The organism is Paenibacillus konkukensis, assembly GCF_023523925.1.
In the GTDB taxonomy this organism is placed as follows: Bacteria; Bacillota; Bacilli; order Paenibacillales; family NBRC-103111; genus Paenibacillus_S; species Paenibacillus_S doosanensis.
Window position 1 is genome coordinate 6310928 of the sequence record NZ_CP027059.1, and the last position, 57671, is coordinate 6368598.

General features: G+C 54.5%; 54 protein-coding genes, 2 pseudogenes and 1 riboswitch (2 of these 57 running past the window's edge). Of the genes and pseudogenes, 43 read left to right on the top strand and 13 right to left on the bottom strand.

The window, feature by feature from the left end; genetic code table 11:
- The 3 genes from SK3146_RS27445 to SK3146_RS27455 form a co-directional block, all read left to right on the top strand.
- Positions 1-77: the end of an HAD-IA family hydrolase gene (locus SK3146_RS27445; RefSeq protein ID WP_249861754.1), read on the top strand. 637 nt of this gene lie to the left of the window's left edge; 77 of the gene's 714 nt are visible here — the last part of the coding sequence; its start codon lies beyond the left edge, outside the window; the stop codon is at positions 75-77.
- 31 nt (positions 78-108) lie between these two features.
- Positions 109-2151, top strand: a complete 2043-nt coding sequence (locus tag SK3146_RS27450) for a peptidoglycan D,D-transpeptidase FtsI family protein (protein WP_249861755.1) — start codon at positions 109-111, stop codon at positions 2149-2151.
- A 197-nt stretch (positions 2152-2348) separates the two neighbouring features.
- A complete protein-coding gene (locus SK3146_RS27455) occupies positions 2349-2888 on the top strand; it encodes a hemerythrin domain-containing protein (RefSeq protein WP_249861756.1) in 540 nt (179 codons plus the stop codon).
- Between the two features lie 86 nt (positions 2889-2974).
- Here SK3146_RS27455 and SK3146_RS27460 read toward each other — a convergent pair whose 3' ends face one another.
- A complete protein-coding gene (locus tag SK3146_RS27460; RefSeq protein ID WP_249861757.1) occupies positions 2975-4207 on the bottom strand; it encodes an aminopeptidase in 1233 nt (410 codons plus the stop codon).
- A gap of 269 nt (positions 4208-4476) precedes the next feature.
- On the opposite strand from SK3146_RS27460, the gene SK3146_RS27465 reads away from it, so the two are divergent.
- From SK3146_RS27465 to SK3146_RS27480, 4 genes are read left to right on the top strand one after another with little or no spacing between them, the layout of a single operon-like run.
- Positions 4477-5394 carry a metal ABC transporter solute-binding protein, Zn/Mn family gene (locus SK3146_RS27465; RefSeq protein ID WP_249861758.1) on the top strand — a complete coding sequence of 306 codons (918 nt, stop codon included), beginning with the start codon at positions 4477-4479 and terminating at the stop codon, positions 5392-5394.
- Between the two features lie 29 nt (positions 5395-5423).
- Entirely contained in the window at positions 5424-6182 is a 759-nt protein-coding gene (locus SK3146_RS27470) for a metal ABC transporter ATP-binding protein (protein WP_249861759.1), read from the top strand.
- Between the two features lie 5 nt (positions 6183-6187).
- Positions 6188-7174 (top strand): metal ABC transporter permease, encoded by a 987-nt coding sequence (locus SK3146_RS27475; RefSeq protein WP_249861760.1) that lies wholly within the window; start codon positions 6188-6190, stop codon positions 7172-7174.
- A complete protein-coding gene (locus tag SK3146_RS27480; protein WP_249861761.1) occupies positions 7171-8055 on the top strand; it encodes a metal ABC transporter permease in 885 nt (294 codons plus the stop codon). Before SK3146_RS27475 ends, SK3146_RS27480 begins: the two co-directional genes overlap by 4 nt.
- A 293-nt stretch (positions 8056-8348) precedes the next feature.
- Here SK3146_RS27480 and SK3146_RS27485 read toward each other — a convergent pair whose 3' ends face one another.
- Positions 8349-9038 carry a Crp/Fnr family transcriptional regulator gene (locus SK3146_RS27485; protein WP_249861762.1) on the bottom strand — a complete coding sequence of 230 codons (690 nt, stop codon included), beginning with the start codon at positions 9036-9038 and terminating at the stop codon, positions 8349-8351.
- Positions 9039-9115: 77 nt separating this feature from the next.
- On the opposite strand from SK3146_RS27485, the gene SK3146_RS27490 reads away from it, so the two are divergent.
- From SK3146_RS27490 to SK3146_RS27525, 8 genes are all read left to right on the top strand, one after another.
- Positions 9116-9868 carry an HAD-IIB family hydrolase gene (locus tag SK3146_RS27490; RefSeq protein WP_249861763.1) on the top strand — a complete coding sequence of 251 codons (753 nt, stop codon included), beginning with the start codon at positions 9116-9118 and terminating at the stop codon, positions 9866-9868.
- Between the two features lie 262 nt (positions 9869-10130).
- Positions 10131-12008: an asparagine synthase (glutamine-hydrolyzing) gene (gene asnB, locus SK3146_RS27495; RefSeq protein WP_249861764.1), complete on the top strand. Its 1878-nt coding sequence runs from the start codon at positions 10131-10133 to the stop codon at positions 12006-12008.
- 13 nt (positions 12009-12021) lie between these two features.
- Positions 12022-12759 (top strand): Cof-type HAD-IIB family hydrolase, encoded by a 738-nt coding sequence (locus SK3146_RS27500; RefSeq protein WP_249861765.1) that lies wholly within the window; start codon positions 12022-12024, stop codon positions 12757-12759.
- Between the two features lie 38 nt (positions 12760-12797).
- Entirely contained in the window at positions 12798-13283 is a 486-nt protein-coding gene (locus tag SK3146_RS27505) for a DUF456 domain-containing protein (protein ID WP_249861766.1), read from the top strand.
- A gap of 101 nt (positions 13284-13384) precedes the next feature.
- Positions 13385-15070, top strand: coding sequence for a putative polysaccharide biosynthesis protein (locus tag SK3146_RS27510; protein ID WP_249861767.1), 1686 nt, complete (start codon positions 13385-13387; stop codon positions 15068-15070).
- A gap of 746 nt (positions 15071-15816) precedes the next feature.
- Positions 15817-16407 (top strand): GNAT family N-acetyltransferase, encoded by a 591-nt coding sequence (locus SK3146_RS27515; protein ID WP_434006826.1) that lies wholly within the window; start codon positions 15817-15819, stop codon positions 16405-16407.
- Positions 16408-16416: 9 nt separating this feature from the next.
- Positions 16417-16944: a GNAT family N-acetyltransferase gene (locus SK3146_RS27520; RefSeq protein ID WP_249861769.1), complete on the top strand. Its 528-nt coding sequence runs from the start codon at positions 16417-16419 to the stop codon at positions 16942-16944.
- Positions 16945-17016: 72 nt separating this feature from the next.
- Entirely contained in the window at positions 17017-17802 is a 786-nt protein-coding gene (locus SK3146_RS27525; protein WP_249861770.1) for a DeoR/GlpR family DNA-binding transcription regulator, read from the top strand.
- Positions 17803-17914: 112 nt separating this feature from the next.
- Here SK3146_RS27525 and SK3146_RS27530 read toward each other — a convergent pair whose 3' ends face one another.
- Both SK3146_RS27530 and SK3146_RS27535 read right to left on the bottom strand, forming a co-directional pair.
- Positions 17915-18700, bottom strand: coding sequence for an HAD family hydrolase (locus tag SK3146_RS27530; protein ID WP_249861771.1), 786 nt, complete (start codon positions 18698-18700; stop codon positions 17915-17917).
- Between the two features lie 221 nt (positions 18701-18921).
- Positions 18922-20187, bottom strand: coding sequence for a DUF2515 domain-containing protein (locus SK3146_RS27535; protein ID WP_249861772.1), 1266 nt, complete (start codon positions 20185-20187; stop codon positions 18922-18924).
- Between the two features lie 175 nt (positions 20188-20362).
- Between SK3146_RS27535 and SK3146_RS27540 the strand changes: the two genes are divergently transcribed.
- Positions 20363-21949 carry a copper amine oxidase N-terminal domain-containing protein gene (locus SK3146_RS27540; RefSeq protein ID WP_249861773.1) on the top strand — a complete coding sequence of 529 codons (1587 nt, stop codon included), beginning with the start codon at positions 20363-20365 and terminating at the stop codon, positions 21947-21949.
- Between the two features lie 84 nt (positions 21950-22033).
- Here the strand turns inward: SK3146_RS27540 and SK3146_RS27545 are convergent, their stop codons facing one another.
- Together SK3146_RS27545 and SK3146_RS27550 are read right to left on the bottom strand one after the other, a co-directional pair.
- Positions 22034-22246: a type II toxin-antitoxin system antitoxin gene (locus SK3146_RS27545; RefSeq protein WP_249861774.1), complete on the bottom strand. Its 213-nt coding sequence runs from the start codon at positions 22244-22246 to the stop codon at positions 22034-22036.
- 25 nt (positions 22247-22271) lie between these two features.
- A complete protein-coding gene (locus tag SK3146_RS27550; protein ID WP_249861775.1) occupies positions 22272-23114 on the bottom strand; it encodes an SPFH domain-containing protein in 843 nt (280 codons plus the stop codon).
- 193 nt (positions 23115-23307) lie between these two features.
- On the opposite strand from SK3146_RS27550, the gene SK3146_RS27555 reads away from it, so the two are divergent.
- The 5 genes from SK3146_RS27555 (at position 23308) to SK3146_RS27575 (ending at position 28546) form a co-directional block, all read left to right on the top strand.
- A complete protein-coding gene (locus tag SK3146_RS27555) occupies positions 23308-23652 on the top strand; it encodes a thioredoxin family protein (protein WP_249861776.1) in 345 nt (114 codons plus the stop codon).
- Positions 23653-23863: 211 nt separating this feature from the next.
- A complete protein-coding gene (locus tag SK3146_RS27560) occupies positions 23864-24778 on the top strand; it encodes a COX15/CtaA family protein (RefSeq protein ID WP_249861777.1) in 915 nt (304 codons plus the stop codon).
- Between the two features lie 90 nt (positions 24779-24868).
- Entirely contained in the window at positions 24869-26629 is a 1761-nt protein-coding gene (locus SK3146_RS27565) for a UbiD family decarboxylase (RefSeq protein ID WP_249861778.1), read from the top strand.
- Between the two features lie 228 nt (positions 26630-26857).
- Complete coding sequence (locus SK3146_RS27570; RefSeq protein WP_249861779.1) at positions 26858-27619, top strand: Cthe_2314 family HEPN domain-containing protein; 762 nt, start codon at positions 26858-26860, stop codon at positions 27617-27619.
- Between the two features lie 132 nt (positions 27620-27751).
- The gene (locus SK3146_RS27575) at positions 27752-28546 is read left to right on the top strand and encodes an SDR family oxidoreductase (protein WP_249861780.1); all 795 of its coding nucleotides are present in this window, start codon (positions 27752-27754) and stop codon (positions 28544-28546) included.
- A 65-nt stretch (positions 28547-28611) separates the two neighbouring features.
- Here SK3146_RS27575 and SK3146_RS27580 read toward each other — a convergent pair whose 3' ends face one another.
- Positions 28612-28857, bottom strand: a complete 246-nt coding sequence (locus tag SK3146_RS27580) for a NifU family protein (protein WP_028547362.1) — start codon at positions 28855-28857, stop codon at positions 28612-28614.
- Between the two features lie 81 nt (positions 28858-28938).
- On the opposite strand from SK3146_RS27580, the gene SK3146_RS27585 reads away from it, so the two are divergent.
- On the top strand, positions 28939-29190 hold the full coding sequence (locus tag SK3146_RS27585; RefSeq protein WP_249861781.1) for a YuzB family protein: 252 nt from the start codon (positions 28939-28941) through the stop codon (positions 29188-29190).
- Between the two features lie 11 nt (positions 29191-29201).
- Here SK3146_RS27585 and SK3146_RS27590 read toward each other — a convergent pair whose 3' ends face one another.
- Positions 29202-30263, bottom strand: a complete 1062-nt coding sequence (locus tag SK3146_RS27590; protein ID WP_249861782.1) for an NAD(P)/FAD-dependent oxidoreductase — start codon at positions 30261-30263, stop codon at positions 29202-29204.
- A gap of 49 nt (positions 30264-30312) precedes the next feature.
- On the bottom strand, positions 30313-31413 hold the full coding sequence (mqnE, locus tag SK3146_RS27595; protein ID WP_249861783.1) for an aminofutalosine synthase MqnE: 1101 nt from the start codon (positions 31411-31413) through the stop codon (positions 30313-30315).
- Between the two features lie 501 nt (positions 31414-31914).
- Here mqnE and erpA point away from each other — a divergent pair.
- From erpA to SK3146_RS27620, 5 genes are all read left to right on the top strand, one after another.
- Positions 31915-32286 carry an iron-sulfur cluster insertion protein ErpA gene (erpA, locus tag SK3146_RS27600; RefSeq protein ID WP_249861784.1) on the top strand — a complete coding sequence of 124 codons (372 nt, stop codon included), beginning with the start codon at positions 31915-31917 and terminating at the stop codon, positions 32284-32286.
- Between the two features lie 463 nt (positions 32287-32749).
- Positions 32750-33040, top strand: coding sequence for a hypothetical protein (locus SK3146_RS27605; RefSeq protein ID WP_249861785.1), 291 nt, complete (start codon positions 32750-32752; stop codon positions 33038-33040).
- Between the two features lie 397 nt (positions 33041-33437).
- Positions 33438-33581, top strand: a complete 144-nt coding sequence (gene sda, locus SK3146_RS27610) for a sporulation histidine kinase inhibitor Sda (RefSeq protein ID WP_375295461.1) — start codon at positions 33438-33440, stop codon at positions 33579-33581.
- A 536-nt stretch (positions 33582-34117) separates the two neighbouring features.
- Positions 34118-35308, top strand: a complete 1191-nt coding sequence (locus SK3146_RS27615) for an NAD(P)/FAD-dependent oxidoreductase (protein ID WP_249861787.1) — start codon at positions 34118-34120, stop codon at positions 35306-35308.
- A gap of 3 nt (positions 35309-35311) precedes the next feature.
- Entirely contained in the window at positions 35312-35587 is a 276-nt protein-coding gene (locus SK3146_RS27620) for a hypothetical protein (RefSeq protein ID WP_249861788.1), read from the top strand.
- A 134-nt stretch (positions 35588-35721) separates the two neighbouring features.
- On the opposite strand, the gene hemQ is transcribed toward SK3146_RS27620, so the two are convergent.
- Positions 35722-36468, bottom strand: coding sequence for a hydrogen peroxide-dependent heme synthase (gene hemQ / locus SK3146_RS27625; RefSeq protein WP_249861789.1), 747 nt, complete (start codon positions 36466-36468; stop codon positions 35722-35724).
- A gap of 393 nt (positions 36469-36861) precedes the next feature.
- On the opposite strand from hemQ, the gene SK3146_RS27630 reads away from it, so the two are divergent.
- The 4 genes from SK3146_RS27630 to dnaI all read left to right on the top strand — a co-directional run bounded on the left by SK3146_RS27630 (position 36862) and on the right by dnaI (position 40112).
- Positions 36862-37146: a YuiB family protein gene (locus tag SK3146_RS27630; RefSeq protein ID WP_249861790.1), complete on the top strand. Its 285-nt coding sequence runs from the start codon at positions 36862-36864 to the stop codon at positions 37144-37146.
- 43 nt (positions 37147-37189) lie between these two features.
- Positions 37190-37387 carry a YwbE family protein gene (locus SK3146_RS27635; protein WP_249861791.1) on the top strand — a complete coding sequence of 66 codons (198 nt, stop codon included), beginning with the start codon at positions 37190-37192 and terminating at the stop codon, positions 37385-37387.
- Between the two features lie 152 nt (positions 37388-37539).
- The gene (locus SK3146_RS27640; RefSeq protein WP_259617573.1) at positions 37540-39042 is read left to right on the top strand and encodes a replication initiation and membrane attachment family protein; all 1503 of its coding nucleotides are present in this window, start codon (positions 37540-37542) and stop codon (positions 39040-39042) included.
- Positions 39043-39155: 113 nt separating this feature from the next.
- Positions 39156-40112 (top strand): primosomal protein DnaI, encoded by a 957-nt coding sequence (gene dnaI, locus SK3146_RS27645; RefSeq protein WP_249861793.1) that lies wholly within the window; start codon positions 39156-39158, stop codon positions 40110-40112.
- A 130-nt stretch (positions 40113-40242) separates the two neighbouring features.
- On the opposite strand, the gene SK3146_RS27650 is transcribed toward dnaI, so the two are convergent.
- Positions 40243-40389, bottom strand: coding sequence for a YqzM family protein (locus SK3146_RS27650; protein WP_249861794.1), 147 nt, complete (start codon positions 40387-40389; stop codon positions 40243-40245).
- Positions 40390-40676: 287 nt separating this feature from the next.
- Here SK3146_RS27650 and trxA point away from each other — a divergent pair, with 287 nt between their 5' ends.
- Positions 40677-40994, top strand: coding sequence for a thioredoxin (gene trxA, locus SK3146_RS27655; RefSeq protein ID WP_249861795.1), 318 nt, complete (start codon positions 40677-40679; stop codon positions 40992-40994).
- Positions 40995-41096: 102 nt separating this feature from the next.
- Positions 41097-43051 (top strand): annotated as a pseudogene (gene uvrC, locus SK3146_RS27660) (excinuclease ABC subunit UvrC).
- Positions 43052-43297: 246 nt separating this feature from the next.
- Here uvrC and SK3146_RS27665 read toward each other — a convergent pair.
- On the bottom strand, positions 43298-44929 hold the full coding sequence (locus SK3146_RS27665) for a CPBP family intramembrane glutamic endopeptidase (RefSeq protein WP_249861796.1): 1632 nt from the start codon (positions 44927-44929) through the stop codon (positions 43298-43300).
- A gap of 257 nt (positions 44930-45186) precedes the next feature.
- Positions 45187-45342: riboswitch (cyclic di-AMP (ydaO/yuaA leader) on the top strand.
- 63 nt (positions 45343-45405) lie between these two features.
- Here SK3146_RS27665 and SK3146_RS27670 point away from each other — a divergent pair.
- The 3 genes and pseudogenes from SK3146_RS27670 to SK3146_RS27680 all read left to right on the top strand — a co-directional run bounded on the left by SK3146_RS27670 (position 45406) and on the right by SK3146_RS27680 (position 48674).
- Positions 45406-46757: pseudogene (locus SK3146_RS27670) on the top strand (TrkH family potassium uptake protein).
- Positions 46758-46770: 13 nt separating this feature from the next.
- Positions 46771-47436, top strand: coding sequence for a potassium channel family protein (locus tag SK3146_RS27675; RefSeq protein ID WP_249861797.1), 666 nt, complete (start codon positions 46771-46773; stop codon positions 47434-47436).
- Between the two features lie 2 nt (positions 47437-47438).
- Positions 47439-48674: a cation:proton antiporter gene (locus SK3146_RS27680; protein ID WP_249861798.1), complete on the top strand. Its 1236-nt coding sequence runs from the start codon at positions 47439-47441 to the stop codon at positions 48672-48674.
- Between the two features lie 23 nt (positions 48675-48697).
- Here the strand turns inward: SK3146_RS27680 and SK3146_RS27685 are convergent, their stop codons facing one another.
- Positions 48698-49597: a LysR family transcriptional regulator gene (locus tag SK3146_RS27685; protein WP_249861799.1), complete on the bottom strand. Its 900-nt coding sequence runs from the start codon at positions 49595-49597 to the stop codon at positions 48698-48700.
- A gap of 412 nt (positions 49598-50009) precedes the next feature.
- Between SK3146_RS27685 and SK3146_RS27690 the strand changes: the two genes are divergently transcribed.
- The 7 genes from SK3146_RS27690 to SK3146_RS27720 all read left to right on the top strand — a co-directional run.
- Complete coding sequence (locus SK3146_RS27690; protein WP_249861800.1) at positions 50010-50660, top strand: succinate dehydrogenase cytochrome b558 subunit; 651 nt, start codon at positions 50010-50012, stop codon at positions 50658-50660.
- Between the two features lie 16 nt (positions 50661-50676).
- A complete protein-coding gene (gene sdhA / locus SK3146_RS27695; RefSeq protein ID WP_249861801.1) occupies positions 50677-52434 on the top strand; it encodes a succinate dehydrogenase flavoprotein subunit in 1758 nt (585 codons plus the stop codon).
- Between the two features lie 2 nt (positions 52435-52436).
- On the top strand, positions 52437-53201 hold the full coding sequence (gene sdhB / locus SK3146_RS27700) for a succinate dehydrogenase iron-sulfur subunit (RefSeq protein ID WP_249861802.1): 765 nt from the start codon (positions 52437-52439) through the stop codon (positions 53199-53201).
- Between the two features lie 170 nt (positions 53202-53371).
- Positions 53372-54421, top strand: a complete 1050-nt coding sequence (locus tag SK3146_RS27705; protein WP_249861803.1) for a LacI family DNA-binding transcriptional regulator — start codon at positions 53372-53374, stop codon at positions 54419-54421.
- A 90-nt stretch (positions 54422-54511) separates the two neighbouring features.
- On the top strand, positions 54512-55642 hold the full coding sequence (locus tag SK3146_RS27710) for a glycoside hydrolase family 88 protein (RefSeq protein WP_249861804.1): 1131 nt from the start codon (positions 54512-54514) through the stop codon (positions 55640-55642).
- Positions 55643-56114: 472 nt separating this feature from the next.
- The gene (locus tag SK3146_RS27715; protein WP_249861805.1) at positions 56115-57173 is read left to right on the top strand and encodes an ABC transporter substrate-binding protein; all 1059 of its coding nucleotides are present in this window, start codon (positions 56115-56117) and stop codon (positions 57171-57173) included.
- Positions 57174-57444: 271 nt separating this feature from the next.
- Positions 57445-57671, top strand: partial view of a diguanylate cyclase gene (locus SK3146_RS27720; protein ID WP_249861806.1) — the 5' end (the start) only. It continues 856 nt past the right edge of the window; 227 of the gene's 1083 nt are visible here — the first part of the coding sequence; the start codon lies at positions 57445-57447; the stop codon falls past the right edge of the window.

Consider the following 57671-nt stretch of genomic DNA (forward strand, 5'->3'; position numbering starts at 1 on the left):
TCGACGCCGTTAAGATCAAACGTTACGATTATCATTCGGGAGCAGGGATTCATTCCCTGCTCGAGCTGCTCGCATGACTTTTCAAGGATTTAAAGGAGCTGTAGCAACATGAGAAAGTCCATGTCGACGGATGACCCGCAAAAGCACGAATCGAACAAGCGGCGTCATTACACCGTTCGAATCAATCTATTTTTCTTCTGCACGTTCGTTTTATTTTCCGTCCTGATCGTCCGGCTGGCGATTTTGCAGTTTGTCGAGGGCAAGCAGCTGAAGGCGGCGGAAGCCCAGACGACCAAACGGGATACGCCGATCGCGCCGATTCGCGGCAATATTTTCGACAGCAACGGTTACCCGCTGGCGTTTACGAATTCGACCCAGTCCTTATATTTCCGTATGGAATCCGATCAGAAGAAGGATGACGTTATCGCACTGGCAGGCAAGCTGGAAGCCTTGTTCAAGGAGTACGGCGATCCGGGCAAGCCGCAGATGACGGCGGCCGATATTATTAAATCGATGGACGTCGGATACGATCTGGACAAAAATTCGACGACCGCGCCAAGCTATTCGTTCGTTCCGCGGCGGATCAAATCCGGCTTGTCGGATAAGGAAATCGCTTATATCCTCGAGCACCGCGACGAGCTGAAATGGCTTGAGGTGATGGAGGAGAGCATCCGCACCTACGATCCGGATAAGATCGCCGTACAGCTTATCGGCTATATGCGGCCGTTTTCGCAGGCAAGGGAGCCGAAGAACGGGCTCGATTTTTATAAGAACAAGAGTACGACGGACGGCTATCTGGATACCGAGGACGTCGGCTATGACGGCATCGAGCTGATGTATCAGGATGAGCTGCGCGGGAAAAACGGCATGAAGACGTATCCGGTCAACGCCTCGCAAAAAATTATCGGCAAAGTGTCGATCGAAGCCCCGGAGAAAGGGAACAATCTGTTCCTGACGATCAACAAAGATATTCAGCAGGTGGCCGAGCAGGCGATTATCGATCAACTTGCCTACGCCAAATCGCCTGCGGCCCGCGCGTCCCATTACGGCTATGCGCCGAACGCGAAGGCGGGATATGCGGTGGCGATGGAGGTCGACACGGGAAGGGTCGTCACGATGGCGAGCATGCCGGACTACGATCCGAACGTGTGGAACGGCGGCATTTCCACGCAGGAGTACCAGCGCATCCAGCCGTTCATCAATAACGGCACGATTACGACGGCGTATCCGGACTATCCGGAGAACGAGCTGAAAAATCACCCGACCTCGATCGTGTACGTCGGTTCCATCATCAAGCCGCTGTCGGTGCTGATCGGCTTGAACGAAGGCTTGTTCGGCGTAGGGACGACCTATAACGATACCGGGGTGTTTACCTACGGTAAAGACAACAACGCCAAGCTGACGAACTCCGACCGGGCCGCGTACGGCCTGATCAATGCGGCGGACGCGATCTGGCATTCCTCCAACACGTTCATGTCGGCGATGATCGGCAATCCGCTGTATATGCGCAGCGGGCAGCAGGCCGTCGACATCTGGGAATCGTATTTGAACAAATTCGGTCTCGGCGTGCTGACGGGCAGCGGGCTGCCTCGGGAATCGGCGGGGATCAGCGAGTTCAAGACGAATACGAAGGAAACGCTGCAGTCCCGAATGGTGTACGCCTCCTGGGGGCAGAACGAGAAATATACGACGCTGCAGATGGCGCAGTATGCGGCGACGCTTGCGAACCGCGGCAAGAAGCTGAAGCCGCTTTTGGTCGACAAGATCGAAACCTACGACTTCAAGCCGGTGAGCAAAGTGGAGCCTGAGGTGATGGAGGAAACCTCGTTCCCGGACGCTTACTGGGATGCCATCCAAAAAGGGATGCTAAAGGTTAACGTGCAGGGCTTCGAAGGCTTTCCGTACTCGGTAGCCCGCAAGACGGGAACCTCGACCCAATCGGTCGGCGGCAAAATGATCGACAACGCGGTCTTTATCGCCTATGTGCCCGCGGAGAAGCCGAAGCTGGCCGTAGCGGTCGTCGTGCCGGAGGGCGGCTTCGGAGCTTGGAACGCGGCGCCGATCGCGCGCAAAATATTCGACGCATACGACCAGTATTACGGGCTCGACGGCGTGCCGAAAGGCAAGAAGGCGGACACGGACACGCCGTAGCCGCAGCCGGCCGCGCCACGCAAAAAACTCTTTGGAAGACCGCTTTCTTGATGAACGCGGCCCGCCGAAGAGTTTTTTTGCATTCTCCGCCGATAAAAAAATAAGCGGCAATTGTGATAAGTCACACATACAACCAAGGGGTCCGAGAGTAATCTGTAAAGTATACATGTAAACAACATTCATTTGGAGGTGGAGCTATGAGTGGGCAATTTCAGCCTCGGGAGGAGTACACAAGCGCACATGTGACAGAGTTGTCGGAGCTCGTAGACCGTTTGAAGCGGGAGCACGGCGAACTGCTGCAGGTGCTTCGCGATATGGCGGAGCAATCGGTGCTGGCGGAGCGCGAGCGCGATCCGGTCAAAGCCAGAGGGACATTGCTGCATCTGAGGCTGTGGGCGATGGCTTTTCAGGAGGAGCTGGAGAGGCATTCCCATTGGGAGGAGAAGGAGCTGTATCCTTTTCTGAACCTGTATTTTCATAAGTATAAGCGGCCTTCCGTCGTACCTTCCTTATGGATGTTGGAGAAGGAGCACGAACGGGCTATGGATCATATGAATTCGTTCTTCCGGGCCGTTCACGCGCTCAAATCGGATTCGGATGCGCTGCCGGTGAAACGCGCGGCCGCGTACTTGACCCAGGCTTGCCGTATACTGACAGACCATCTGGAGAAGGAGGAGCAAATTATTTTTCCGCTGACCGACCAGGTGCTTACCGATGTCGATTTCCTGTTCTCCTAACGCCGGCAGACCGGCGAACGTTAAAGGGGCCTTTGAAGGCCCCTTTTTCCATGAAAATTCCGCTTGAAACGTCGGTTCGGGTCATATCAGAATGCCCAGCCGCCCTTTTGGAACACAGGTTCCTCGGCGCCGTCCGCCGTCACCCCGTAAATGTCCATCTCCGCAGAACCGATCATAAAATCTACATGCGCAATGCTCGTGTTAAGCCCTCTGGACTTCAGCTCGTCTTGAGACAAGCCTTTGCCGCCTTCGAGGCAGAACGCATAAGCGCTTCCGATCGCCAAATGATTGGAGGCGTTCTCGTCGAACAGCGTGTTATAGTACAAAATATTCGATTCGGAAATCGGTGAGCGATGAGGAACAAGCGCCACCTCGCCAAGATAATGGGAGCCTTCGTCCATCTCGATCAGCCCGCGCAGCGTCTCCTCGCCCTGCTTGGCGGATACGTCCACGATGCGGCCGTTCTCGAAGGTCAACGTGAAGCCGTCGATGATGTTGCCTCCGTAGCTGAGCGGCTTGGTGCTGGATACTTTGCCGTTTACGCCGGTAGCGAGCGGGGCGGTGAACACCTCCTCGGTCGGCATGTTGGCGACGAACGCGTGTCCCTGCTCATTAATGCTGTCCGCGGCGACCCAGATATGGCCTTCCGGAAGCTCGATGGTCAGATCGGTGCCGGGAGCGATGTAGTGCAGCTTCTTATATTTTTTGGCGTTCAAATAGGCGGATTTCTCGTTGAGCGTTTGGATGTGCTTCTCCCAGGCGGCTACCGGATCGTCCTGATCGACGCGCACGGTGGAGAGGATCGCTTCCCACAGCTTAGCGAGCTGTTCTTGCTCCGGCAAATTCGGGAACACCTTGGCCGCCCATGCCGGAGAAGGCGCCGCGACGACGCACCAGCTGAATTTATCCGACTGCATATACTGGCGGTATTTGGCCATCGCTTTGCCGTACGTTTTCTGATAATTGACGATCCGCTCCTGAGGCACGCCCTTCAGCAGATCCGGGTCGGACGAGACGACGCTGATGACAGCGAAGCCCTTCTCCGCCAGCTCCAGCATTTCGCCCGCATACCACTTGGGCTCTTCGAGGAAAGACTCGTCCGGAGCGAGGTCGTACCGCAAGCGGGAGACGGTATCGTCGGACCAGTTGACTTTGACCGTATAAGCGCCGGCTTCATAAGCCTTTTTGACAAGCAAACGGACCAGCTCGGCCGCGTCGAGCGCCGCGTTGATGACGAGCGTCTGCCCTTTTTGAATATTGACGCCGATGTTGACGATAATTTGCGCGTATTGGTTTAACTGCTTATCGAAATTGCCCATCAGAGCCCTCCTATGGAAATGATTTTCTATTGTCTTTTTTATCTTAGCAAAAAGCGGCGCGAACTCCAAACGGTGCAGCCGAAAAAAAGTTGGTGAAAAAGAGTTGCACTAGAGAAACATTTTTGTATATAATATGCATAAGTTGTATTAAGGAAACAAATATTTAGAAAGGAAACAATTTGTCTGTAGGTAAAAAGTTAAAAAATGGAATGGGAGTGAAGGAGATCGTGAAAAGCGGGAAGGTAATATCATCGTTTCGAAGATTGGTTATGACGTTTATATTTTTGGCGGTCGCTGTGGGGCTATCGGCTTGCGGGCAGCCGCAGCAAGGAGCTTCTCCGGCGAGCGAAGGCAAGATCAAGGTGACGGCGACGATCGGAATGATCTCGGACGTGGTGAGGCAGGTAGGCGGGGAGCATGTGGAAGTGACGGGACTGATGAAATCCGGAGTCGATCCGCATTTGTACAAAGCGTCCCAAGGGGATGTGAAGAAGCTGGAGCAGGCCCAAATCATTTTTTATAACGGCCTTCATCTGGAAGGGAAAATGGTGGAGATTTTCGAGAAGATGACGAAGGAAAAGCCGACGGTAGCGGTATCGCGCAATATTGCCGAGCAGCAATTAAGAGGCTGGGAGGGAGGCGAGGCGGCCCATGATCCGCATATTTGGTTCAATGTGCGGCACTGGATTTCGGCAACGGAGGTGATCCGCGAGGAGCTGACGAAGCTGGACCCCGCCCACGCCGACGACTATAAGAAGCATGCGGACGATTACACGAAGCAGCTGCAAGAGCTGGACGATTACGCGAGAAGTCAGATCGCCTCGATACCGGAGCAGCAGCGGGTGCTCGTCACCGCGCATGACGCCTTCGGATACTTCGGAGATGCTTACGGCATTAAGGTGATGGGGCTGCAGGGCATCAGCACGGCTTCGGAATACGGGTCCAAAGACATTAGCGACCTGCGCGATTTTATGGTGGCCAACCAAATCAAGGCGGTATTCGTGGAATCGAGCGTGCCCAAGAAATCGATTGAAGCCGTGATCGAAGGAGCGAAGAAGCAGGGGCATGAAGTGAAGATCGGCGGCGAGCTGTTCTCCGATGCAATGGGGGAAGAAGGAACCCCGGAAGGAACGTATATCGGGATGGTTCGCCATAATGTCGACACGATCGTTAGCGCATTAAAATAAACCGTGCAAGCAAGGAGGAGAATAAACCGATGCAATCCCCTTTAAGCATCCGCAATTTGACCGTGGCTTATCAGAAAAAGCCGGTTTTAAGAGATATTTCGCTGGACATTCCGGAGGGCAATCTGATCGGCATCGTCGGGCCGAACGGGGCCGGCAAGTCGACGCTGATCAAGGCGGCTTTGGGGCTTATCCCGCGGGTTGCCGGCGAGGTGGCGCTGTACGGCAAGCTGTACCGCGAACAGCGCAAGCTCGTCGGCTATGTGCCGCAGCGCGAGTCCGTCGACTGGGATTTCCCGACCAGCGCGCTGGATGTAGTGATGATGGGACGCTACGGCCATCTGGGATGGTTCAGGCGCCCCGGCCTGACGGAGTGCGAGCTCGCGATGGAATGCCTGGAGAAGGTCGGCATGGCCGACTTCGCGGGCCGGCAGATCAGCCAGCTGTCCGGAGGCCAGCAGCAGCGAATATTCCTCGCCAGGGCGTTGGCGCAGGACGCCAAGCTGTATTTCATGGATGAGCCGTTCGTCGGGGTGGATGCGGCGACGGAGAAGGCGATCATCACGCTGCTTAACGAGCTGAAGAAGCAGGGCAAGACTGTGCTGGTCGTTCATCACGACCTTGCGACGGTGAAAGAATATTTCGACTGGGTCATCCTGCTCAACGTACGGCTTATGGCTATCGGGCCGACCGGACTTGTATTCACGAGAGAGCTGCTGCAGCAAACCTACGGCGGCAGGCTCGCGCTGCTGGATCGCGACGATGAAGCGGTCATCGCCGGCGGGAGGTGAAGGTCATGGCGAACATCAACTGGCTGGAATTGTTCCTCGATCCGAATACGCAGTGGATTTTGCTCGGCAGCATACTGCTGGGGTTAAGCAGCGGCGTGCTGGGCAGCTTCGCTTATTTGCGCAAGCAGAGCTTGATGGGCGACGCGCTCGCCCATGCGGCGCTGCCCGGCGTCTGCATCGCCTTCATGTTGACCGGCTCCAAGTCGATCCTGTTCTTCCTGATCGGAGCCGCCGTCTCGGGAATTATTGCGACGTTCGGCGTCGGCTTCGTGACGCGCAATTCCCGGATCAAGCAGGATTCGGCGCTCGGCATCGTGCTGTCCGTCTTTTTCGGCTTCGGGATCGTACTGCTCACGCAAATTCAGCATGGCGGCAGCGGCAACCAAAGCGGGCTCGATAAGTTTCTGTTCGGCCAGGCCGCTTCGATGATTCATTCCGACGTTGTCGTGATGACGATCGTCGCCTTGGTTCTGGTGGCCGCCTGCGCCCTGCTGTTCAAGGAGTTCAAGCTGCTGAGCTTCGATTCGGGCTTTGCCAAAGGACTCGGCTATCCCGTCGCTTTCCTGGAGCAGCTGCTGATGTTTCTGATCGTCGTCGCGGTCGTCGTCGGCATTCAGGCCGTCGGCGTCGTGCTCATGTCGGCGCTGCTGATCACGCCGGCCGTCTCCGCCCGGTACTGGACGGAGCGCCTCGGCGTCATGGTCGCGCTGTCCGGCTTGTTCGGCGCAATCAGCGGCTTCGCCGGGACGCTGGCGAGCACGACGGCGAATAACTTGCCGACCGGGCCGCTTAGCGTGCTGGCGGCCACGGCGCTGTTCGCCGTCTCCGTCGTTTGCGCGCCTCGGCGCGGGCTGCTCGCCAAGCTGCTGCTCCGGCTGTCCGTGCGCCGGGCGGTGCTGGACGAACGGGAGCCGGGGACGCCGCTGCGGCGCGGGCAGACCGCCGCTTCGCTGGCGGCCGAGACGCAGGCGCGGAAGGAGGGGCAGGCGTGAACGACTTCTGGATTATATTGACGGCGGCGCTGGTTGCTTGCTCCTGCAGCCTGCTCGGCTGCTTCCTCGTGCTGCGCAAGATGGCGATGATCGGCGACGCGATCAGCCATTCGGTGCTGCCCGGGATCGTCATCGCCTTCCTGCTCAGCGGGTCGCGCGATTCGCTCTTCATGATGCTGGGCGCTTCGGCGCTCGGGCTGATCACCGTCTTCCTGATCCAGCTGTTTCAGCAAAGCGGCGTGCAGTCGGACGCTTCCATCGGCGTCGTCTTCACCGCCCTGTTCTCGGTCGGCGTCGTGCTGGTCAGCATCTATACTCGCCAAGTCGACCTGGATCTGGACTGCGTACTGTACGGGGAAATTATCCGCGTTCCGTGGGATACGCTGACGTTCGGCGGCGTCGATATCGGGCCGAAGGCGGTGTGGGCGCTCGGGCTGGTGCTGCTGCTCAGCGCAGCGGTCATCGGCCTGTTCTACAAGCAGTTCAAGCTGTGCTCCTTCGATCCGGCGCTGGCGGCTGCGGTAGGCATTCCGGTCGTTCTGTTTCATTACGTGCTGATGGGGCTCGTATCGGTGACTACGGTAGCTTCCTTCGAAAGCGTCGGCGCGATTCTGGTCGTCGGCATGCTCGTCGTTCCGGCCGCCACCGCGTATTTGCTGACGGAACGGCTCGGGTCCATGATCGGCTGCAGCATGGCGGTCGGCATCGTCAGCGCGGTTGCGGGTTATTACGCGTCGATGCTGCTCGACGCCTCCATCGCAGGCTGCATGATCAGCATCGCCGGGGTGCTGTTCGTGCTCGCGCTGCTGTTCTCCCCGACTCACGGCGTGCTCTGGCGCAAGCTGAGGCAGCGGCGCAGCCTGTCGGGGAAGACGGCTTGATCGGTGCGGCGGCCGATGCAGATCGGGCAACGCCATACCGCACTGCGCGCGGTAGCTGCATTTCGTTCGGCGTCCGGTTTCATGCGGCGGCAGAACGCGACCTGCCATATACGGCGGCAGCCCCTGAAGAGGGTTCTCTTTCAGGGGCTGTCTCTGTGTGCTTCGGCTTGGCTCTTTTAATATAGCCGGTGGACCGAATAGGTCTCGCGCAACGGAGCATCATGGCATGAACTTATCGAATCGGGCGCGGGAGGCTCATCTACGCGGATCATTTTTATCCGTAATCATCCGCTTTAATCGTAACGCAAGCCGTTCGAGATCGTATCCAGTTGCTCCCAATCGAGCACCTCGAAGCTTTTGCGGGCTTTTTGCAGTATTCCCAGCGCATGCAGCTTATGAATCACGCGGTTCAGATGCCTTGGCGTGGTGCCGATCACCGAGGCGATTTCAGGAATATGCGGCGTCTGGATTTCCTTGCCGAACTCGTTCGGAAAACGGGTGGTCAAAAGATAAATCGCCAGCCGTTCCTCGACGGAAGCCAGCAGGTTGATTCGCGATGCCGTTGTACAAGTCTGAAGCTTGTAGGCCAAGTGCTTTAGCAGCTCGTTTAAAAATCGGTGCTCGCGCATCAACTTTCGCTCCACCGTCCGTTTGTCGATATAGAGAAAGCGGGAGGCTTCCACGGCTTCGACCCTGGATTGTACGGCTACTTTCTGAATAAGCTCAATATCGCCGAAGATGGAGAGCGGACGGCAAAACCGCAGCAGCAGCGATTTTCCCGTTTCCACACTTGATGAAACCTTGGTCAGCCCCTCAACCTGAAAATATAAACCATCCAGCTCGTCGCCCTCAGCGAGAACGGATTCGCCGCGCTCGTATTCGCGAAGCTGAATCGTTACAGAAGGAGGATCAATGAAAATTTGGCTTAAATCAAACTTGGACATATAGGGCTGCAGCTTGTGATGCTCGGTGTAAACCTTCACCAAATTCACCTCTTTTGGACATCGGTCCTTTTCATTATATATGAACTTGATATGATTGAAAAAAAGGGGGAAATGAGATGAAATTCGTTTTCGATTTGGATGGAACGATTTGTTTTCGGGGCAAGCCGTTAAGCGAGAATATGGTGCATGCGTTGGACGAGCTCGTGAACGAGGGGCATGAAATCATCTTTGCTTCGGCCAGACCGATCCGCGATCTGCTGCCCGTTTTGCCTGCCCATATGCACCGGTTTCCGATGGTGGGGGGAAACGGCGGGTTCGTTTACCGCGAGGGGCGTCAAGTTTGCGCCTATCGGCTGGAACCGTCCGTAGCGCAGCCGATTATGAGTTTATTACAGCAGTTCGAAGCGGATTATTTAATTGACGGGTTCTGGGACTACTGCTATTCCGGCGATCCGCAGCACCCGATTCGAAGCAATCTCGACCCGGAAGGCAGCGCCCGCAACGTCCCGATAGAGGAATTGGGGGATATTGTAAAAGTGGTTGTATTGCGCAGCCGAAACCATCGGCAGTTGCTTGGGGAGCTGGAGAAGCTGCCGGTGATGATGTATATGCACGGAACGGAAAATATCATTGATCTCAGTCCGGCGGGAATCGATAAATGGACAGGCTTGCAGGCGCTTGGCCTTAGTCCCCGTACGTTCATTGCATTCGGAAACGATGCGAACGATGTTCCCATGTTCAGGGTTGCAAGCCGTTCGGTTTGCGTCGGAGAGCATGCGGAGCTTAGGAGAATGGCAACGGAGAGTGTGGCCGGCGATGAGGAAGCGGTTATCCGGAAAATCGGCGAGATGGCGTCTTTGCCAAGTTAATTCAAGGCGGAATCGAGCAGGGTAACAATGTGAGAAGCCTTCACGCAAGCGCGAGATGTTTCAAAGTCCGACAGCCGCATCAGCGTCGGGAACCGATCTGGCCGTAACCTTCGGGTTGCGGCTTTTTTGATCCGTTTCGGTAAAAAATCCCAATTCCCCGGTCATACCATTCTATTTCCTGAATCCGCCGCGAATATGGTATACTAGACTATCGAATGATTTAACCGTTGCTGTAAGGGACGTTTGAGGAGGAAGCAATACGATGTGCGGGATTACCGGAGCAATGTATTTTGAAGATAGAGAGCCGTCGCAGGCGATGCTGAAGGCGATGACGGATGTCATCATCCATCGGGGGCCGAACGACGTCGGATTCTGGTCGGAGAACCGGATCGGCCTCGGATTCCGCAGGCTGTCCATCATCGATATTCAGGAAGGGCATCAGCCTATGTCCAATGAGGATGATACCGTGTGGATCGTGTTCAACGGAGAAATTTACAACTACAAATATTTGCGCAGCACGCTGCAGGAGAGAGGCCATCAGTTCAAAACTCACTCCGATACCGAGGTCATCGTCCATATGTACGAGGAATACGGCGAGGATTGCGTCAAGCAGCTGCGCGGAATGTTCGGGTTCGTCATTTGGGATCGCCGCAAGAAGCTGCTGTTCGGAGCGCGCGACCAGTTCGGGATCAAGCCGTTCTATTATTTTAAGGACCGCAAACGGTTTTTGTTCGGATCGGAAATTAAGAGCCTGCTGGCCGCCGACGGAATGGACCGCACGATACATACGGAAAGCCTGCTGAACTACTTGACGTTTCAGTACGTGCCTGAACCGGATACGATGTTCCGGGGGATTCACAAGCTGCCGCCGGGCCACTCGGTAACGGTATCCTACGACGGCGATATGACGATTCGCAGGTATTGGGACCCGATGTTCGAGCCGGAGGAGCGTCCGTTCGAAGACTATGTCGAGCAGATTCGCGAAGGGTTGAAGGACTCGGTCATCCATCATATGCAGAGCGACGTGGAGCGGGGCTGTTTCCTGTCGAGCGGGATCGATTCCACGGCCATCGCCGCCCATATGCGTTCGATCGAGCCGATCCGCACGTTCTCCGTCGGATTCGAAGGCCCGAACAACGAGACCGAGATCGCCCGCCAGACGGCGTCGGCGCTCGATACGGAGCATTCTGCCCGGATTATCACGCAGAACGATTTCTTCGCCGCGCTGCCGAAGGCGGTATGGCATCAGGACGAGCCTGTAGCCGACCCGTCGGCCATCGCGCTCTATCATGTCGCCCAGCTCGCCCGCGAGCAGGTGACGGTGGTGCTCTCCGGCGAGGGCGCCGACGAGCTGTTCGGCGGCTATCGCATTTACCGCGAGCCGCTGGCGCTGCAGCCGATCGAACGGCTGCCCCACGCGCTGAAGCGGCTGATGCATGCGGTGGCGCGGCTTATGCCCGCCGGTCTGAAGGGCAGGAACTACGTGCTGCGCGGAACGACCCCGCTGGAGGAGCGGTTTATCGGCAACGCCAAAATTTTCAGCGAGGACATGAAAGCGGAATTGGTCCGCATCGACAAAGAGATGCTGAGCAGCTACAAAAATCCGCTGCAAATCGCCAAGCAATTTTACGATAAGACCCGTCATCTCGACCCTGTCACGCGGATGCAGTACATCGATATGAATCTGTGGCTGCCCGGCGACATTCTAATGAAGGCGGACAAAATGACGATGGCGCATTCCCTGGAGCTGCGCGTACCGTTTCTCGATGTGGAGCTGTACGAGATCGCCCGGAAAATTCCGGCGCGTTACCGGATCGCCGAAGGGACGACCAAGTATATTTTCCGCAAAGCGATGGAGGGGCTCATTCCCGACTTCATCCTGAATCGGCCGAAGCTCGGCTTCCCGGTTCCTGTGCGCGATTGGGTGAAAGGGAACCAGGGCAAGGTGATGATGGAGCAGATCGCCGCCAGCGGCATCGAGGACTACATCAATTTGGACACGGTCCGTCAAATGCTGGCGAGGCATCAAAACGGTCAAGGCGATTACGCCCGCAGACTGTGGACCGTGTACATGTTCGCACTATGGCATGTAACCTATATGGAAGAGCTGCCGAGGCCGTCGCTGGCGCAAGCTCTCTAGGAGGAGGAACGGCATGGCGAATTACAAGCTGATCGCTTTGGATATGGACGGAACTTTTTTGACGGAGGATAAAACAATATCGGCCGAGAACCGCAAAGCCGTGGAAGCGGCGGCCGCCGCCGGAGTGACGGTGATGTTCTCCACGGGCCGGGGCATTCAAAACGTGCTTCCTTACGTAGAGGAGCTGGGTCTTAAGTCTCCGATCGTATCGGTTAACGGCAGCGAGGTATGGACGGCTCCGGGACAGCTGCACAGCAGGACGTTCGTGGAGCCGGATCTGGTGGAGAAGATGCTGGCGCTGGCGCTGGAGTATGATACTTGGTATTGGGCTTATGCCGTCAGCGGCATTTACAATAAGGAAAAGTGGGTTCCGAAGATCGACTCGGAGCAGTGGCTCAAATTCGGTTATTACTACGAAGACGAGGCCAATCTGCGCGCGATTCGCGAGCAGCTTATATCTTGGGATATGCTGGAAGTTACCAACTCTCATCCTTGCAATATCGAGCTGAATCCGAAAGGGGTCAGCAAAGCGAGCGGATTGAAGCAAGTCTGCGAGCTGCTCGGCATCGAGATGTCCCAGGTCATCGCTATGGGCGATAGCTTGAACGACGTGACGATGATCCGCGAAGCCGGTCTCGGCGTCGCTATGGGCAATGCCCAGGATGAGGTCAAGGAATTGGCGGATGTCGTCACGGCGACGAACGAGGAGCATGGCGTGGCCAAAATCATCGAGCAATACGTATTGCGCTGATAGGCGGGGATACGAGTGAATAAGCGGGGTGGCGTCTTATGGTTATAGCCGCATGGATCATTGTCGTCGCTTTGTTCGCCGTCGGGATGGCCGGCGCCGTCTATCCGGTGCTGCCCGGGGCGCTGGCGATTTACGCGGCCTTCTTCGTCTACGGCTGGATGGTCGATTGGGGGCCGTTCGGCTTCTGGTTTTGGCTGATCCAGACGACGATCGTCATCGTGCTGATGGTCGCCGATTATTTGGTCAGCGCGCTCGGCGTGAAAAAATTCGGAGGCACCCGGGCGTCGGTCATCGGGAGCACGGTCGGCCTTCTGCTCGGCCCGTTCGTCATTCCTGTCGCGGGGCTGCTGATCGGTCCGTTTCTTGGCGCGGTCATCGGGGAGATGATCGTCGGAACGGAGTGGAGACAGGCCGTGCGGGCGGGAGTCGGAGCGTTGGTAGGCTTCTTCTCGGGCCTCGTCGTCAAAGTGATTTTACAGCTTCTGATGATTGTTTTGTTTATCATTTGGGTGCTGCGGTTTTAGCGGCTCCGGATTCTATGTTTCAAGAAGGGGAGCCGCGGCGCGATGGCGCGAGCCGTGCGCCGCGGCGCATTCCGTCAGTTCTTTAATCGGGAAGAGGGAACGTGTTGGCTAAGGATTCGCTGGTAAAAGGTACGCTGATTTTGACGTTGGCGGCGCTCGTTGCACGGGCTTTAGGCGTCGTGCAGCGGATTCCGCTTGTTTTTCTGCTCGGCGAGATCGGCATGGCCGCCTACGGTATCGCCTTCAATTTGTACTCGATGCTGCTGGTCGTAGCGACGGCGGGCATTCCGAGCGCGCTGAGCAAAATGATCTCCGAGCGGACTGCGCTCGGGCTTCATGCGGAGGCGAGCCGCATCTATAAGGCGGCGCTGCTGTTCGCCGCGGGAGCGGGCGTCGTCATGACGCTGTTTCTGTACATCGTTGCGCCGTATTATGCGGACAGCATTATTAATCCGCAGGCGACGCTGCCGATTCGCGCGCTGGCGCCAGCGCTGCTCTTATTCCCGCTCATTGCGATTATGCGCGGTTACTTCCAGGGGCGGCGGATGATGATGCCGAACGGCTTGTCGCAAATTATCGAGCAAATTTTCCGCGTCGTCACCTCGGTCGTTCTCGCCTACGCGCTGCTCGGCCACAGCATGGAATGGGCCGTCGCCGGAGCATCCTTCGGCGGAGTTATCGGCAGCGTCGCGGCCGCCGCGGTGATGGCTTATTATGCGCTGAAGCTGCGCCGGTCGGATAGGGCGGAACTGGCCTCCGGAGCGGCTTCGGCCGCCGATAACGGCCGGGAGGGCGCGTCGCACAGCACGCTGCCGTTCAAAAAAATTTACGGGCAGCTGTTTCAAATTTCGATTCCGATCGTTATTTTCTCCATGACCGTGACGCTGATCTATACGATCGACTCTTCGATTGTGACGCTGCTGCTGAAGGATCAGGTCGGAGAGGAGAGCGCGAGGGAAATTCTCGGCATTCTGGTCGGCCGCGCCCAGTCGCTCGCCGGCATTCCGATCATTCTGGCCGTGGCGCTCAGCCAATCGGTCGTTCCGATCATTTCGTCCGCGTATTCGCAAAAGGATATGCAGCAGGTGTCCGATCAAACCGGCAAAGTGCTGCAGCTCTCGATCTTGTCCGGCCTGCCGATGGTGCTGCTCATCTGCCTCGCCGCCGGGCCGATCAACAGCTTCATCTTCGGCAATCCGAAGGGATCGGCGATCGTTGACGCTTACGCCGCGCCGATTATTATTGTGCTGACAGTCAGCGCGATCTTCCAGATCGTCATGCAAACCTCAGGCGCGGTATTGATGGGCATGGGCAAGATGCGCGCCCTGGTGCTGCATGTCGTGGCAGGCATCGCCGCGAAGCTGATCGCCAGCTTTGCGCTGGCGCCGTGGCTCGGCATTTACGGCATTATTGCCGCCACCTGCCTCTGCTTCATCGTCATGACCTGGCTGAACCTGCGGGTGCTGCGTTTGGAAGTAAGCTTCCGCGTGCTGAGCCGCCGCCGCTGGCTCGGCCTGACGGCGACGACGGTCGTGATCGTCATCGTCGGAGCGGCGCTCGACGCGCTCGCGCAAGCCTATGCGACGCCGTTCGGCGCGGCGCGCTGGGACGCATTCCTGCAGACGGTAATCGTCTGCGCGGTCGTCGGTGCCGCTTACCCGCTGCTGCTGTTTGCTACCCGTACCGTCGGCTTGTCCGATTTGCGGCATATGCCGCGGCCGCTTCAGCGGATCATCGGCAAAGTAGCCCCGCGCTTGCTGAAAGGCAAAGAAACCGGGAACGACTAGAATCGCGGGTCAACCGTATATATAGTTTACGAACGTACCGCCGTTATGAACCGAGGGCCGCAGGCTGACTCGGAGCATAGCGGCGTTTTTTCGTTTTGCCGGAAGCCCGATGGAGAAGCGAACGAAGCGGAGATAGCAGTGCTTTCGACTGCGCCGCAGAGCGTTTTTGATCATGCTCTTAAGAATCCGTCCGATGGAGGTGCTTCTGTGCATAGCGAACGAATAATGACTGCCTATTTTGCCGCTAATGCCGCTTCGTTATTGTCATTTTGCATCTATATACTTTCTGCGTGGTCTATGGGGCCATTTGAATCTGGAACAGCGTTAGCGGTCGCCTTTGTCCCCGATTTCAGCAGCGATCGGAAGCAACGGACACAGCGGCCGTTATATAAACCATATCGTCCGCTTTGGAATTCTAACGGACACAGCTGCAGCTATTTGTTGGCAAAGCCGCCTTAGAAAGCCATTCGGAGCTATATAAGCGCGCTGCTGACCGTTACGTTTCCAAAATGTCTGTTTTTGACGAACTTAGCTCCCTGGTGTCCGTTAGACTTAGAAACGATTCGATGCTCGGTTCCGAAGGCTGCGCCTCCTGCAGCTCCCTTCCAGGCCGTTCGAGCGATTACACGTTCCTTAGAAAAATGCTGGGAGGAGCAGTCCCGCTTCTATTCATTGATCTTGAAAAAAAGGCGCCCTCTATGGTATGTTGATTGGAAACTATTTTCTGGGAAACGGGGAGGATGGGTATGGCTGTCAATCCGCTTATGCTGGACTTGCCGGAAAGCTTCGAAAGCCGCCGTTTGTTAATACGCGCACCGCTGTGGGGAGATGGGGTCAAGGTGAATGAGGCCGTAGCCGAGAGCATCGATCGATTGCAGCCGTGGATGCCGTGGGCCCAGGCGCTTCCTGCCGTGGAAGAATCGGAAGCCGATATACGGCGGGCCCGGATTCAGTTTCTGGAACGCAAAGATATGAGGTTTCAGCTCTTATCCAAGGAAACCGGCATGCTCGTCGGCTGCAGCGGCCTTCACAGGATCGACTGGGACTCGCGAAAGTTCGAGATCGGCTATTGGGTGCGCACATCCTGTGAAGGACAAGGGTTTATAACCGAAGCGGCGGAGGCGATTACGAATTTCGCCGTTCGTGAGCTGCAGGCGAGCCGCGTGGAAATCCGCTGCGACTCACGCAATACGCGAAGCGCGCGAGTGGCCGAGCGGCTGGGCTTTACGCTGGAAGGCATTCTCCGTAACGATGCGCGTGCCGTGGACGGCTCGTTAAGGGATACGATGGTTTTTGCGAAGGTCCGGGGCGTGGAGTTTTCACCGGAAGGAGATTGAATACGAAATATGGCTATCATTTTGCAAACGGATAGACTTCTCCTGCGGGAGTATGAGGATGGCGATCAGGAGGAGGCGTATCGGCTGCTGTCGGACCCGGTCACGATGAGCTTTTGGCCGCAGCCGCTGGATCGGGAGCAGGCGGCCGGATGGATGCGAAGAAGTATGGACAGCTGCCGGGAGAACGGCTTCGGCCGGTGGCTGGTCGTCGATAAGTCGACGGGCGGAAGCGTCGGCGATTGCGGCCTGATGCGGGCATCGATCGGCGGACGCGAAGAGATCGACCTCGGTTATATTATTCATCATCCGCACTGGCGCCGAGGATACGGCTTCGAGGCGGCGTCAGCCTGCATGGAGTACGGATTTGCCCGTCTCGGATTGGAGAGAATATGCGCCAATATGCCGGTGGAGCATACGGCTTCGAGCAGGGTCGCCGAGAAGCTGGGCATGATCAAGGAGAAGGAGTTCTCGAACCCGAGAAATCGCGGCATCATGACCTGCCTGTATGCCAAAAGCCGTTCGGCGGCCGAGGGTTGAATTTCTTCGCGGCTTCGCTCTATACTAAAGGGGCAGTTTTGTCACTATGATACGGTAACGGTGGTGTTCGCATTGTCGCTTTTAGCCCAGGAACGAAAAGAATTGATTTTGCAGGCATTGTTTCGCGACGGCAAGGTGAAGGTGATTCCGATGGCCGAGCAGCTCGGCGTTTCCACGGAAACGATCCGCCGCGATCTCGATGCGCTGGAAGCGGAAGGCAAGCTGCAGCGCGTATACGGCGGGGCGGTCCGCTCCGGCCATGAGCATGGCGAGCCGCCCTTTCAGCAGCGTACCCAGCTGTTTGTCGACGCCAAGCGGAAGATCGGACGGCGCGCGGCCGAGCTGATTGAGGATGGCGATACGATCGCGCTCGATGTCGGTACGACGATGATGGAGCTTGCCGCATCGATTCAAGGCAAGCGTAACTTGACGATTCTTACCAATTCGCTGCCGGTCGCCTCGCATTTATCCGAGGCATTGAACAGCCAGCGATTTACCGGGAAGGTATTCGTGCTCGGCGGACAGCTGCATGCGGAGCAGCAGTCATTGACAGGACCGCTGTGCGAGCAGATGCTCGGTCAGTTTTTTGTAAACAAGGCGTTCTTATCCGTCGGAGGGTTGTCTTTAACGGGCGGCGTAACCGATTATGATTTGAACGAAACGGCCGTTTCAAGACAATTTGCTCATGCGGCCAGGGAAGTGATCGTGCTTGCCGACCAGTCCAAAATCGGCGTTCAGGCGTTTGCCCGGATCATACCGTTGGAAGAAGCGGATATCGTCATTTCCGATCAGGCATGCCCGAAGGATTGGGCAGGAACGCTGGAGCAGCACGGCGTATTATGGATAGCAAGCCAGTAAAGGCCCGGGGGAAGCGTGAACTTCATGCTTCCTAGCCGGGCCTTTTCTCTCTTGGCGACCGTGTTGATCTTTTTTCTGCTTGCGCTACAGGTCATCGCAGCCGACGCCTGTGCTATACGATGTCCAGCAGCGCCGACAAGCTTCCGATTTCATACGTGGGACGGCGGCCGGATGATGCGGGCCTGCGCTTGTGATTAATCCAGGCGCAGGGCATGCCGATCTCCAGTGCACCCTTAATATCCGTATCCGGATTATCGCCGACCATCAGGCATTGCTCCGCGGGAAGCTTCAGCAGCCCCATCGCATGCTTGAAGATGGCCGGATCGGGCTTGCCTGCGCCGAACGTCCCGGATATAACGATGTGCTCGAAGCAGCCAGCGAGTCCGGGAATGCTGTCCACCTTCTCCTGCTGCAGGTCCGGCGCGCCGTTCGTCAGCAGCAGCAGACGATACCGGCCGCGCAGCCGGTTCAGAACGTCGAAGGTGTCCGCATAGACAAGGGGACGGTTCCGCCGTTCGTCGGCGAATTGGTCCCCTAGCTTGCGTCCGAGCTCCGCATCGTCGACGCCGGCCCGCCGCAGCCCGCAAGTCCACGCCTCCTGCCGGTAGAGCGGGGCAAGCCGTTTCAGCTTTATAAGCGAGGGATGCAGCTCGGATTCGAAGCGGCCCCATAATGCTTCAAGATAAGTGACCTCGATCTGACGCGCCCATTCGTAGATCTCCATGGAAGCAAACAATTCCTCGGCCGCCAGCCGCACCGCCTGCTCCAGCTTCATGGCATCAACTCCCGATTCCGCGGAAGCGGACCGGCAGACCGCCTCAAAGGCTTCGTCAATACTTCTTTCATCCCACAATAACGTATTATCCAAATCAAAAATAATCGCTTCCGTCTTCGACATGACTTCTCATCCTCTCCCCAAGTGCCTCTTCATTAATTTGCAACAACAAACCACAAAAGTCAACAATAAATCAACAAATCAATCAATAACTCAATATAACTCCAAAAGGTGGGGCGAACAAGAAGACGAAGCAAGGAAACAAGGGGGGAGAAGCGGTCTGAAGAAACGGCAGCAAGAAATGAAGAAGAAAGACGGCTGGCGGAGCTGGAGCGGGCTACCGGTTACTCCAGCAAATCTCCGGCAAGGACGGCCAGCTCGATCTTGTTCAAGCCGAAGCAATATTCATGCGTCATTTCGAAGGAGAACGGCGGCTCCGTCGAGGACAAATAGGCGAGCCATTGCTCGCGGTCGTCATGCCGGTACCAATCGCCGGGCTCGCAAGCCGCAAACGGGCAGTCCTTCCAGACGTCGCTCAGGCGGGGGCTGTACAGAGGCGATGCGCCGGGGCGGAGTTTGCAGCCGTCAAGCCATTCCTTCAGCTGTCCGCGCGGGACCGGAGGGAAATGGCGGACGGCGGAGAACAGATGAGGCCAATAATCGGCCCGCGATCCGCTGTGCCGCGTGCTTGCGGCGAAGCTCAGCGCTCCCTGGGCTACGGCCGGAATGCCGAATAAGATGGCGTACAGTCTTTTTCCGACTTCAATCCGCTCCTTTAGATGATTGAAGTTTTCGAGCACCAAGCCGGCGAGACGGAGCTGTCCGGCCTCGCGGTAAGGAAGAACGATCTGATTAAGCTGGAGCAGCAGTTGAGCGTGAATAAGAAGCGTGTCGAGCACGGTTTCCCGGTAGACGGGATGGCGGACGACTCTGGACTCGATAAAATTTTGTTCGTTGACAATCATCGCTACCGTGAGCAGAGCCGAATCCCTGCGCTCCCAGAATTGTTCCCAAACCGGCCGCATAAACGAGGAAACTTGAAGGTGGCGCAGCAGCCGAAACAGCGGTTTCCCCGCTTTGAGGCTGGCTTCATAGAGCAGGAGCTGCGGATAGGAGTCATGGAATATGAGCGCGTTGGCGCGCTCCAGGAAGGCGAAGACATGCTTCTGACGCGTTTCGTTCAGCAAATAGGGGAGCAGCTCCCCCTTCAGATCGGTCATGTTCCAGCCGCCGTTGCGCGACACCATATGCGCGAGCAGCGACCAGTGCAGCTCCGGATGCCTCCGGTACATATCGAGATAGGCTTGCGTCCTTGTGACGTTGTTGCGGTTCCAATCGACGGCGGCTGCCCGAATCCGGGCCAGCAGCGCGCTTTCCGCAGCAGACGGCTCCTTCTCGTACTCTGCGTCCCCGCGGCCTTTCTTCAGACGGGCGCGCAGCTCGTCGACGGCGTCGCTTGTCAGCCGTATGCCGGTCATATGATCGAGCTGAGCGCTCTCATACAGCAAGGTGCCTGTTTTGCCTTTCGCCCATTGGACAATTTCGTGCGGCGCATCGGCCAGCTTCTCCAGCAGATCCCAGCCGTTCCATCTGAATTTACCCTGGTTCATGCCTGCTCCAGCCCTTTCAAAATTAAAGTTTGCCGTGTTTTTCATGTAAGAAAAAGGAATCGGGCGTCGGCTGTCGTAATAAATATATGTGTCGGCCGCATCATTTTTCCATAGTTTGCGTATAGATTTATGTTCGATGCTATGGAGCACTTATATCATTTTATGGAGGTAAGCAATGAAAAACAGAACAATGCAACGCCGTCTGCTTTCCCTTCTGCTGGTTGCCATGCTCATCATTACCGCAGGCTGCCAGTCCGTTAACGGGTTCGATCTGAACAAAGCGATGCAGAACAACTACGCGGTCCAATCCTCGCAAGGCACTCAGACCGTTACGATGGAGCTGATCCCGAACGCTTCGGCGCAGCCGGCCGAGGAGGAGAAGCAGCTTCTTGATCTGTTCAGCAAGGTGAAGCTGAATCTTACGGAAATCAACCAGCAGGATAGAACTCATGTATCCGTCAAAGGCGAATTGGAATACAATAAGGGCAAAATTCCGTTCCAAATGGTCATGTCGGATCAGGATTACACCTTCCTGGTAGACGGAGCGAAGAAGCCGATTGTCGTACATAACAGCGTAGGGGCCATGGAAAAGGCCCAGGAAACGATGTCCAAAGAAATGCAAGAGCAGTTCAAGCAGCTGTACAAAAAATCGGTCGATTTCGTTCCGGGCTTTATGTCGTACATTACGGGGAATCTCCCGAACCCGAAAAACATTGCGGTATCCGACGCGACCGAAACGATTCATAACGAAGGATTGTATTTGAAACGCGTCCATGCCGAGATCCGCGGCAATGAAGTGAGCGATCTTATCAAATCGTTTTTGAAAAATTTGCTGGCGGACGAGAAAGGCATGAAGGATATTCTCAGCCAAATCTATGATATGGTCTTGCCGCTTGCCCAGCAGGCCATGAAGGAAGACAGCAGCGGAAGCAGCGCGATGAACGACATGATCGCTCCGTATTTGAACAATAAAACGCTGGCTGTAGAATTTGCCTTCACGTTCTTGAAGACCAATCTGCAAAAAGCGGTCGACAACTACGATCAATCGTTGAACGAGGCGTTGAACGGCTACCAGGGCGAAGAGCTCAAAAAGCTGCTTAGCGAAAAGCAGTACGTCAAATACGATATGTACGTCGACAACGATCTGATGCCGCGCAAAACGTCGATGGAGGTATCCTTGACCCAATTGGGCTCGGAGTACAGTGCGATCGACGGGCTGAAGATTACGATGACGTCGGAGCTGTGGAATATTAACAAGCCGGTCACGGTTAATGCAATCGATACGAGCAGCGGACAATTGGAGCTGACGTCGCTGGATAAACCGGGCAAAATATTGGCGGCTTTGAACCCCGATTCCCAGTTGTACCGACTGCTTAAGAACGATTTGAAAATAACGAAAAAAGAAATTACCATGTTTATGGATGAAGAATCCTATTACGACGGTGATTTTGTCAAACCGTACAACCGGAACGGCAATGTCATGGTACCTGCGCGCTTCGTCGTCGAGCAGTTGGACGCGGACGTAGCCTGGGACCCTGCTACCCAGCAGGTGACGATTACCGATTCGATCACCGGAACGGTGATCAAGCTGAACATCGGCAGCAAGCAAGCGCTGGTTAACGGCGCGATTACTCCGATGGAAGTTGAAGCCGAGCTGGAGAACGGAACGACGTTCGTGCCGATTCGCGTAATTGCCGAAGGCATGGGAGCCAAAGTCGCTTGGGATCAAGAGCTTCAGATGGTAACCATCACTCGCGATTAGTTTACCCTGCATACAGCGCGGCATGAATGAGAATAAGCAAAAAGCCTGATTCCGCCGGATCAGGCTTTTTGTTATGCGCGTTTTTTACGAATCTCCGGGAGGCTCCGTGCCGTGCGGGACATCGTCGGGCGCTGCGGAAGGGCGCGGGCCGGGCAAACGTCCGGATTTGGCCGCGGCTTCCCGCAGCAAAAATTCGATATGTCCGTTTACGCTGCGAAATTCGTCAGCCGCCCAACGCTCAAGAATCTCATACAGCTTCGGGTCCAGCCGGAGAGCGAAGTTTTTCTTCGGTGCCATAATGCAAGCCGGCGCTAAGGCAGGCCTAATACAGACTGCCCGTGTTAATGATAGGGTTAGCGGAACGATCGGATACGATAGCGACCAGCAGATTATTGATCATAGCGGCTTTGCGCTCTTCGTCAAGCTCGATGACGCCTTCCCGCTGCAGCTGCGCGATCGCGAGCTGCACCATACCGACAGCTCCCTCGACGATTTTCGAGCGCGCCGAGATGATGGCAGTCGCCTGCTGCCGCTGCAGCATGGCGCTGGCGATCTCCGTGGAATAGGCGAGGTGGGTAAGCCGCGCTTCCATCACTTCGACTCCGGCGACGGACAGACGTTCCTGCAGCTCCCGGCTCAGCTCATGGGCGATTTCTTCGGAATTGCCGCGCAGCGAGTAGCCTTCGACGTCGAACACATCGTACGGGTATTTATTGGCGACATGACGCAGCGCGGTCTCGCTTTGGATCTCTACGAACTGCTCGTATTTATCGACGTCAAACATCGCTTTGGCCGAGTCGATGACCCGGAAGACGACGACGGCGGCGATTTCGATCGGATTGCCTTCGATATCGTTGACTTTCAGCTTGGCGCTGTTGAAGTTGCGGACGCGCAGCGATACCTGCTTGCGCATCGAGAACGGAACGGTCAGCCATAATCCGCTTTCCCGGATCGTGCCGATGTAGCTTCCGAAGAAAGTGACGATAAAGCCTTGATTCGGCTGTACGACTGCAATGCCGGACATCAGCGCCGCCGCCGCGATAAGCAGAACGATACCGGCCACAACATTGTCGTTAATGAGCAGAAGAACTCCCCCGACGGCCAGTACGACGATTAACAGCACACCGATAAAGCCGTTTAATACCCATGCTTTTTGTTCTTTCATATTGTCTCGCTCCTTTGTCGAATTATCATGTGATGGAATCAATTAAATATCGATTTGATATTTTTATGATATCACTTTTAGAAATAACTGTAAAGTGCTAACAATTGCCACTAACGGAAACGGGCGTTGACACGGGCGGAATAGGCATGCTATAAGTGTTGATAAGACTCATGCCAAAGGCGGTGTATTTGTTATGGAACCAATTAAATCCGAGCAAGCGTTCGAAGAAAAAATCGCTGGGGTCAAACCGACGATTGCCGTTTTCAAAACGACCTGGTGCAAAGACTGCCATTTCATCGATCCGTTCATGCCGGAAGTGGTGGAAGCCTATAAGGACCGGTTAAATTTCATCCAGCTGGATCGCGACGAGGTGCCTGATTTGTGCGAGAAGCTGAATATTCTCGGCATTCCGAGCTTCATCGCCTTCCGCGAAGGCAAGGAGCTTGCCCGTTTCGTCAGCAAGCTGCGCAAAACCCGCGATGAAATCGAGCAATTCCTCGACCGTTCGCTGGAAATCGCCGACGCTTTGCCGAGATAATCCAGGCCGGAGCAGGCGCTCGGCTGACCCTGTCCGCTCATTTGGCGGACGGGGTCTTTTTTTACAGTTATGTCGCGAGTTGTTCACCTTTACCTTCAATGCTTTGTAACATTTCCGCATGGATTTGGTTTGGTTTTATGGCTATAATGAAACATGAGCGTTCTGATTTGTCTCTTCTTGTCGAGACCTAAAAAGTGGGTGATTCACTAACATGAATATGCAAAAATGGCTTAAACGCTTTTCCTTCGCAAGCATGTACGGCATGTTCCTGATTCTGGTTATGGGCGCGCTCGTTACCAAGACGGAATCCGGACGCGGCTGCGGCGACGACTGGCCGCTGTGCAACGGCAAATTCGTGCCGGCCTACACGATCGAATCCTTTATTGAATACAGCCACCGTTTTGTGACCGGCATAGTCGGTATCATATTGCTGGTGAACCTGATTCTGGTTTTTGTCTATGGCAAACGGAAAGACGCCAAATGGTTCGTCGGCGGGGCGATGTTTTTTACGATTCTGCAGGCGATTCTGGGAGCGATGGCCGTCATTTGGCCGCAATCCTCGGCTACATTGGCGCTTCATTTCGGAATTTCATTGGTCGCTTTCGCCTTTACGCTGCTGCTGGCTTTGGTGTACACTCGATTCGGCACCATGCTCTCGCGGGAAGGAACCCCTTTGACCTCGGGGATCAGGTCGGCGATCTGGCTGATCTCGATTTATTGTTATATCGTCGTCTATCTCGGAGCCTTCGTAAGGCATACGAATTCGGGCGGAGGCTGCTACGGCTGGCCGCTATGTAACGGACAAGTCATTCCCGAACTGACGGGAGCTACGCTTATCGTATTTATTCACCGGCTCGGAGCCGCGCTGTTATTGGTATTCATCATCTGGTTTTATCTGGTTGTCCGCCGGAGCATGCAGACGCAGAACAATGTGTTTCAGGCGGCGAAGTGGTCTTTGATTCTGGTCGTATTGCAAATATTGAGCGGCGGTTATGTGACGCTGTCCTACGGCTATGACTGGTACTTGCTGGCGAGCATGCTGCATACGATCTTGATTTCGGCGTTATTCGGCGTCCTGAGTTATTTATGCGTTCTTGCCTTGCAGTCCAAGAGAACAATCGGCTGATATGACAGGCTTACGGAGCTGGTGCTGCTCGCGTAAGCCTTTTGCACGCCGAACGCGGAATAAGTGCGAATAAAGGGGAAGATTAACGATATGGTTTATACGAATTTGCGTCAGTTTTTGGATGCGCTCCGCAAGGAAAATCAATTGGTTGAAATCTCCGCGCCCGTCGATCCGAATCTGGAACTGGCGGAAATCCATCGCCGGGTCATCGACGAGGAAGGCCCAGCTCTGCTTTTTACGAATGTCAAAGGCGGTTCGTTTCCCGTCGTGACGAACTTGTTCGGCACCAGCCGCAGAGTCGATCTCGCCTTCGGACCGAAGCCGGAGCAGTTCATGAAGCAGATTATCGGCGCGACGAATACGCTGATGCCTCCGACGCCGAAAGCGCTGTGGAACGAGCGCGGACTCATCATGGATTTAATGAAGGTCGGCACCAAGACCGTACCTGCGTCCGCGGCGCCGGTGATGCAGCAGTGCCGCAAGGATGCTCCGCTGGCCGGCTTGCCCGTGCTGACCTGCTGGCAGGAGGACGGCGGCCCGTTCTTCACGCTGCCGCTCGTCTATACGGAGCATCCGGACGGCGGGCATCATAATCTCGGCATGTACCGCATGCAGGTGTATGACGACCGCACGACGGGGATGCATTGGCAAATACATAAGGGCGGCGGCTTCCATCACTACGAAGCCGAGCAGCGAAACCGCGCGCTTCCCGTCACGGTGTTCCTGGGCGGCCCGCCGGCTCTGATCGCATCGGCGATCGCGCCGGTGCCGGAGCATCTGCCTGAGCTGATGCTCACATCGCTGATCCTCGGGCAGAAGCTCCCGATGGCGGACAACCCGCACGGCGGCCACCGTCTCGTCGCCGAAGCCGAATTCGCCTTCTGCGGCTCGGTTCCGCCGCATGTGAGAAGACCTGAAGGGCCGTTCGGCGACCATTACGGCTACTATTCGCTCACCCATGATTTCCCCGTGTTCAACGTCGATCATGTGTGGCATCGCAAGGACGCGATCTATCCGGCCACGATTGTCGGCAAGCCGCGTCAGGAGGATTACTATCTCGGCGAATTTTTACAGCGTCTGTTGTCTCCGGCATTCCCTATGGCGATGCCGGGCGTGAAGGAGCTGTGGACGTATGCCGAGACCGGGTTTCACTCGCTGGCGGCCGCGGTCGTGCGCGAGAGCTACAGCCGCGAAGCGCTGGGCACCGCGTTCCGGATTCTCGGCGAAGGCCAGCTGACGCTGACCAAGTTCCTGATCGTCACCGATCAGGCCGTTCCGCTCGACCGCTTCGACCGGCTGCTGGAAGCGGTGCTGGAGCGGTTCGACCCGTACCGCGACCTGTTCATATTCAACAATACATCCCATGATACGCTCGATTATACGGGCGGGCGGCTCAACCACGGCAGCAAGGCGCTGATGCTCGGCGTAGGCGAGCCGGTGCGCGAGCTTCCGGGCAGCTACGAGGGCGGAGTCATCCCCGAGATCGAGGATGCCGCCGTCTACTGCCGCGGCTGCCTGCTGATCTCCGGCGCTTCGTACGAGAAGGAGCCGGAGCTTGCCGGACGCATCGCCGCCTCCGGCGATAAGCTGAGCGCATGGCCGCTCGTCGTGCTCGTCGACGACGCATCCGCCGCCGCAAGCGATCAGACGGCGTTCCTGTGGACGGTGTTTACCCGTTTTAACCCGGCGAGCGACATCTATGCCCGAACTCATGTCCAGGGCCACCATCTGGCCTATGATTTGCCGATCGTTATCGACGCGAGAATGAAGCCGGGCTACCCGGACGAGCTGATTCCCCGCGAAGATATTGTGAAGCTCGTCGACCAGCGCTGGAGCTCGTATTTTACTTAAGGCACGGCGCGCGAAGCGGATCGTCGCTAACGTTTTCTCATATCAACCGGCACGGCGCAGCGTCAGGCTGCCTTATGTGCCGGTTTTTTCGCATACATGGAGAAAGCCCGGATTACAAGCTTGAGAAGTAGCCAGCCGCCTTGCTGGGCATACTTACAAGTACTATGAGCAAAGATCCAAGCGGGCGAACAAGTGTACATTTTTGTATAAACACAATCGTATTGTTAAATGTTTAACGGGAGGTGCGTCAACATCCTAAGGACGCTATTCAATGAACCGCGCCGCGAAGATACGGGAGAGATCAAGGCGGCGAACGAAGCGATCGAGCGGTACGTTCGGCTGCTGCGTTCGCTGCCTGCCGGCGAGCGGAATTTGCAAGAGCGGCGGTACTTGATCTGGAGCGGCAGCTTCCTCCGTTCGCTCGACGAGCTGGAGCAGAGCCATTATGCGGCCAAACGGTGCGGCAGCCTGGTATCGTCCGTCTATGTCGACGAGATGGATCAGGATGAGCTGGATCACTATCATCGCCATCTTTATTTCTATAAAAATACGATCATCCGGATGTTCGCCATTCTGGATAAGCTCGGGCAGTTTATGAACGAGCGGTTTCGGCTCAAAACGGAGGAGATCAAGTCCCGCTTTTCGTACTTCACCGTGCTGCGGAACATGCATGAAAACCGTTTGTATATCGAGCTCGAAGAGCTGCTCTACAGTCTGAAGGAGCGGTATAAGGAACCGGTAGAACGTTTGCGGAAGCAAAGAAATCTCGAAATCCATACGATCAACGCTGACCTGCTCGATGACCTGCTTCAGGCGGCGGAGGAGCATCAGGGGGCCGAGCTGCGCATCAAAGCGGAGGACATCAAGCAGCATTTGGCCGACCTGGAGCACGGCTGCGATATGACCTATCAAGCGGTGCGGCAAGCCTTCTCCTATATTTACGATTTGTCCGAATCTTCCGGCCAATATCCCCACCCTAGCTCAAAATAGGTTGAACAGGCCGCGCGGTTATTTTATACTTATGGCAACCAGTCCATAAGAGCCAGAGCCGCGGGCATATTCAATTGCTCACCTAACATATACATTGGCGTGGGGAAAATTTAGGGGAGGGCGGACACGGGAATGAAGAAACAGCGGAAGGTCGCACTCATTACGGGAAGCGCCAAAGGACTGGGCAAAATGACGGCGCTGTCGCTGGCCGATGCCGGCTGTGACATTGTCATTAATTACGTCAACAGCGATCGGGAAGCTCAAGAGCTTAAAGCGCACATAGAGGCCAAGGGAGTTCGCTGTTTGGCGATCCGCGGCGACGTGGCGGATTTCGGCCAAATGAAGGAGCTTGTGGAACAAGCCGTCTCAGAGCTGGGAGGCATCGATATATTAATTAACAATGCGGGTCCGTTCATTAGGGAACGCAGGTTATTCGCGGAGTATGAGCTGCGGGAGATCGAATATTTAGTGAACGGCAACCTGCTCGGGGTTATGCAGCTCGATCATCTGGTGCTGCCGCTGATGAGAAGAAACCGCTGGGGCAGAATTGTCCATTTCGGTTTCGGACATGCCGCCGAGGCGAGAGGCTGGCCGCACCGGGCCGTATACGCAGCCGCCAAGGTCGGGCTCGTTTCGTTCACCAAAACGCTGGCGGTGGAGGAAGCGGCGAACGGCATTACGGTCAATATGATCTGTCCCGGGGATATTCGCGGAGCCAATAAAGAGAAGACGATTGCGGAAGTGGAGCATGAGGTTGACGAAGAGTCGCCGCGCGGCCGCCCTGGCGCTGGAGAAGATATTGCCAGGGTGATCGCTTTTTTGTGCGAGGAGCGTTCCGATTTTATTACCGGCAACATGATGGATGTATCCGGCGGCTTGGACCCGATCCGTACGATTGTCGGGGCGCACGCTCCGGGAGCGAACTAAACGAAAAAAAAGACCCGGCGCATAGAGCGCGCAGGCCTTCGGTTCATCTTTGGAAAAAGACGGAATTAGAATACTTGGACAACCTCTTGAACGCCTTCAACCTCTTCGAGCAAAGCGCGTTCAATACCGGCTTTCAGCGTAATCGTCGAGCTCGGGCAGCTGCCGCAGGCACCCATCAGCTTCAGCTTGACGATGCCGTCCTCAACATCGACCAGTTCGACGTCGCCGCCGTCGCGCTGCAAGAACGGACGCAGCTTATCTAAAACTTCCAGCACTTCATCGTACATGGTGCTTTGTGCATTTTCACTCATTTGGTTCAACTCCTTTCTATTTCTATATTATATTACATCGGGTTCAAAATTAAAATGGTTAACAAGGCGGTTGATGAAATCATGAGACCCATCATCGAATTTTGCACGAATAATATGCACCACGGAACGGATCAGCTCATGAAAAAGCTCGAGAACAATCCCGAATACGATGTCATCGAATACGGCTGTCTTGGCAACTGCGGAGAATGCTATCTGTTTCCGTTCGCTTTGGTCAACGGAGAGATTGTCGCCGCAGCCAGCGCGGAAGAGCTGGAGCAGCAGGTAGAGCAAAAAATTAAAGAGATCGAAGCGATGTTCGATCTCTTTGAGTGAGCCATAAGGCTTTATCCGAAATGCCGCTTCGATCTCCACAGCACGCCGCTCTTGATGGCTCTTGGCACGATGCCTGTCATCGGGCGTTTGCCGAGCAGAGCAAAGCCGGATTTTTTGCCGAGCGATCCGAGAACCCCTTTGAGCTTGATTTTGCCGAGCCGAGGGGTTTCGTTTCTCCATACGGCGCGAAGCACGTCCGCGATTTGTTTTCCCTGGCCTTGCGCCGCCTGAGCGCTCGGAGAGAGCGGCAGCGACGCACAGTCGCCGATCACGTACACCTCGGGGTAATCGTGGATCTGATGGTATTCGTTAATAATAATCCGCCCCTGGCTATCTTTGGGCAGCTGCAGTTTTTGCACGATCGGGCTAGGTTGAATGCCGGCTGTCCAGATGGTTACGTCCGTATAGATGAGCTCCTGCTGATTATGCAAAATGCCCCCTTCGAGACGGGTAAGACCAACATGCGACCGCATTTCGATATCATGCTCCATCATCCAATCCCGCACGAATCTTTGCAGTTTTTCCGGGAACGCGGACAATACGCTGCCCCCGCGGTCCAGAATGCGGATATTCAAATCCGCGCGGCTCTCCCGCAGCTCCGCCGCCATCTCGACGCCGCTCAAACCGCCGCCGACGATCGTGACTTGCCCGTAAGGGGCGATATCGTTGACCGCTTGATACGTTTTGCGCGTCGAGGACATCGTCTGAATGCTTTGAGAAAACTGCTGGGCTCCCTCGATGTTATGATATTTATCGACGCAGCCGAGTCCGATAACGAGCCAATCGTACGAGAGCGGTTCGTCGTTTTCGAACAAAATCAGCTTCTGCTCCAGATCGACGCCCGTCACTTCGCCGTATTTCAGGATGAGCCTGGGATCGACAGGGAATTGGACGCGGATGTCCTGGTCGGATATCGTGCCGGCAGCCAGAGCGTAATATTCGGTTTTCAGCCCTTGATAAGGCATGCGGTCAATCAGCACAAGCACCGTATCCGACGGCAAATCTTTTTCCAGCAGCTCGGTAGCGACGGTAAGTCCGCCATACCCTCCGCCCAAAATAACCATTTTCTTCATCAGTCATTAACCCTTTCTGTTATGCGCACACCATGGCAGGCAAGTGGAATCAGTATACTTTGATTTCGTTATAGAACGTATCGCGTTCAACCGGAATGCGCCCGGCTCCCCTCACAAGCCAGACCAGCTCGTCGCGCGTCATGCTGTCCGGGGACAGAGCGCCGGCGGCATGGCTGATGCGTTCCTTGACAATCGTTCCGTGGACGTCGGAGGCTCCGAAGGTAAGAGCGATTTGCGTCAGCTGGGTTCCCAGATTAATGAAGTAGGCTTTAATGTGCTGAATATTGTCGACCATCAAACGGCTGATCGCGAGCGTTTTGAGATTGTCGAAGGCCGATACGCGGCGCTTGATGCCGGCGTTGACGCTGGCAGGCTGCACGGAGTTCGGAATAAACACCATAAAGCCGTTCGTCTCGTCCTGCAGCTCCCGCAGCAGGATCATATGCTGAATGCGCTCCTCCAGCGTTTCGATCGAGCCGTACAGCATCGTGGCATGCGTCTTGAGGCCGAGGGAGTGAGCGTCCCGCTGCACCTGCAGCCATTGGTCGGTAGTCGCTTTGCCGACGCCCATTTTTTTGCGGTAACGCTCGGACAATATTTCCGCGCCGCCGCCCGTCAGCGTCTCCAGGCCGGCGTCCATCAGCGTTTGCAGAACCTCTTTATAGCTTAACCCACTGATGCGCGAATAAAACTCGATCTCCGCCGCGGTATGCGCTTTGATCGTCACATGAGGATAACGCTCCTTCAGCTTGCGGATCGAATCGACATAATATTCGAACGGCACATGCGGATTATGGCCCTGGGCGATATGAAATTCGCGCAAGCCGGGCTGGATATGAGCGTCGATAAATTCGAACATCTCTTCCGGGCTTAACGTGTAGGCTCCTTCCTCGCCTTCGTCGCGGCGGAAATGACAAAACGCACAGTGAGCCTCGCACACATTGGTAAAATAAAGGCTCATATTGTCGATGAAATAGACCTTTTTACCGTTTTTTCGCAGGTTCACTTCATTTGCTAATTGACCAATGGTTAGCAAATCCTCCGATTGGTAGAGGAACACCCCGTCTTCCAGGGATAATCTTTCTCCATGCTTTACTTTTTCTGCAATTTCGGCCATCCGCTGATCGGGATTGGTGATTACGATGCTCATAAAGCCACCTCCGTATAATCGATATAATATAGGAAAAAAATACGTGTCTGGCACGCATGAAACCAGCGTTTTCGAAATAATACGCGCGCCATGGGCGCAAGCGAAAAAAATGCCCTGAAATGCTTCGTGGACATAGCTATGGTCAAAAGCGGATTCTAGGTTGTGAAAGGTTGCACATGCGCATTCGCCAGCCGGCAAACAACCGGACAAATTGGATGTTTATAGCAGGAAGATACTAAACAATATTATCTATTATAAACCTCATATGAAGGCGGGGCAATACACAGTTGGACAAAATGGAGTCAAGGCTTCTTCGGGCAGGCAAATTGACGCGCGGAAGGGATAGAAGTCCTTGAGGTGAAACCTTAATAGGAGTATACTGTAGAAGTAGAAGCTTTATGAGCTTCCGGGGCATGTTTCTTGGCAAGGCGAGTGCGTCTTTCATGGCCTTCCGCATGAGGGAGGGCGCTGACTATATATTCCGTAAGGGAGGGTAATACGATGATTAAAATCAGCGAATCGGCAAGCGATAAAATTAAAGAACTGCTGGATAACGAAGGAACTCCTGGATTGTTCCTGCGCCTCGGCGTGAAAGCGGGAGGATGCAGCGGATTTTCCTACGGCATGGGTTTCGACGATAAGGAAGCGGAGGACGACAAAACCTTCGAAATGAACGGCTTGAAGGTCGTCGTAGACGCGGATTCGGCCAAATATTTGTACGGAATCGAAATCGACTACAAAGACTCCGGCATGGGCGGGGGCTTCACCATCGATAATCCGAATGCGGTAGCTTCCTGCGGCTGCGGTTCTTCCTTCAAAGTGAAGGACGAAGAAGGCGCTCCAGAGAAATGCGACGATAAGGTCGAAGCGTAACGCGGAGTATCGGCGTTTGAGCACCTAATTTGCACGCTTATAGATTGTTAATCAAGCCTCCTTAACGGTTGATATCGCATCGAACCGGTGAGGAGGTTTTTGTTTTAGGCAGGGAACGTATGCTAAAGGATTACTGTGATGGCGGTGACATTAAGGAGGGCATTTCCTGGCTTGGAATACATTTGACAATTGCCTTCGGGTTAAAAGTGAGATAAAGTAGGGTATAACCTTTCAAAGCTGACGCTTCTCTCGGTTTTGGGAGGTTATTTCTTATTCGTTCAAGCTTTCGCTGCGCCAAGCAGCCATAAGACGATAAGAACCTACAGAAATCGAGCGGAAGATAGGCGGAAAATTTTTTGGAGCGGCTGCAAATTTCGAGCGTCTTTTTAAAAGCTTTCTTATATAATGCATAGTACTCTTAGAAAACTATGAGAAAATCCAACGTGAATAGGGATGATGCAATATGGCATTTGTTGATCATATGAATTACGCGAACGCGGCGGGGAATGTGTACTGCTGCTTGCGCAACAAGGTGGTTTCGCTGGATGACGCCCAGTTGAAGACGTATTGTCAGGGCTGCAAAATGTTCCGGGGCGCCGAACCGGGGAAGAGCGTGCAGTGCTACTGGAATGACTCGCGGGATGTCAGCGATCCTCATATCGTGTATGAACCGCAATTGGAGTTTAAATCGATGCAGAAGCGCAAGCTGAGAATCAGTCCGCCCGCCGATGCTGCGGAGTCGGAGACCGCCTAATACCGAAGCGGCGGCCGGGAAGACCGGTGTACAAGGAAAACGAGCTAACGGAAGCGGGAATGTAGAAGATTCCCTGTTGCCCCTGGATATCGTTTCGGGGCAGCCGTCGTATTTCGACTCACTTTTACGTCAATATTAGGCACGGCAGTCTATCCGATAAAGGAGAGGCTGCCGTATTTATTTTATGATCATATATTTTTATCGAAAAAACGGGAGATAGCTTGTGTATAAATCTGTCCACATTATACAGCCCATGTTTACCCCTTATTTTACACTTATTAACAATGTGCTAACAGGATATACACAAAAGCTTGTGGATAACGGAACACTTGTTCTAATTATGGGGGCGTGGTAATATAATTTTACATTAACGAAGTAAGGTGATTGTATGAGATTGATGAGCAATGAAATTTTAATCGATTCGTACTTCAAAGCGCTGAATTTGAAACTGGAAGAAGAATTTCTCGAATTGCTGCTGGCAGAGATTAGACGCCGTAAAATTAATTTGGAATACTATAACGGAGAGGTACAGGTCAGTTGACCTGCCTCCTTTTTTTTTCGTTTAGGAAATTTATGTGCAGCCATATCCTGTGGAAATCCGTGTGCTCCCCCGAAAGTAAAGTCTACCCATAGAACGATCCCGGAGGAAGGGTTATACGCCGATCCAGCTGAAGCTGGATGCGGACGGAATAAGCTTCAGAGCATCACGTCACTTTTGGGGGATTGGTTCTGCCCTTCAAATGACGTAAGCGCTAGCGAGAAATCCTCATCCAAGGCTGCCTGCGACCAATTGTCAGTAAACCGGAGAATTCCCGCCGTACCTTGTGCCGCCTGGGTTTGTTTCGCTCTTTTTGTACGAAAATAAAGCTTGCTATTTGGCTTCATACATTATATCATGTCATGAGAACTGTTTAAAACCGATCTATTTCAAGATACACAAACGATGATATATTGCTTATTTCCAGCCTAAACGATCTCAGAATAATACATTCCGGCTCGGTTTGTGTAATTTTTCACAATCGGTTTTGTGAAATCATACAATAAGACAGAAAATAACGTGATGGAAGGGATTAAACCATGAGTCGAATACCAAGAATAGTCATTTTGGGAGCAGGATACGGCGGCATCGTAACGGCTATTCGTTTGCAAAAAGAATTGAATTATAACGAAGCGGACGTAACGCTTGTTAACAAACATGACTACCACTACATTACGACCCATCTGCACATGCCGGCGGCAGGAACGGATAATCCGGAGAACGCACGGGTAAATATTTTGAAGCTGATCGACGAATTCAAGATCGATTTCGTAAAATCGACTGTCGTGCAGATTCGGCCTCACGAGAAGAAGGTTATTCTGGAAGAAGGGACGCTTTCCTACGATTATCTGGTCGTCGGACTAGGCGGAGAGCCGGAGACGTTCGGCATCCCGGGACTGAAAGAGCATGCGCTCAGCATCCGCAGCATTAACAGCGTCCGCTTCATTCGCGAGCATATCGAATATCAATTTGCGAAGTTCAAACGCGAGCCGTCGCGCACCGATTATTTGACATTCGTCGTCGGCGGGGCCGGATTTACGGGCATCGAATTCGTCGGCGAGCTGGCCGACCGGATTCCGCAGCTGTGCAAGGAGCATGACGTCGATCCTTCCATTGTCAAAATATATAATATCGAAGCGGCGCCGACGGCGCTGCCGGGCTTTGATCCGGAGCTTGTCGAATACGCGATGAAAGTGCTTGAAAACAAGGGAGTAACGTTCAAAATCGCGACAGCGATCAAAGAATGCACGCCGGAAGGCGTATCGCTCGCTACAGGAGAAGAAATCAAAGCCGCCACGGTCGTGTGGACCGGGGGCATCCGCGGCAATCATATGCTTGACGACGCCGGTTTCGAGACGATGCGCGGACGCATCAAGGTCGACGACTATTTGCGGGCGCCGGGCCACGAGAACATCTACGTGCTGGGCGACTGTTCGATCGTAATGAGCCCCGAAGGGCGTCCATACCCGCCTACGGCGCAAATTTCGATGCAGCAGGCCGATGTGTGCGCGCACAATCTGGTCGCTTCGATCCGAGGCGAGCAGCTTAAGAGCTTCGTCTATCAAAGCAAAGGCACCGTGGCTTCTCTCGGCCGCGGCGAAGCGATCGGCATCGTCGGTTCCCGCAAGTTGAAGGGCGGAACCGCTGCGGTGATGAAGAAGCTCGTCGATATGCGCTACTTATATATTATCGGCGGGATTCCGCTCGTACTTAAGAAAGGCCGGTTTTAATCTATGCGTCACTGCAGCGTGCAAGTACGCGGACTGCTGATGCGCGACGAGCTGGATCGTTACAACGCTTTGATGGACGTAGGGCATTATCTCGAATCTCAGACGCGGTACGATCTGGTCTATACTGTGCAAAAGGAAATCGACATCCTCATCATGCCCGCGATCGAGCGGCTGAAGGAGAAGTCGCGGCAGCGCGACCGGGATACGGAAGCTTATTTGGCCAGCAAGGCGGAAGCAAGCCGCGACGCGCGGTTCGACGATGACGATGACGACGAATAAACGGCAGGGCGGGCGCTAGGCTCGCCTGCACCGCTGCCTTAACACAAAAAAATACCTTGCTCGGGCGGATCGCATCCCTCGAACAAGGTATTTTTCTCATTATATGCGGGGGGAGAGCTCCTCCGCAGACGGTTTTACAGCTTGAGCATAGCTTCCATCTTGTTGCGGTCGAGCAGGTTGCCGACATAGAAGTCGCCGAACTCTCCGAAGCGCGCGCTCGTTTCGTCGAAGCGCATTTCATGGACGATTTTTTTGAACTGCAGCGCATCGTCGGCGAACAGCGTAACGCCCCATTCCCAATCGTCAAGGCCGATGGAGCCGGTGATGATCTGCTTGATTTTGCCCGCGTAGCTGCGGCCGATCATCCCGTGGGAACGCATGAAGTTGCGGCGCTCCTCGGTAGAGAGCATATACCAGTTGTCATTGCCTTCGCGGCGCTTGTCCATCGGGTAGAAGCAGACATGCTTCGCTTTGGGCAAAGTAGGCTTCAAGCGGGCCAAGATGTCCGGGTCCTGCATCGGATCGACGCCGGGCTTGGCCATATAGCCTCCGAGCTCGACGATGGACACATAGGAATAGGTCGGAACGGTCACTTGGGCGAACATCGATTTGTTGAATTCGGTTTCCAGCTCGTTCAATTCTTCCAGCGTTTCGCGCAGATGCATGAACATGAAGTCCGCCTTCTGGCCGACGATGCTGTAGAACGCCGTACTTCCCTCTTTCCGGTCTTCGGTGCTTTGATATTGAGCCAGCAGACTGTACAGCTCGTCCTCGGCGCGGTTTCTTTCCTGTTGTGTCAGGCTCTTCCATGCATTCCAATCGATGGCGCGGAAATCGTGCAGCGAATACCAGCCTTCCAGTGTGTTTACTACATCGCTCATGGGAGACACTCCTTTGTATATAAATTCGTTATCGCTTTTTTACTTGTTTCATTGTATCCAAATCAATCCCAAAGGGCAAATTTTGGAGCCGCTTTTTTCCGCAGAAAAATAAATTTGCAAGCTTTCACGTTCATGAAGCGTTCACTTTACCCGGAGCCGAAATTTATATAGAATAGACATAACTGTATCTAAAAGTGCGGTGAACAAGCAAACGAAGCAAGCGAAAGCAATCTGGAGAAGCGAAGCGCTCGCCTTTATTTCTGGATTTCAACCGTTTCACGGGCGTACCATTCAAGAAATCCGGAAACAACAGCGATCGGAAGATGCTTTCGCATGCGCAGTCAGCGTGTTTCACCACACTTCTAAAGCTCATGAATAAAGGAGTTGGCCGACTTGCTGCAGTTGATTATCGTGACTGTACTCTTGTTCGTCCTGTTTTTCGGACTCGGGTTTATTTTGAACATGCTGATGAAAACGACCTGGTTCCCGATCTACGGTTATATCGCGCTCGTTATCGGACTTGTCATTTATTGGGGATGGGAGACGGGCTCGCTTGCCTCCAACCTATCGGAATATTCGCTGGCCGACTATATCCCGGCAATCGGCGGCCTGATCGGGGCGATCCTAAGCGGCTCGACGATCAAATCGCTTCGTCAGAAAGGCTTTAAAATGTTCTAGGCGGCGCTTGCACTAGCGCCGGATGAGAAAGGGGGCATATGGAATGAACGGTCAACTTCGCAAAGACGTCGTCCCCGGCCGAAAGGTTCGCATCGTGCAAAAGCAGGATCAGCGCACCGGCAAGCTTACCGACGGAGTGGTCAAAGACATACTGACCAATTCGCCGAGCCATCCGCACGGCATCAAGGTCCGTCTGACGGACGGCATCGTCGGCAGGGTGAAGGAAATTATCGCCGAATAGATGCATCCGGCACGATACCGGAAACCGGAAAAACATGGAAATCGCCGCAGGCCGGATTGCCATGTTTTTTTCTTTGCCGACAATCGCCCAGGTGTCGATTTCTGTGGTAAAATGGAGGTTACTATGTTAGACCAAAGATGGGATTTGAGTACATGCGGATTACGAATATGCTGCATTTTTCGGAGTATCACCGTTTCTATGTGATACGCGATTTTGCGTTAAGCAGTCTGGATATGAAAATGCTTGCGGCCATTTATCAGCCGATGGTCGGAGCGTTTGCGATCAGCCTTTATTACACGCTGCTCCAGCAGCTGCCTGCGGACAAGGCGGGCTGTTCGCTGATGGAGCAGCAGCGGAAGCTGTTTTTGGCTCTGGAGCTGGAGAGCGGGGAGCGGGGGCGCAAATTTTTTATCGAGCAGACCTCGAAGCTGGAAGCGATCGGGCTGCTTAAGACGACAAGGCGGTTTGTCGAGGCTTCGGACGATTACGTGTACGAATACACGCTCTTTGCCCCGCTGGCGCCGGGCGAGTTTTTCAAAAACCAGCATTTGACGCTGCTGCTGCGGGATAAGGTCGGCAAGTATATGGTCTTCTCGCTGCGGGACGAGCTGGTGCAGCCGGAGCCGGAAGATCTGAAGCAGGCGAATTCGGAAAATTTGTCGGTGCCGTTCTACGAGCTGTTCCGGCTCAATACGCAGGTCGTCGATTACGAGCTGGAGCAGGCGTTGTTCGAACCGTCCGCTCCCGATCCTGCGGAAAGACCCGAAGTGGTGATTAAAGGCTTCCAGTATTCCGATATTATTATGCATTTTCCCCGGGGATCGGCGAACCGCGAGTTTGTGGAGCGGCTGAAGTACGAGCCCGAGCAGATGGCGAAGATCAATTATGTGGCGAAGAAATACGGCTTGTATTTGACGGATATGTGCCGGCTGCTCGACGAGGACGGCATCTTCGACGCGGGCGGCGAGATCGCGCTCGATTTGCTGCAGCATAAGGCGAACTTGGTGTTCCGTCAGGATAAGAAGCGCAGTGAAGATCGCGCCCGGTATTTGTCCAGAGTCGAGCAGAGCCGAGGAGCCGAAGACGGGACGGCGGCCGCTCCGGCGCCCGCCGCCGAAAAGGCGGTCGAGATGGAGTTTTATCTCGAAGTGCCGGATATTTTTCAAGGCGAATGCAATCAGCATCAGTACAACTATATATTGCGCAACGAGCCGTACACGTATTTGCTGGAGAAAATTTTTTCCAAAGGAACGGTGCCGGACGGGCTGCTCGACACGCTGGCCAAAGTCGATTTGAACTACGGCCTCAGCGAAGAGGTTATCAACGTACTTATTCATTATTTATACGTGAACAAACGTTCATGGTCGAAAGCGTCCATCGAGTTCAGCGTCACCGATATGCTGGCCAAGCAGGTCGGCACTTACGAGCAGGCGGTGCAATATATCCGCGAGCAGACGAGATACAAGGAGAACAAGACGGCTCCGAGAGGCGGCCGCGCATCCGCGAATGCAGGCGGACAGCGGGGAGGCGCCCGGGTCAAGCAGAAGCCGCAGCTGCCTATTGTAGAGGACACCTCCGCGTCGGCAACCCGGCGCACAGCGGAGGAGCGCGAGGCAATGCGCCGCCGGGCGCAAATGCTCGACGGGAAGCTGTAAGCCGCGAATAGCCAGGATGTAGCGGCCGTAAGCGCGGGACGGCCGGGGAAGAGGCCGGGGACAGCGCTGTTATTTAAGTCGCTCGCGCAGACGGGGAAGGAGGAAAACTTGCCATGGAATCACTCGGCGAAGTGTTGCGTTCTATACCGAATCAGAAATACCGCCGGCAGGCGGAGGAGAAAATCCGGCAAATATTGACCGATCCGCTGATTCAAAAGCTGCGGGTCAAATATCCGGTTCTTGACGATCATACGTTAAAGATCAATATGAACCGGCTGTATCAATATGTAACCGAGCATAAGACATGCTCGGAATGCCCCGGGCTCGACAAGTGCCCGAACGATTTCGCCGGGCATTATACGATGCTGAACGTGGAGACGTCGGGCGGCGAGCCTCGTCTGTACGATTACAAAGTGTCGTGCAAAAAATTTATCGCCCAGCAATCGCAGGAGGTTGTGCGCAGCCGCATTCGCAGCTTCTACGTCGACGAGCGGGCCTTGTCGCAGGGCTACTCTTCAATGGAAATTTTCGATAAGGACCCGGACAGGGAAGAGGCCGTCGACCGATTGATCAGCTATATATTGCAGACGAAGCAGGAGGGATTGCAGAAGCAGGGCTTGTATTTGGCAGGCAGCTTCGGAACCGGCAAGACGTTTCTGATGTGCTATATGCTGCATGAGCTGGCCAAAAGCGGCTATACCGGCGCTATCGTCTATATGCCCGATTTCGCCGAGGATTTAAAGGCGATGTTCCAGGACCCGATGAAGCTGAAGGAAACGATCGATGCGCTGAAGGAGACGGATCTGCTCGTCTTCGACGATATCGGCGCGGAAAATCTCAATCCTTGGCTTCGGGACCATGTGATGGGAGCCATTCTGAACTACCGGATGAACCGGAAGCCGACCTTTTTTACGTCGAATCACGATTTGACCGCGCTGGAGCAGCATTTCAGCTTCACGAGCAAGGAAGGCGACGAGGAGTTCAAAGGACGCCGCATTATGGACCGCATACGGCCTTTCGTCGACGTCATTCTGGTCAACGGGTATAACAAGCGCGGCAAGTCAACATAACCTATAGCTGCATCCGAGTTCCGGCCGTTCATCTGTCATGTGCGGCCGGATTTTTTTGTGGACGGTAAAAAAAGCCTGCCCCGCTTGTGCAGCAGAACAGACTTTTGATAACAAAGGCAAGTCGGGCGGATTAGCGGATCATCACTTGAATGACCGTAGCTATGACCGCGATCAGAAGAAGAACTCCGAAGAATGCGCCGAAAGCAGAGGCAACATCCAGAAAGTCGTTGGTAGGTTCTTCCATTACGTGCAATTCAGGGTGTTTGGGATCGCTCATGTTTGAATATCCTCCTTAAAGGCAGCCCAGCGGGCAGCTTGATAAGCATAAGTCATGTTTGTCAAGCTTGTGCGTGTACTAAGTTAATCATAGTATACCCAACTTCAGAGTTCATTGTAAAGCAGGTGAAAGTGACAATTGTGCGACGTTTTTTGGACAATTTGTTCACGGAAGGCTGCGGTTCCATGGGAACAGATGGACGGGCGGGCCGCGGTTGAAAATGGGGTGCTTTGTGGTATACTTTACTTGTTGACAACATTTTATCCGTCGAAGGGAGAAAGCTTACAATGGCTATCGTAAATGTAACGGACCAATCCTTCACTAACGAAGTGGAAGGATCAGGTACGGTTCTTGTTGATTTCTGGGCGCCTTGGTGCGGACCTTGCAAAATGATCGCTCCTGTATTGGAAGAGCTTGATAAAGAATTGGGGGATAGCGTTAAAATCGCTAAAGTCAACGTCGATGACAACCCTGAATCCGCATCGCGCTTTGGAGTTATGAGCATTCCTACGTTGATCGTGTTCAAAGATGGACAACCGGTCGACAAAGTGGTTGGCTTCCAATCCAAGGACGCGTTGAAAAATGTGGTAACTCGCAATCAATAATCGTTTTCTACAGAAAACTCATAATGAGAAAAAGCTCTTTTTCTGCTATGCTGGGAAAAGGAGCTTTTTTGCTGTTTAGGGGAAAGGAGTGGAACTAAGGCGATGGTTGAAGGGGATCAAGAGCGGAAGCAAAGAGCGGAGGCGATTCGCAACAAGCTTGCGCTGCTGCCGGAGAAGCCCGGCTGTTATCTGATGAAAAATAAAGAAGGCACGATCATATACGTAGGCAAGGCCAAAGTGCTGCGCAACCGGGTGCGTTCGTATTTTACCGGGAGCCACAGCGCAAAAACGCAGGCGCTCGTAGTTGAAATCGTCGATTTCGAATATATCGTGACGGCCAGCAACGTGGAAGCGTTAATTCTGGAGTGCAATCTGATCAAAAAGTATCACCCGCGGTACAATGTGCTGCTGAAGGACGACAAGTCGTTCCCGTATATCAAGATCACGAACGAAAAGCATCCGCGCCTGGAAGTGACGCGCAGAGTATATAAAGATAAAGGCAAATATTTCGGTCCGTATCCGAACGCGTTTGCCGCGCAGCAGACGAAGAAGCTGCTCGACCGGCTGTATCCGCTGCGCAAATGCAAGACGCTGCCGGATCGTGTCTGTCTGTACTACCACCTCGGGCAATGCGTCGCACCCTGCGAGTATGAGGTGGCGAGCGAGGAATACGAGCGGATGGTTCAGGAGATCAGCCGGTTTCTGAACGGCGGGCATGACGAGATCAAGCAGGATTTGACGCGCAAAATGCACGAAGCCGCCGAGGAGCTGAACTTCGAGCGGGCCAAGGAGCTGCGCGACCATATCGTGCATATCGACGCCGTGATGGAGAAGCAGAAGATTACGACGCTTGACGCCGTCGACCGCGATGTGTTCGGCTATGCCGTCGATAAAGGCTGGATGTGCGTGCAAATTCTGTATATGCGCCAGGGCAAGCTGATCGAACGGCACACGTCGACTTTCCCTTATTACGGGGATGAATACGAGGATTTCATCTCGTTCATTACGCAATATTACAGCGATAATCCCGCGCTGCCGAAGGAAGTGTTTCTGCCTGCGGAGCCGGCGGCGGGAGAGGAAGAAGGGGACGCTGCCGCCGAAGCGCAGCTGCCGGCTGCGGAAGAGGACGGAGCGGCGGCAGGCTCGCTGAAGACGGACGTCAAGGAGGCGCTGGAGAGCTGGTTGAAGGTGAAGATTCATATTCCGCGCCGCGGCTTGAAGAAAAATATGGTCGACATGGCCTGCGACAACGGCCGGGTCGCTCTGGAAGAGAAGTTCCGGCTGATCGAACGCGACGAGCAGCGGACGATCAAGGCGGTGGAGAACCTGGGGAATGGCTTGGCACGGGCGTCATTCACCGCATCGAGGCGTTCGACAACTCGAATATTCAAGGCTCGGACCCTGTATCCGCGATGGTCGTCTTTACCGACGGCAAGCCGGACCGCAAGGAATACCGCAAATATAAAATTCGCACGGTGCAAGGCCCCGACGATTATGAAACGATGCGCGAAGTCGTGCGCCGCCGGTACGAGCGTGTGCTCAAGGAGAACCTGCCGCTGCCCGATCTGGTCGTAATCGACGGAGGCAGGGGGCAGATCTCCGCTGCGGTGGACGTGCTGGAGAACGAGCTGGGCCTCTATATTCCGGTATGCGGGCTCGTCAAGGACGAAAAGCATAAGACGGCTCAACTGATGATGGGAGAGCCTCCCGAGGTGGTGCAGCTGCCGCGGGACAGCCAGGAGTTTTACCTGCTGCAGCGCATTCAGGACGAGGTTCACCGGTTCGCCATCACCTTCCACCGTGAGACGAGAGCCAAGTCGATGATCGTCTCGACGCTCGATTCCATCCCGGGGATCGGCGAGAAGCGCCGCAAAGCGCTGCTCAAGCATTTCGGCTCGCTGAAGAAGATCAAGGAAGCGGCGATCGAAGATTTCAAGCCGCTCGGTATCGGCGAGAAGCTCGCTGCGCAAATTCTGCAGTCGTTAAACGGCGAAGCCGAGGATAACTCCTCCGATGACGCTTCCCCGGAAGCGGAGGAAGCCGGCCAGGAGGCGTAATAGCGGGTTAGCCGCGGGCATCCGCGTGCTCTACGGGATAGAACCGGATGTCGGGCGCGAGGCGGGATCGCTTGCTCAGGCTTTAAACACAGCGATTCGACGCTTTCATTCCCGCGGTCGCAGGCTCCCGGCAGCGATCGGCGATACAATGGCAATCTCAATCAACAAAAGACGCCTTTCCTCAGGCAGGAAAGGCGTCTTTGTTCCGCATTAGAGCCGTATCAAGGTGAAAAAGGAGCGGAGAAGCTAGGTTTTTTTAAAAGAACGCCTCAGCCTTGCGTGGAGCCAATAAGCCGCCCAGCCGATCAAAGCGGGGAAGACGATATAAAACAAGCCGATTGTGCTGATCGTCCAATGCTCCCCGTCGAACAGCGACAGCCCCATTAGAATGCTGTCCATCGACGCATGAGCGAACAGCACGGTCATAAACCCGTATTTCAGGAAGGCATAGCCGAAGATAAGGCCGATGATCGTCACTTCGATAAATCGCGTATAAACGGGATAAATCGGATACTGCGTATGGCTTAGCGCCCAAATCATGCCTGGGATCAATACCGCCGCGAAGCGGTTTCTGACCAGCTTCAGGAAAATGGCGATGCCGAACAGCCGGTAGACCGCTTCCTCGGAAATCGCCGCGGCCCACGCCATCAGCGGGAACAGGCCGGGCACCGTCATATTCAGCACGGAGTCTGACGGATCGTTGACAGCCCAGACGTCGAAATATTCGCCGGCAATAAAGTAGAGCGTCTGCTGAATGCCGAGAATGAACAGGCACAGCAGATAGCCGCGGAACATAGCGCTTCTTGCATGGCGTCCGAAGCCGTCGTTAGCCCATACCGGCCAGGTGATCCAGCCGCGCCGCTTCCACATATGCCTGCCCGCCAAGAAGGAGAAGTAGACGCTGACGGCCATCAGCGCGATGACAATGTTCAGAAACCACAGATTGAACGTCGCCTCCCACTGCGACGGTCCGTTCGAGTGCATCGTTCGCAGCGCCGGAATCATGTTGAAATTGTTCGTGATGTAGATAGCCAGAAACGAGGCGGTCAGAAACAGACCGCGGCGGAAGGTGATTTGCCTGCGGTAGCGAATCACGACGACCAGAGCCGCCGCCGCCATCAGGAGCGAAGCCAGCATGCTGATGCGCGTCATCGTGGAAGCATTGTCGTTCTGCTCGTCCTGCCAGCTCTTGAACGAGGCGGGAATGCCGAAGTCGGCATGGAACGCGGTCGTCTTTCCTTCGGATACGGCCAGGAGCAGCCGCAGCCTGGCTTCGCCGATTTGCTTGCTTTTGCTTATGTAGACGAAACCGGTGCCGAGCGCCGACGTTTTTTGCCGGTCTTCGGGGTCGAGCGGGCTTGCCTCGCTAAAGTCGGCGGGCGAATACCCCTGCTCCGCCATCGTCCGCTCGGCCGCCTCCCGCGGATCGGAGGCTTCGGACGAGACGGTCTGCCGCTTCGCCGCCGGGGAGGTGAAGGCCGACCAGCCGAGGATGCGCAGATTCGCGAAATCCACATCTACATAGTAGGTTTTCCCTGTGCCGTTCTCGTTAATTTCGACTTCGAAATAGTCGATCGGGTAGTCCGGATAGCTTTTCAGATAAGTTTCCAGCAGCTGCTCCTTCTGCAAATATCCGCTGCGGTCCGAGTGGGACTGGAACAGCGTGCTCGCCGCATAGTCTTCCGCAAGGGAAAAGCGGTCGCGTACGAATCGGACGGCTGCGTCCGCCGCCTGCTGCTTGGTCACCTTCGGCAGCGACTCGCCGGTTTCCGCGGCATCCTCCGGATGCAGCCAAGAGGAGCCGAACAGGACGGCCAAATAGAGGATGATTCCGAAAACTGCCAATTTCAGCAGAGAAGATTCCGCAATTGGTTTCACTATGAAATTCTCCTTACCGTAGAATGGGCGATATTGTGAAAAGGGTATGGAATATAAGTACATTGTATTCATTAAACTTAGCATAGATGCACAGCGGAAATCCAATGAAATTACGAGCTACGAGGGGCAAAACGCTGAAAAGCAGCGCGGAGGCTTCCCCCGCTTCATGCCAGGTCAAGTATTGACTTGTTTATCGTTTGATTTCGAGCCAAAGCGACTTTGTACTTATAATGAAAGAACATTATAATTCATATCAATTGAATACGAAGCCGAATTTCTTATCGAAAACGGGGGAACCATTTGCAGTAAGGGGTGAATTCGATTCCATTGCCGACGAAACATCGCAATGGAAACGATAGGGTGCTGTGACCCGAATCCGTCAGCTAACCTCGTAGGCTATCGCAGGAACCTATTATGATGACATTGGGTTTCCAGTGTCTTTTTTTGTTGCCCTAAAACATTCGCCGAGGTGAAATATGACATCCGCCATAAAAAAAATCGAGCTGACTCCGCCGCAAATTCTCGTGATCGGTTTCGCCGCCATCATTTTGATCGGCGCCGCGCTGCTCTCGCTGCCGGTCGCCTCCGCCTCCGGAGAGCCGCTGCCATTTCTCGACGCTTTCTTTACGGCTACTTCGGCGACTTGTGTTACGGGGCTGGTCGTCGTGGATACGGGCACGTTTTTTTCCAAGTTCGGACAGATCGTCATTATCGCGCTGATCCAGGTCGGAGGGCTCGGATTTATGTCGATGGCGACGCTGTTTGCTTTTGCGCTGAAAAAACGAATTTCTCTCAAGGAACGGCTCGTTTTGCAGGAGTCGTTGAATCAGGGAAGCATGGAGGGGATCGTGCGGCTGATCCGCAAAGTGATCCGGTATTCGCTGACCATCGAGCTGGTCGGCGCCATTATTTTCTCGATTCGCTGGTCGCTGCAGTTAGGGCCTGCCAAGGGCATTTATTTCGGCTTCTGGCATGCGATATCGTTTTTCAATAACGCAGGCTTCGATTTGTTCGGTTCGGTTAACGGACCGTTCAGCAGCTTAACCTCATTCGTGGGCGATCCGGTCGTCAACCTCGTCACAATGGGGCTTATCGTGCTGGGCGGCATCGGCTTCGTCGTCATGTCGGATCTGCTGGAGTTCAAAAAGCGCAAGCGGCTGTCGCTCCATTCCAAAGTAGTGCTTAGCGCAACCGGTGCGCTGATTATCGCCGGCGCCCTGGTCATTTATATATTTGAATACAGCAATGCCAAGACGCTGGGCTCGCTGAGCTGGTCAGGCAAAATATGGGCCGCCTTCTTCCAGTCGGTGACGCCGCGGACGGCGGGAGCCAATACCGTCGATCTCGGCAGCTTGCGCCAGGCGACGCAATTTTTCATGATCATCCTGATGTTCATCGGGGCTTCGCCGGGCTCGACGGGGGAGGGATCAAGACGACCACCTTCACGACGCTGATCGGCGCGATGATCGCCATGGTGCGCGGGAAAGAGGACATCGTGCTGTTCCGTTACCGCCTCGGTAAAGACCGGATTTTGAAAGCCATCACGCTGACGATGATCGCTCTATTCCTCGTCGTGTTCGTCGCGATGATTTTGTCGACGACGGAGGGGCACCCGTTTCTGATGATTTTGTTCGAAGTGACCTCGGCTTTCGGCACCGTCGGTCTCACGATGGGAATGACGACCGATTTGAGCCTCGTCGGCAAAATATTGATCAGTTTGATGATGTTTGCCGGCCGCTTGGGGCCGCTTACGTTGGCATACGCGCTCGGACCGAAAACGGAAAAAGAGCTGTATAGATACCCGGAAGGGAAAATTACGATTGGATAGGGGTACAAAAACAATGAAACGTAGTCAGTATGTCGTCATCGGGCTGGGCAGATTCGGCTCTTCTCTGGCGAAGGAATTGATCAATTTGGGGTACGAGGTGCTGGGCATCGATAAGGACGAGGAAGCCGTCGACGAGATGAGCGACACGCTGACGCATGTCGTGACGGCCGATTCGACGGACGAGGACGTGCTGAGATCGCTCGGCATCCGCAATTTCGACTGCGCTATCGTGGCGATCGGCGACGACATTCAAGCCAGCATTTTGACCGCGATTCTGCTGAAGGATATCGGCGTCAAGACGGTCGTTACCAAGGCGCTTTCCGAGCTGCACGGCAAGGTGCTGCAGAAGATCGGCGTCGACCGGGTGATTTTTCCGGAGCGGGATATGGGAATTCGGGTCGCGCATCAGCTGGTCTCGCCGAATTTGCTCGATTACATCGAGCTGTCCAACGACTATACGATCGTCGAGCTGTCCGTGCCCAAACGGCTGTCAGGACGGTGCTTGAAAGATTTGGACCCGCGGGCCAAGTACGGCTGCAGCGTCGTGGCGATCAACAAGAAGCACGGCGTCATCATCGCCCCTAGCGCGGCGGACATGCTGGAAGAACAGGACGTTATGGTCATTATCGGAACGAACGATCAAATCGAATCCTTCGAGAGCGAAGTTATCAATTTATAACTATGAACAATGAAGCCGCAGAGATGATTCACCATGTGTTGTTATTATTAATTCTTATTCTTGGTTTGGGTATGCTGTTCGGCCGCCTGGCGGGCCTGATGAAGCTGCCGGATGTGGCGCTGTTCCTCATCGCCGGGATGATCGTAGGGCAAGGGCTGCATTGGGTGAGCGAGACGAGCAGCTCGTTTACGAACCAGTTCATATTGACGATCGGTTCGACGCTTATTTTGTTCGACGGAGGGCGCAATATCCGGCTTGCGGGGCTGAAAAAAGTATGGCTGACGGTCACGCTGCTTAGCGTGCCGGGCGTGCTGATTACTTGTTCCGTCGTTGCGCTGTCCGCCCATTGGCTTCTGGGAATCCCGATGATCTATGCGGTGCTGCTCGGGGCGATTGTTTCCTCGACCGATCCGGCGACGCTCATTCCCGTGTTCAAGCAGGTGCGCATTCGCACGAAGGTGCGGGAAACCGTAGAGAGCGAATCGGCTTTCAACGATGCGACCGGCTCTATACTTACGTTCTCCGTCCTTGCCGTGATTACGGGAAGCCAAGGCTTCTCGCTGGCCGGCAGCCTGGAGGATTTCGCTCGCACGGCGCTGGGAGGCATTGCGGCGGGGGCGGCGATCGGGCTGGTCATGGCCTTCATCACCGGCCATCTCAGGCTCGGCTGGCTGCGCGATTATGCGGCGATAGCGCTGGTCGTGACGGCGCTCGGAGCTTACTGGGTTGGAGATGCGCTGCATGTCAGCGGGTTTATGGCTACTTTTACGGCGGGACTTATTTGGGGCAACGCCGATATATTCAAGCTGGATTTGAACGATAAGCTGAAGGAAATGACGCATTTCAGCGAGAACATGACGATCATTATGAGGATGCTGATTTTTATTTTGCTCGGCAGCCAAGTGAATTTGCGCATCATCGCGGCCAATTTGTGGCCGAGTCTGGCGGTAATCGCGGTTTTCATCCTGATCGCAAGGCCGCTCACAGTGCTTGCCTGCACGCTGCCCGATCGCAAGGCGGGTTGGAAGCGCGGCGAGATCCTGTTTATGTTCTGGGTGAGGGAGACCGGCGTCATACCGGCGGCTTTGTCCGGAATGGCGGCGGGGCTGGGCGTGAAGTACGCCGACGTCATCGCCTCGGTCACCTTCCTTGCCGTACTGCTGACAATTTTGCTGCAGGCGAGCACGACGGCTTATGCGGCGCGAATGCTCGGCATCGAGGAGAAGGACGAAGGATAGCGGCTGCAGCCGAGGCCTTAAGATCAGCCCGGCCGGTTGAAGTAATCCTTGGCCTTCTCGATAAACTGCTGGGCCGACGCATGATGGACGACCTCTTCCGTGAATAACAGGGAGGTCGTTCTTGTCATTTGCTCGAGCGCCGGAATGAAGCGGACGACCAGCTCGTTGTCTTTGACCAGATTGCTGCGCAAATACGATTCCGGCAGCAGCGTCGCCGTCTTGCACGTCGAGACGAGGCGAATGATCGCTTCGAACGAATCGATCTCCATTTTGACGTCGGGCGCAATGGCGTAGCGGTGGAACATTTCGTCCATCAGCACCCGGTACCAGGTGCCACGCGAGAACAGAATCATCGGCAGCTCGTGCAGATCGGCGATTTCGATCGAGGATTTGTCGACGAAAGGATGCCCGAGCGGCAGCACCAGACAGAGATGATCGTCGAACAGCGGAATGCATTTGAGGCCGGGATGCTCGATCTTGGAGGCGACCAGGCCGATGTCCACTTTGCGGTCCTTGACCATCGGCACGATCTCGTGGGTTTTGCCCGTTACCGCCTTAATGTCCGTATTCGGATACGTCTTCGTATAGATCGTAATCAGATCGGGCAGCGTCGATTGCAGCGTCGTCAAGGAAGCGCCGATAATAATGCTGGCCGGCTTGACCGTCGTCTTGAAGTCCTGAATCGACCGCAGCAGCTTGCGCTCCAAATGGCGCTGCTCGATGGCGTATTCATAACAGATTTGCCCTGCGCGCGTAATCTCAAGCCGCTTGCCTTTCCTTAAGAACAGATCGACGCCGAGCTCTTCCTCCAGCTTCATGATTTTGCGAGATAGGGCGGGCTGGGAGATATTGAGCGCCGCGGACGCTTTGTTCAGGCTCTCCAGCTCTACGACTTTGGCGAAAATATCGATATTTTCGAACAAGAACAATACCTTCTTTCCATTATATTCGGAAGTGTGAATACGGATTTTCTCTTTTTCACCACCCTTTTAGATGAAAGAGAAGAACCGGCCCCGCGCTCGTCTTCCCGCTTCGCGTTTTGTCTTTTTTTACGGTTAATTTGCGGTTAAGTGATTAAGTTTATTGCATATGTCAAAACTGAATAACAGTTTATAAATAATCGGCACTTCCATTATAAGCGATAATGGAGTAGTATGGTGTAAGTCACTTATTGTTCACATTTTTTCGCAGACATTTGCATAAAAAAATGTCGAACCATGGAAAATAGGCGTAGCAAATGCTGTTGACGCTTGTTTCTTGCGGGAGTACAATGAAGGTTGGTTTTGTCAACACATGTGAACAACCTACATACTTTTGAGGGGGGAAAGGATTTCAATGTTTCGTAATTCGTATTTTTCACGCAAGCTGCATTCATTGCTTGGTGTTATCCCGGTCGGGTTCTTCCTGATCGAACACCTTCTGACGAACTACTCGGCGACTAACGGACCTGAGAAGTTCATGGAGCATGTGAATTGGCTGCACGAGCTGCCTTTGATGCTGCTCCTGGAAATCGTAGGGATCTGGCTGCCGCTCGCATACCACGCGATCTACGGCCTCTATGTCGCCTACACGGCCCGGAATAACGTATCCAACTACGGCTATTTCCGCAACCAAATGTTTTTCCTGCAGCGGGTAACTGGGGTAATTACGTTCTTGTTCGTAGTATTCCACTTATGCCAAACCAGATTGCAAATCACGCTCGGCTTGCCTCAAGAAGAAATCGGGGTCCAAATGCATCACATTGCATCGAACCCGGTTTATTTTGTGCTGTACTGTATTGGCATTGTGTCCGCGGTATTCCATTTCAGCAATGGCATGTGGTCGTTCCTCGTTAGCTGGGGCGTTACGATCGGACCTCGGGCGCAGCGGGTATCCAGCGTGATCTGGATGGTAGTGTTTGTTATTATGTCGATCATGTTTATCATGTCTTTGAGCGCGTTTGTAAGCCCGGATTTCCAAAACGTGCCGCAGATGGCTAAAGGTTAAGGAGGAGTGAACAACAATGGCTAATCAAAAAGTAATCGTAGTCGGTGGAGGTTTGGCCGGGTTAATGGCTACCATCAAAGCCGCGGAAGCCGGAGTTCACGTTAGCCTGTTCTCTTTGGTTCCTGTGAAACGATCCCACTCCGTGTGCGCCCAGGGCGGCATCAACGGTGCGGTTAATACGAAAGGTGAAGGCGACTCCACTTGGGAGCACTTTGACGATACGGTATACGGCGGCGACTTCCTTGCCAACCAACCGCCGGTTAAAGCGATGTGCGACGCTGCGCCCGGCATCATTCACTTGATGGACCGGATGGGCGTTATGTTCAACCGTACGCCTGAAGGCCTGCTCGATTTCCGCCGTTTCGGGGGAACGCAGTATCACCGTACGGCATTCGCAGGAGCAACGACAGGTCAACAATTGCTGTATGCATTGGACGAGCAAGTACGCCGCTGGGAAACAGCCGGACTTGTGACCAAGTACGAGCATTACGAGTTCCTCGGAGCGGTTCTTGACGACGACGGCGTATGCCGCGGCATATCGGCCCAGGATCTTCGCAGCATGGAAATTCTAACGTTCGGAGCCGATGCGGTCATTCTGGCCAGCGGCGGTCCCGGCATCATTTTCGGTAAAACGACGAACTCCGTTATCAATACCGGTACGGCGGCGAGCGCGGTGTACCAGCAAGGCGTGCACTATGCGAACGGAGAGTTCATTCAAATTCACCCGACGGCGATTCCGGGCGACGACAAGCTTCGCTTGATGTCCGAATCCGCTCGCGGCGAAGGCGGCCGGATCTGGACCTACAAAGACGGCAAGCCTTGGTACTTCCTTGAGGAAAAATATCCGGCTTACGGTAACCTGGTTCCCCGCGATATCGCGACCCGCGAAATTTTTGCGGTGTGCGTAGACCAGAAGCTGGGCATTAACGGCGAGAATATGGTTTACCTTGACTTGTCCCATAAAGATCCGCATGAACTCGACGTGAAGCTGGGCGGTATCATCGAAATCTATGAAAAATTCATGGGCGACGATCCGCGCAAAATTCCGATGAAAATCTTCCCTGCCGTTCACTATTCGATGGGCGGAATGTGGGTTGACTTCAATCAAATGACCAACATTCCGGGCTTGTTCGCCTGTGGCGAGTGCGAGTATCAATACCACGGCGCGAACCGTCTGGGAGCGAACTCGCTGTTGTCTGCGATTTACGGCGGCATGATTACCGGTCCGAAAGCGATCGAATATATTAAAGGCTTGAACAAGCATGTAGACGACATTTCCTCCAGCGTATTCGACCGCGAGAAGAAAAGACATACGGACAAATACGAAGGCCTGCTGAAAATGGAAGGCAAGGAAAACGCCTACGTTCTGCACAAAGAGCTCGGCGAATGGATGACCAACAACATGACGGTCGTTCGTTACAACAAGAAGCTGGAAGAAACGATTGCCAAAATCAACGAACTGAAGCAGCGCTACCGCAACATCAGCATGACGGATACGGCCCGCTGGAACAATCAGGGCGTCGCTTTCACCCGTCAGCTGTGGAACATGCTGGAGCTGTCCCATGCGATGACTTTGGGCGCTCTGCTGCGCAACGAAAGCCGCGGAGCTCACTATAAACCTGAATTCCCTGAACGCAATGACGAGGATTTCCTGAAAACGACGAAGGCCAAATGGACGCCGGACGGCCCTACGATCGATTGGGAAGATGTGGACGTGTCGCTGATCAAGCCGCGTAAACGCGACTACTCGACAGACAAGAAGGGAGGACATTAATCATGGCAGAAACGACTACGGCCGGAAAAAAAGTCAAGTTTATCGTTACACGCCAAGATTCGCCTGAGAGCAAGCCTTATACCGAGGAATTCGAAGTGCCGTACCGCCCTAACATGAACGTGATCAGCGCGCTCATGGAAGTTCAGCGTAATCCGGTCAATGCAACCGGCCAGAAAACGACGCCGATCTGCTGGGAATCCAACTGCTTGGAGGAAGTGTGCGGCGCTTGCTCGATGGTGATCAACGGCAAGCCGCGCCAAGCTTGCTCCGCGCTGGTAGATAAGCTGGAGCAGCCGGTGCGCATCGCGCCGATGAGCACATTCCCTGTCGTACGCGACTTGGTCATTAACCGCGAGCGCATGTTCTCGGCGCTGAAGCGCGTGAAAGCCTGGATTCCGATCGACGGTACGTACGATCTCGGTCCCGGACCGCGGATGGCCGAATCGAAGCGCCAATGGGCGTACGAATTGTCCAAATGCATGACCTGCGGCGTATGTTTGGAGTCTTGTCCGAACGTCAACGACAAAACGACGTTTATCGGGCCTGCGGCGGTTTCCCAAGTTCGTTTGTTTAACGCTCACCCGACGGGTGAAATGAACGCGGAAGAACGTCTGGAAGCGCTGATGGAAGACGGAGGCATCGAGGGCTGCGGCAACTCGCAAAACTGCGTGCGCTCTTGCCCGAAAGGCATTCCGCTGACGACTTCGATCGCTGCGATGAACAAAGATACAACCAAGCATTTGTTCAAGAAATGGCTCGGCATGTAATCATAGAACGATACGGCAAATCCCTTTCGCGAGGAGCTTCCTTGCGGGAGGGATTTTTTTGTTGTTTAAGAGCCAATAAAGAGGCTCTTGACGAAGCGGACGATTATTATTAAAATTAGTTTAAACGTTTTAATTGAAACGTTTAAACCTAAATTAAAAGGAAGTTCTCTATGAGCAAACACCGTTCCGTTACCATAGTAGATATAGCGGAAGCAGCGGGCGTTTCCATCGCTACTGTGTCCAATGTATTGAACCGGCGCAAAGTGCCCATGGCCGAAGAAACGATCCGTAAGGTGGAGAAGGCGGCCGAAGAGCTGGGCTATCGCCGCAATGTGATGGCGGCCAGTCTAAGCCGCAAGAAGTCTTACGAGCTGGGACTGATCGTCCCCGGTTTTATCGGCTACTACGGGCTTTTTGCCGAAGTGATGGAACGTACGGCGCACCGGTTCGGATACCATATGTCCGTGTTCTCGGCAGGAGGTTACGACCCGGACATGGAGAAGCGGCATTTGGACGTACTGCTTCAGCGCAGGGTGGACGGGCTGTTCTGCCACGGCTTGGCGATGTCTACGGATACGACGCGCCATATCGTTAGCGACGGGACTCCGCTTGTGCTGTTTAACGGCTGGAATTGGCCTCAGGACATCGCTGCCGGAGCGGTCAATCTGGATTTTGCCGGAGGCTGTTTGGAAGCGGTGCGGCATTTGGTTCGGCAGGGCTGCCGGTCTTTGTTTTATCTGGGGCGGTCGCGGGCGCATGAGACGAACAAGCAGCGCTTGAAAGGATTCCGCCAAGGGGCTGCCGAGGCCGGAGACGGAATTCGCTCTTATGTCTTGGAAGCGGACCCTCAGCCGATGGCCGAGCTGGTCCGCATGACCCGGGAGATGAGCGGGGACGGGCCGGTCGGCATTCTCGCCTTTGACGATCTCGTGGCGCTTCGGTTTATGTCCGCAGCGATCGAGCAGGGTTTGCGGGTGCCGGAGGAGTACAAAATTTTCGGCATCAACAACGATGTCGTCTCCCACTCCTGCTACCCGCAGATCACGACGCTCGATATCCCGTACAGCCAGCAGGCCAGGTTGGCCGTCGATCTGATGCTCCGGCAGCTGGGAGAGGATGAGAAGGCCGGCGAGGAGCATGAGCGGCAGGCGCTTCGCGAAGGGCACGAGATTCGCATTCCGCTGACCTTGATTCCGCGTTTATCGACGGCGGCTACATAAGCCAAGACCGACAGACGGGCAAACCGCTGCTGCCAATGAAGCGGCATGATCCCGACAAAAAAAGCGATTATACAGGAGGAGAGACAGGACATGAGTATGTGGAAGCAAGCGATTGAAGATGCAGTGCAAAAGACAAGAGCGAACATTGAGAAATACGGGGATTTATTCCCTCATGTGAGCAACGACGGCAAATATTTGCTCAACGATAATGACGATTGGACGGACGGCTTCTGGTCCGGCATTTTGTGGCTGTGCTACGAATACTCCGGCGATCCGGTGTTCAAGCAAGCCGCTGAGAAGACGGTAGCAAGCTTCCGCAAGCGGATGGACGGCAAAGTCGCGATCGATCACCACGATATCGGCTTCTTGTACTCGCTGTCCTCCAAGGCGCAGTGGATTATCGAGCGCGACGAGGCTGCCAAGCAACTGACGCTGGAAGCGGCCGATTGGCTGATGACCCGGTGGAGAGAGAAAGGGCAATACATTCAGGCTTGGGGTCCCACAGGCGACCCGCAGAACGGCGGACGCATCATTATCGACTGCATGATGAACCTGCCGCTGCTTTATTGGGCGTACGAGCAAACGGGCAATGAAAAGTACCGCGACGTAGCTGTCATTCACGCGGACAAATCCCGCCGATTCCTGGTGCGCGGCGACGATTCCTCCTATCATACGTTCTACTTCGATCCGGAGACCGGTGAATCGATCCGGGGCGGCACGCATCAAGGCTACCAGGACGGCTCGACCTGGACCCGCGGACAAGCATGGGGAGTATACGGGTTCGCGCTCAGCTATCATTACACCAAAAACCCGCTGTACCTGGAAACCTCCAAACGGATGGCTCGCTACTTCCTGGAGCGTCTGCCGGAAGACGACGTCGTGTATTGGGATTTCAACGTGCCGGTGAACGATAAGACGGAGCGCGACAGCTCTGCGTCGGCGATTACGGCTGCGGGACTGATTGAACTCTTGTCTCATCTGAGCGCCGACGATCCGGACCGCGCGTTCCTCGAAGACGGCCTGCAGCGTTCGCTGAAAGGTCTTGTGAACGGCTACGCGACTATCGGCAAGCCGGATGCCGAAGGCTTCCTGGAGCACGGCTCCTACCATGTAAGAGGCAATAACGCGCCGGACGACTATATGATTTGGGGCGACTATTACTATCTGGAAGCATTGGTTCGACTGGAAAAAGGAATCAAAGGCTACTGGTACGAAAGATAAGCCTTGTTCTATACAAGCGGTTTAAAACCGCAGTGAAATAAGCGAGCGGCCGCTAGGCCGCTCTTTTTTCACCGCACCTCTATCGGAAGATGCTCTCGCATGTATAGTCAACGTTTTCACCATCCTTCGGTCGAGAGAAATTCGGAAAGCGCTTTCTCATTTGTTACACAATTGAAATATTTCTGTTATCGTTTTAACATGTTAGTTGTGTAATATAATTAACAAGACCCCCTTTTTAATATATAAACACTTTCAGACCTGGCCCCGTTGGCCGGGTCTCTTTTTTTGCCGTTAGGGAGATACTGCGTTTTTGCAAAGGAAAAAAGCATTGTCGCTGTTCCGGGGGAAGGGAAAGTGATTCCGTTCCGGCAAACATCGTCCAATTTAAGCATCTTTGCCTATTCCCATCGTTGCGAATCATCTTTATAATTATATGATAATGATTTTCAATATCAATGATGGAGGAGAAGCAATGTTTTACAGATTAAGAGACGCTTCGGCCGATCATGACGTACGGGGAAGGCAGTTTCGGGCTGCGGCGGGGATGATCGTTCTCCTGCTTTTCGTAATAATGACAAGCGCCTGCAGTAACAACGACAACGCGAAAGGAACGAGTGCAGGCTCGGAAGCGGCAGGTTTCCCGTCGGGGAACGGTTCGTCCACATCGGCGACGCAAACCATCGAGCACTTCTTCGGCAAGACGGAGGTGCCCGTCCATCCGCAGCGCGTTGCCGTGTTCGGACTGGAGGATCTCGCGCTGTCGCTTGGGGTTCCGATGGTATACGGGTACGATTTTGACGGGTATTATTTGGACGACCAGCTCAAAGCGCTTCACATCCCGCTGTCGGGCAGCGCGGATTTCAAGCCGAACCTGGAAGCGGTTCTGTCGGCGCAGCCGGATCTCATCATCGTTCAAAAAAATGCCATCGACCAAAGCGGCTACGACGAGCTGAGCAAGATCGCGCCGACGATCGCGTTCGGGCCTGAGGACTGGAAGTCGTCGATCGTCGCGATCGGCAAGGCAACCGGCTCGGAAGACAAGGCGAAGGCTATCATCCAAAGCTACGACGACAAGCTGAAGAAGGCCAAGGACGCCATCGTCTCGGCGGCAGGCCCCGATAAAACAATTTTGTTCATGCGTCCGTCGGAAAAAGACCTTCAGGTGTTCTTTCCCAGCTTTAATCATCTGATCTACGACAATCTGGGTCTGAAGCCCGACACCAGTATCGCCGCATTTCAGAAGGCGTCGCCCGACGAATGGGGAATCAACACTTCGCTCGAGAAGCTGCCTTCGATCACCGCGGATTATGTGTTTGCCATCTACGGCGGATCGATCAGCTCGGCGAAGGATTTCGCCGAAGCGAGCGAAGCCTCGAAGGAAATCGAGAAGCTGCAGGTTTGGAAGGCGATGCCGGCGGTCAAGCAAAATCATGTGTTCAAGGTGTCCGCCAGACACTGGATGTCCTCCGGTCCGATCGCCGAAGGCAGGGTAGTGGATGACGTAGTGGCGGCCGTTACCGGCAAGAAATAGCGGATTTGCAGCGCATGCAGCGACGCCGGGCCGTTTTCGAGGAAGCGGTCCGATATAAAATATTAATAAATGATCATAAGGGTATAACTCCAAGTTATATCCTTATTTAATTTGCTATTTTTATGGTAATTATGCTCGACCTGCAAGCAGGAAACAATTCTCTTATCCCGAATTTGAATATATAAAAACTCTGGAGGATCGTATCCCGAGACAACCAAACTACAAAAAAGGGTGAGAGTAAATGAGCTTCGTTGAAACGGTTCCTCCACTAATGGCTAATTTCGCTACTGTCACCGCTTACCTGTTATTGACAAACCGATTTTTGCTCAAGAAAAGCGCTGTTGAAACCGCATCTTCACTGTTCACCAAGTTCAAAATAGGATTTGTGCACGGGATACTCGGTATCGTGCTGATGATTTTCACTGTGCATGTTCATGGAGCTACACTTGATTTTAGGCAGCTTGCGGTCATCTTATCGGGGGTGTACGGCGGACTGGC

Bases quoted from the DNA above. Each gene is read 5' to 3' on its own strand.
- SK3146_RS27450 (WP_249861755.1), top strand. From the start codon at position 109: ATGAGAAAGTCCATGTCGACGGATGACCCGCAAAAGCACGAATCGAAC.
- SK3146_RS27455 (WP_249861756.1), top strand. From the start codon at position 2,349: ATGAGTGGGCAATTTCAGCCTCGGGAGGAGTACACAAGCGCACATGTG.
- SK3146_RS27460 (WP_249861757.1), bottom strand. From the start codon at position 4,207: ATGGGCAATTTCGATAAGCAGTTAAACCAATACGCGCAAATTATCGTC.
- SK3146_RS27465 (WP_249861758.1), top strand. From the start codon at position 4,477: ATGACGTTTATATTTTTGGCGGTCGCTGTGGGGCTATCGGCTTGCGGG.
- SK3146_RS27470 (WP_249861759.1), top strand. From the start codon at position 5,424: ATGCAATCCCCTTTAAGCATCCGCAATTTGACCGTGGCTTATCAGAAA.
- SK3146_RS27475 (WP_249861760.1), top strand. From the start codon at position 6,188: ATGGCGAACATCAACTGGCTGGAATTGTTCCTCGATCCGAATACGCAG.
- SK3146_RS27490 (WP_249861763.1), top strand. From the start codon at position 9,116: ATGAAATTCGTTTTCGATTTGGATGGAACGATTTGTTTTCGGGGCAAG.
- asnB (WP_249861764.1), top strand. From the start codon at position 10,131: ATGTGCGGGATTACCGGAGCAATGTATTTTGAAGATAGAGAGCCGTCG.
- SK3146_RS27500 (WP_249861765.1), top strand. From the start codon at position 12,022: ATGGCGAATTACAAGCTGATCGCTTTGGATATGGACGGAACTTTTTTG.
- SK3146_RS27505 (WP_249861766.1), top strand. From the start codon at position 12,798: ATGGTTATAGCCGCATGGATCATTGTCGTCGCTTTGTTCGCCGTCGGG.
- SK3146_RS27515 (WP_434006826.1), top strand. From the start codon at position 15,817: ATGGCTGTCAATCCGCTTATGCTGGACTTGCCGGAAAGCTTCGAAAGC.
- SK3146_RS27520 (WP_249861769.1), top strand. From the start codon at position 16,417: ATGGCTATCATTTTGCAAACGGATAGACTTCTCCTGCGGGAGTATGAG.
- SK3146_RS27530 (WP_249861771.1), bottom strand. From the start codon at position 18,700: ATGTCGAAGACGGAAGCGATTATTTTTGATTTGGATAATACGTTATTG.
- SK3146_RS27535 (WP_249861772.1), bottom strand. From the start codon at position 20,187: ATGAACCAGGGTAAATTCAGATGGAACGGCTGGGATCTGCTGGAGAAG.
- SK3146_RS27540 (WP_249861773.1), top strand. From the start codon at position 20,363: ATGAAAAACAGAACAATGCAACGCCGTCTGCTTTCCCTTCTGCTGGTT.
- SK3146_RS27545 (WP_249861774.1), bottom strand. From the start codon at position 22,246: ATGGCACCGAAGAAAAACTTCGCTCTCCGGCTGGACCCGAAGCTGTAT.
- SK3146_RS27550 (WP_249861775.1), bottom strand. From the start codon at position 23,114: ATGAAAGAACAAAAAGCATGGGTATTAAACGGCTTTATCGGTGTGCTG.
- SK3146_RS27555 (WP_249861776.1), top strand. From the start codon at position 23,308: ATGGAACCAATTAAATCCGAGCAAGCGTTCGAAGAAAAAATCGCTGGG.
- SK3146_RS27560 (WP_249861777.1), top strand. From the start codon at position 23,864: ATGAATATGCAAAAATGGCTTAAACGCTTTTCCTTCGCAAGCATGTAC.
- SK3146_RS27565 (WP_249861778.1), top strand. From the start codon at position 24,869: ATGGTTTATACGAATTTGCGTCAGTTTTTGGATGCGCTCCGCAAGGAA.
- SK3146_RS27570 (WP_249861779.1), top strand. From the start codon at position 26,858: ATGTTTAACGGGAGGTGCGTCAACATCCTAAGGACGCTATTCAATGAA.
- SK3146_RS27575 (WP_249861780.1), top strand. From the start codon at position 27,752: ATGAAGAAACAGCGGAAGGTCGCACTCATTACGGGAAGCGCCAAAGGA.
- SK3146_RS27580 (WP_028547362.1), bottom strand. From the start codon at position 28,857: ATGAGTGAAAATGCACAAAGCACCATGTACGATGAAGTGCTGGAAGTT.
- SK3146_RS27585 (WP_249861781.1), top strand. From the start codon at position 28,939: ATGAGACCCATCATCGAATTTTGCACGAATAATATGCACCACGGAACG.
- SK3146_RS27590 (WP_249861782.1), bottom strand. From the start codon at position 30,263: ATGAAGAAAATGGTTATTTTGGGCGGAGGGTATGGCGGACTTACCGTC.
- mqnE (WP_249861783.1), bottom strand. From the start codon at position 31,413: ATGAGCATCGTAATCACCAATCCCGATCAGCGGATGGCCGAAATTGCA.
- erpA (WP_249861784.1), top strand. From the start codon at position 31,915: ATGATTAAAATCAGCGAATCGGCAAGCGATAAAATTAAAGAACTGCTG.
- SK3146_RS27605 (WP_249861785.1), top strand. From the start codon at position 32,750: ATGGCATTTGTTGATCATATGAATTACGCGAACGCGGCGGGGAATGTG.
- sda (WP_375295461.1), top strand. From the start codon at position 33,438: ATGAGCAATGAAATTTTAATCGATTCGTACTTCAAAGCGCTGAATTTG.
- SK3146_RS27615 (WP_249861787.1), top strand. From the start codon at position 34,118: ATGAGTCGAATACCAAGAATAGTCATTTTGGGAGCAGGATACGGCGGC.
- SK3146_RS27620 (WP_249861788.1), top strand. From the start codon at position 35,312: ATGCGTCACTGCAGCGTGCAAGTACGCGGACTGCTGATGCGCGACGAG.
- hemQ (WP_249861789.1), bottom strand. From the start codon at position 36,468: ATGAGCGATGTAGTAAACACACTGGAAGGCTGGTATTCGCTGCACGAT.
- SK3146_RS27635 (WP_249861791.1), top strand. From the start codon at position 37,190: ATGAACGGTCAACTTCGCAAAGACGTCGTCCCCGGCCGAAAGGTTCGC.
- SK3146_RS27640 (WP_259617573.1), top strand. From the start codon at position 37,540: ATGCGGATTACGAATATGCTGCATTTTTCGGAGTATCACCGTTTCTAT.
- dnaI (WP_249861793.1), top strand. From the start codon at position 39,156: ATGGAATCACTCGGCGAAGTGTTGCGTTCTATACCGAATCAGAAATAC.
- SK3146_RS27650 (WP_249861794.1), bottom strand. From the start codon at position 40,389: ATGAGCGATCCCAAACACCCTGAATTGCACGTAATGGAAGAACCTACC.
- trxA (WP_249861795.1), top strand. From the start codon at position 40,677: ATGGCTATCGTAAATGTAACGGACCAATCCTTCACTAACGAAGTGGAA.
- SK3146_RS27675 (WP_249861797.1), top strand. From the start codon at position 46,771: ATGAAACGTAGTCAGTATGTCGTCATCGGGCTGGGCAGATTCGGCTCT.
- SK3146_RS27680 (WP_249861798.1), top strand. From the start codon at position 47,439: ATGAACAATGAAGCCGCAGAGATGATTCACCATGTGTTGTTATTATTA.
- SK3146_RS27690 (WP_249861800.1), top strand. From the start codon at position 50,010: ATGTTTCGTAATTCGTATTTTTCACGCAAGCTGCATTCATTGCTTGGT.
- sdhA (WP_249861801.1), top strand. From the start codon at position 50,677: ATGGCTAATCAAAAAGTAATCGTAGTCGGTGGAGGTTTGGCCGGGTTA.
- sdhB (WP_249861802.1), top strand. From the start codon at position 52,437: ATGGCAGAAACGACTACGGCCGGAAAAAAAGTCAAGTTTATCGTTACA.
- SK3146_RS27705 (WP_249861803.1), top strand. From the start codon at position 53,372: ATGAGCAAACACCGTTCCGTTACCATAGTAGATATAGCGGAAGCAGCG.
- SK3146_RS27710 (WP_249861804.1), top strand. From the start codon at position 54,512: ATGAGTATGTGGAAGCAAGCGATTGAAGATGCAGTGCAAAAGACAAGA.
- SK3146_RS27715 (WP_249861805.1), top strand. From the start codon at position 56,115: ATGTTTTACAGATTAAGAGACGCTTCGGCCGATCATGACGTACGGGGA.